This window comes from Gilliamella sp. X-57, assembly GCF_057063565.1.
Genome location: NZ_JBXSQI010000009.1, coordinates 1 through 57671 on the forward strand (window position 1 = coordinate 1; position 57671 = coordinate 57671).

47 protein-coding genes (1 of these 47 running past the window's edge) are annotated in these 57671 nt (G+C 36.0%); 20 read left to right on the forward strand and 27 right to left on the reverse strand.

Annotated elements, in window-relative coordinates:
- Window positions 1–634: 634 nt before the first annotated feature.
- From ACYIAL_RS05475 to murA, 6 genes are all read right to left on the reverse strand, one after another.
- Window positions 635–1705 (reverse strand): acyltransferase family protein, encoded by a 1071-nt coding sequence (locus ACYIAL_RS05475; protein WP_483751165.1) that lies wholly within the window; start codon window positions 1703–1705, stop codon window positions 635–637.
- Window positions 1706–1851: 146 nt separating this feature from the next.
- Window positions 1852–2103, reverse strand: coding sequence for a GNAT family N-acetyltransferase (locus ACYIAL_RS05480; protein WP_483751166.1), 252 nt, complete (start codon window positions 2101–2103; stop codon window positions 1852–1854).
- 212 nt (window positions 2104–2315) lie between these two features.
- Entirely contained in the window at window positions 2316–3278 is a 963-nt protein-coding gene (pfkA, locus tag ACYIAL_RS05485; protein WP_174797946.1) for a 6-phosphofructokinase, read from the reverse strand.
- A gap of 93 nt (window positions 3279–3371) precedes the next feature.
- On the reverse strand, window positions 3372–4268 hold the full coding sequence (locus ACYIAL_RS05490) for a cation diffusion facilitator family transporter (RefSeq protein ID WP_483751167.1): 897 nt from the start codon (window positions 4266–4268) through the stop codon (window positions 3372–3374).
- 11 nt (window positions 4269–4279) lie between these two features.
- Entirely contained in the window at window positions 4280–4855 is a 576-nt protein-coding gene (locus ACYIAL_RS05495) for a DJ-1 family glyoxalase III (RefSeq protein WP_483751168.1), read from the reverse strand.
- 54 nt (window positions 4856–4909) lie between these two features.
- Complete coding sequence (murA, locus tag ACYIAL_RS05500; RefSeq protein ID WP_483751169.1) at window positions 4910–6163, reverse strand: UDP-N-acetylglucosamine 1-carboxyvinyltransferase; 1254 nt, start codon at window positions 6161–6163, stop codon at window positions 4910–4912.
- Window positions 6164–6476: 313 nt separating this feature from the next.
- Here murA and ACYIAL_RS05505 point away from each other — a divergent pair, with 313 nt between their 5' ends.
- The 4 genes from ACYIAL_RS05505 to can all read left to right on the forward strand — a co-directional run bounded on the left by ACYIAL_RS05505 (window position 6477) and on the right by can (window position 9702).
- Window positions 6477–6674, forward strand: a complete 198-nt coding sequence (locus ACYIAL_RS05505; RefSeq protein ID WP_174797950.1) for a YbdD/YjiX family protein — start codon at window positions 6477–6479, stop codon at window positions 6672–6674.
- Window positions 6675–6691: 17 nt separating this feature from the next.
- The gene (locus tag ACYIAL_RS05510; protein WP_174797951.1) at window positions 6692–7735 is read left to right on the forward strand and encodes a CobW family GTP-binding protein; all 1044 of its coding nucleotides are present in this window, start codon (window positions 6692–6694) and stop codon (window positions 7733–7735) included.
- 156 nt (window positions 7736–7891) lie between these two features.
- On the forward strand, window positions 7892–8977 hold the full coding sequence (locus tag ACYIAL_RS05515; RefSeq protein ID WP_483751170.1) for an FAD-binding protein: 1086 nt from the start codon (window positions 7892–7894) through the stop codon (window positions 8975–8977).
- A 62-nt stretch (window positions 8978–9039) separates the two neighbouring features.
- Complete coding sequence (gene can / locus ACYIAL_RS05520; protein ID WP_065638422.1) at window positions 9040–9702, forward strand: carbonate dehydratase; 663 nt, start codon at window positions 9040–9042, stop codon at window positions 9700–9702.
- A 10-nt stretch (window positions 9703–9712) separates the two neighbouring features.
- On the opposite strand, the gene nrdG is transcribed toward can, so the two are convergent.
- The 5 genes from nrdG to trxA form a co-directional block, all read right to left on the reverse strand.
- Entirely contained in the window at window positions 9713–10177 is a 465-nt protein-coding gene (gene nrdG, locus ACYIAL_RS05525; RefSeq protein WP_160432247.1) for an anaerobic ribonucleoside-triphosphate reductase-activating protein, read from the reverse strand.
- Window positions 10178–10194: 17 nt separating this feature from the next.
- Window positions 10195–12330, reverse strand: coding sequence for an anaerobic ribonucleoside-triphosphate reductase (nrdD, locus tag ACYIAL_RS05530; protein ID WP_483751171.1), 2136 nt, complete (start codon window positions 12328–12330; stop codon window positions 10195–10197).
- A 349-nt stretch (window positions 12331–12679) separates the two neighbouring features.
- Entirely contained in the window at window positions 12680–14095 is a 1416-nt protein-coding gene (gene gndA, locus ACYIAL_RS05535) for an NADP-dependent phosphogluconate dehydrogenase (RefSeq protein WP_483751172.1), read from the reverse strand.
- A 174-nt stretch (window positions 14096–14269) separates the two neighbouring features.
- Window positions 14270–15532, reverse strand: coding sequence for a transcription termination factor Rho (rho, locus tag ACYIAL_RS05540; protein ID WP_034910472.1), 1263 nt, complete (start codon window positions 15530–15532; stop codon window positions 14270–14272).
- Window positions 15533–15896: 364 nt separating this feature from the next.
- On the reverse strand, window positions 15897–16223 hold the full coding sequence (gene trxA, locus ACYIAL_RS05545) for a thioredoxin TrxA (RefSeq protein ID WP_174797956.1): 327 nt from the start codon (window positions 16221–16223) through the stop codon (window positions 15897–15899).
- 151 nt (window positions 16224–16374) lie between these two features.
- Here trxA and rhlB point away from each other — a divergent pair, with 151 nt between their 5' ends.
- Window positions 16375–17604 carry an ATP-dependent RNA helicase RhlB gene (gene rhlB, locus ACYIAL_RS05550; RefSeq protein ID WP_483746968.1) on the forward strand — a complete coding sequence of 410 codons (1230 nt, stop codon included), beginning with the start codon at window positions 16375–16377 and terminating at the stop codon, window positions 17602–17604.
- A gap of 131 nt (window positions 17605–17735) precedes the next feature.
- Here the strand turns inward: rhlB and ACYIAL_RS05555 are convergent, their stop codons facing one another.
- Window positions 17736–18362: a TfoX/Sxy family protein gene (locus ACYIAL_RS05555; protein WP_174797958.1), complete on the reverse strand. Its 627-nt coding sequence runs from the start codon at window positions 18360–18362 to the stop codon at window positions 17736–17738.
- Window positions 18363–18692: 330 nt separating this feature from the next.
- Between ACYIAL_RS05555 and ACYIAL_RS05560 the strand changes: the two genes are divergently transcribed.
- Window positions 18693–19319, forward strand: a complete 627-nt coding sequence (locus ACYIAL_RS05560; protein ID WP_483746969.1) for a hypothetical protein — start codon at window positions 18693–18695, stop codon at window positions 19317–19319.
- Between the two features lie 6 nt (window positions 19320–19325).
- Here ACYIAL_RS05560 and glnB read toward each other — a convergent pair whose 3' ends face one another.
- Window positions 19326–19664 carry a nitrogen regulatory protein P-II gene (gene glnB, locus ACYIAL_RS05565; RefSeq protein WP_065638414.1) on the reverse strand — a complete coding sequence of 113 codons (339 nt, stop codon included), beginning with the start codon at window positions 19662–19664 and terminating at the stop codon, window positions 19326–19328.
- Between the two features lie 23 nt (window positions 19665–19687).
- A complete protein-coding gene (locus tag ACYIAL_RS05570; protein WP_483746970.1) occupies window positions 19688–21325 on the reverse strand; it encodes an NAD+ synthase in 1638 nt (545 codons plus the stop codon).
- Between the two features lie 87 nt (window positions 21326–21412).
- Here ACYIAL_RS05570 and aroB point away from each other — a divergent pair, with 87 nt between their 5' ends.
- Both aroB and ACYIAL_RS05580 read left to right on the forward strand, forming a co-directional pair.
- On the forward strand, window positions 21413–22492 hold the full coding sequence (gene aroB, locus ACYIAL_RS05575) for a 3-dehydroquinate synthase (protein ID WP_483746971.1): 1080 nt from the start codon (window positions 21413–21415) through the stop codon (window positions 22490–22492).
- A 1084-nt stretch (window positions 22493–23576) separates the two neighbouring features.
- Entirely contained in the window at window positions 23577–24662 is a 1086-nt protein-coding gene (locus ACYIAL_RS05580) for a 3-deoxy-7-phosphoheptulonate synthase (protein ID WP_483751173.1), read from the forward strand.
- Between the two features lie 46 nt (window positions 24663–24708).
- On the opposite strand, the gene purL is transcribed toward ACYIAL_RS05580, so the two are convergent.
- From purL to ACYIAL_RS05595, 3 genes are all read right to left on the reverse strand, one after another.
- A complete protein-coding gene (gene purL, locus ACYIAL_RS05585) occupies window positions 24709–28611 on the reverse strand; it encodes a phosphoribosylformylglycinamidine synthase (protein WP_483751174.1) in 3903 nt (1300 codons plus the stop codon).
- A gap of 494 nt (window positions 28612–29105) precedes the next feature.
- Entirely contained in the window at window positions 29106–29873 is a 768-nt protein-coding gene (locus ACYIAL_RS05590; RefSeq protein ID WP_483751175.1) for a hypothetical protein, read from the reverse strand.
- A complete protein-coding gene (locus ACYIAL_RS05595; RefSeq protein WP_483751176.1) occupies window positions 29827–30594 on the reverse strand; it encodes a hypothetical protein in 768 nt (255 codons plus the stop codon). Before ACYIAL_RS05595 ends, ACYIAL_RS05590 begins: the two co-directional genes overlap by 47 nt.
- 734 nt (window positions 30595–31328) lie before the next feature.
- Between ACYIAL_RS05595 and ACYIAL_RS05600 the strand changes: the two genes are divergently transcribed.
- Entirely contained in the window at window positions 31329–31847 is a 519-nt protein-coding gene (locus ACYIAL_RS05600) for an endonuclease V (RefSeq protein WP_174787055.1), read from the forward strand.
- An 87-nt stretch (window positions 31848–31934) separates the two neighbouring features.
- Here the strand turns inward: ACYIAL_RS05600 and glnS are convergent, their stop codons facing one another.
- The 3 genes from glnS to ACYIAL_RS05615 form a co-directional block, all read right to left on the reverse strand.
- The gene (gene glnS, locus ACYIAL_RS05605) at window positions 31935–33611 is read right to left on the reverse strand and encodes a glutamine--tRNA ligase (protein ID WP_483751177.1); all 1677 of its coding nucleotides are present in this window, start codon (window positions 33609–33611) and stop codon (window positions 31935–31937) included.
- 271 nt (window positions 33612–33882) lie between these two features.
- Entirely contained in the window at window positions 33883–35226 is a 1344-nt protein-coding gene (locus ACYIAL_RS05610; protein WP_174797656.1) for an ATP-binding protein, read from the reverse strand.
- Window positions 35223–35951 carry a winged helix-turn-helix domain-containing protein gene (locus ACYIAL_RS05615; protein WP_174797657.1) on the reverse strand — a complete coding sequence of 243 codons (729 nt, stop codon included), beginning with the start codon at window positions 35949–35951 and terminating at the stop codon, window positions 35223–35225. Before ACYIAL_RS05615 ends, ACYIAL_RS05610 begins: the two co-directional genes overlap by 4 nt.
- Window positions 35952–36111: 160 nt before the next feature.
- Here ACYIAL_RS05615 and ACYIAL_RS05620 point away from each other — a divergent pair, with 160 nt between their 5' ends.
- From ACYIAL_RS05620 to ACYIAL_RS05635, 4 genes are read left to right on the forward strand one after another with little or no spacing between them, the layout of a single operon-like run.
- On the forward strand, window positions 36112–36843 hold the full coding sequence (locus ACYIAL_RS05620) for an MtnX-like HAD-IB family phosphatase (protein WP_483746978.1): 732 nt from the start codon (window positions 36112–36114) through the stop codon (window positions 36841–36843).
- A gap of 9 nt (window positions 36844–36852) precedes the next feature.
- A complete protein-coding gene (locus ACYIAL_RS05625; RefSeq protein ID WP_160402257.1) occupies window positions 36853–37686 on the forward strand; it encodes an alpha/beta hydrolase in 834 nt (277 codons plus the stop codon).
- A complete protein-coding gene (locus tag ACYIAL_RS05630) occupies window positions 37686–38042 on the forward strand; it encodes an EamA family transporter (protein WP_174797660.1) in 357 nt (118 codons plus the stop codon). Before ACYIAL_RS05625 ends, ACYIAL_RS05630 begins: the two co-directional genes overlap by 1 nt.
- 1 nt (window position 38043) lies before the next feature.
- Window positions 38044–38445 carry a DMT family transporter gene (locus ACYIAL_RS05635; RefSeq protein WP_065639066.1) on the forward strand — a complete coding sequence of 134 codons (402 nt, stop codon included), beginning with the start codon at window positions 38044–38046 and terminating at the stop codon, window positions 38443–38445.
- Between the two features lie 77 nt (window positions 38446–38522).
- Here ACYIAL_RS05635 and ACYIAL_RS05640 read toward each other — a convergent pair whose 3' ends face one another.
- From ACYIAL_RS05640 to ACYIAL_RS05650, 3 genes are all read right to left on the reverse strand, one after another.
- Window positions 38523–39395, reverse strand: coding sequence for an arginase family protein (locus ACYIAL_RS05640; protein ID WP_174797662.1), 873 nt, complete (start codon window positions 39393–39395; stop codon window positions 38523–38525).
- Complete coding sequence (locus ACYIAL_RS05645) at window positions 39392–40441, reverse strand: GNAT family N-acetyltransferase (protein WP_483751178.1); 1050 nt, start codon at window positions 40439–40441, stop codon at window positions 39392–39394. Before ACYIAL_RS05645 ends, ACYIAL_RS05640 begins: the two co-directional genes overlap by 4 nt.
- A gap of 74 nt (window positions 40442–40515) precedes the next feature.
- Window positions 40516–41925 (reverse strand): aspartate aminotransferase family protein, encoded by a 1410-nt coding sequence (locus tag ACYIAL_RS05650; protein WP_141669987.1) that lies wholly within the window; start codon window positions 41923–41925, stop codon window positions 40516–40518.
- Window positions 41926–42108: 183 nt separating this feature from the next.
- On the opposite strand from ACYIAL_RS05650, the gene ACYIAL_RS05655 reads away from it, so the two are divergent.
- The 7 genes from ACYIAL_RS05655 (at window position 42109) to gyrB (ending at window position 51394) form a co-directional block, all read left to right on the forward strand.
- A complete protein-coding gene (locus tag ACYIAL_RS05655; RefSeq protein ID WP_483746982.1) occupies window positions 42109–42858 on the forward strand; it encodes a MipA/OmpV family protein in 750 nt (249 codons plus the stop codon).
- A gap of 110 nt (window positions 42859–42968) precedes the next feature.
- Entirely contained in the window at window positions 42969–43877 is a 909-nt protein-coding gene (locus ACYIAL_RS05660) for a recombination-associated protein RdgC (RefSeq protein ID WP_174797665.1), read from the forward strand.
- Window positions 43878–44072: 195 nt separating this feature from the next.
- Window positions 44073–45173 (forward strand): porin OmpA, encoded by a 1101-nt coding sequence (gene ompA, locus ACYIAL_RS05665; protein ID WP_174797666.1) that lies wholly within the window; start codon window positions 44073–44075, stop codon window positions 45171–45173.
- Window positions 45174–45340: 167 nt separating this feature from the next.
- On the forward strand, window positions 45341–46699 hold the full coding sequence (gene dnaA, locus ACYIAL_RS05670; protein WP_174797667.1) for a chromosomal replication initiator protein DnaA: 1359 nt from the start codon (window positions 45341–45343) through the stop codon (window positions 46697–46699).
- Window positions 46700–46714: 15 nt separating this feature from the next.
- Window positions 46715–47818 carry a DNA polymerase III subunit beta gene (dnaN, locus tag ACYIAL_RS05675; RefSeq protein ID WP_174797668.1) on the forward strand — a complete coding sequence of 368 codons (1104 nt, stop codon included), beginning with the start codon at window positions 46715–46717 and terminating at the stop codon, window positions 47816–47818.
- Window positions 47819–47866: 48 nt separating this feature from the next.
- Window positions 47867–48940, forward strand: a complete 1074-nt coding sequence (gene recF / locus ACYIAL_RS05680) for a DNA replication/repair protein RecF (protein ID WP_174797669.1) — start codon at window positions 47867–47869, stop codon at window positions 48938–48940.
- Window positions 48941–48982: 42 nt separating this feature from the next.
- Window positions 48983–51394, forward strand: coding sequence for a DNA topoisomerase (ATP-hydrolyzing) subunit B (gene gyrB, locus ACYIAL_RS05685; RefSeq protein ID WP_174797670.1), 2412 nt, complete (start codon window positions 48983–48985; stop codon window positions 51392–51394).
- A 360-nt stretch (window positions 51395–51754) separates the two neighbouring features.
- Here gyrB and ACYIAL_RS05690 read toward each other — a convergent pair whose 3' ends face one another.
- From ACYIAL_RS05690 to ACYIAL_RS05705, 4 genes are all read right to left on the reverse strand, one after another.
- Window positions 51755–53377 (reverse strand): hypothetical protein, encoded by a 1623-nt coding sequence (locus ACYIAL_RS05690; RefSeq protein WP_174797671.1) that lies wholly within the window; start codon window positions 53375–53377, stop codon window positions 51755–51757.
- A 1114-nt stretch (window positions 53378–54491) separates the two neighbouring features.
- Window positions 54492–55940: a VWA domain-containing protein gene (locus ACYIAL_RS05695; protein WP_174797672.1), complete on the reverse strand. Its 1449-nt coding sequence runs from the start codon at window positions 55938–55940 to the stop codon at window positions 54492–54494.
- A 125-nt stretch (window positions 55941–56065) separates the two neighbouring features.
- The gene (locus ACYIAL_RS05700; RefSeq protein ID WP_174797673.1) at window positions 56066–57448 is read right to left on the reverse strand and encodes a vWA domain-containing protein; all 1383 of its coding nucleotides are present in this window, start codon (window positions 57446–57448) and stop codon (window positions 56066–56068) included.
- A 69-nt stretch (window positions 57449–57517) separates the two neighbouring features.
- Window positions 57518–57671, reverse strand: partial view of a hypothetical protein gene (locus ACYIAL_RS05705; RefSeq protein WP_174797674.1) — the 3' end only. Its footprint extends 329 nt past the window's final position; only the last 154 of its 483 coding nucleotides appear in the window; its start codon lies off the right edge, out of view; its stop codon occupies window positions 57518–57520.

The window sequence follows — 57671 nt, forward strand, 5'->3', positions numbered from 1 at the left end:
GATGCTCAATAACTGTCTCTGACATATTCAAATGAATCTTCAGTGTCACTTATCAAGACTTAATTTTTAAGTCCGTAGACTTTTCATTCTTTGTCTCGCAAGTGCCCACACAGATTGTCTGTTTCTTCTTTTTAAAGAGCTGACAGCTTCAATATCTAATCAACTTTTTGTTAATTTAGTTTGCTGTCTCAAGGGCTGCGTATATTACGCTACACTTTTTTATTCGTCAAGATCTTTTTTCAAATTTTCGATCTTATTTTTAACTCACTCACCGCCTGCTTGTCGCTGACTGCGTGTCAGTGGATGCGCATTATAGGGGCTTTAAAAATTCGTGCAAGTATTAATTTTAATTTTTTTTCCGTTTGTTTTTTATTTGTTCAAATATTTTTATTCGTCACATTCTGTATAAACAAAATAAAAATCATTTGTTACTGAAAAAACAATTCATTAAGTTAATTTATATAGGAATATAAAGACCCCTCGTACTTTCAATACAGATTTTGAGTATTAATTTATATTCTGCTAGTAATTTTCAAATAAAAACTATTTATTATTTTTTTGAAGAAAAAATTCAGAGAGTTTTTTAATAAAAATATCTTCAAAAAATGCTAAATTTAAATGTGAGTGACATTATTTAGCGAATTCCACCGATAAGATATTTTGCTTTATTTTTGAAAATCAATTTTATTATGTTAGCTATCATTACACTTAAAATTAAAGTGGATACCAAGAAGGTCACAGCGCCCAACGATGCCAACCAACCATTTTCGGTTTTGATTATATTGCTTAGTGGGGACATATACACTAGATGTTCAAGCTCTAACACAATAATTTCATGGATAAAATAAATTGGAAAACTAATATTTGCCATATAAGAAAAGAATTTATATAGTTTCCCCTCATTTATTTTATGGTTGAGTCCATCTAAAAAATAGAGTGCTAATATAAATAATATGATCTTTTGTAATGTATCGTAATAAAGTTTTTCAACGACTAAATGGCTTGTATAACGATAAGTGAATGGAACAAGAAAACATAAACTAAAAAGGAATATCACCCAGTACAAATTATCTTTTATTGACTTCATGATGGTTTGATAATTTTGTTTTATCATCATACCAATTAGATAGACAGGACCATAATGCAATAAATTTAAAAGCGGTTTAGTAAAATCGGGTTTAGTAAACATCACGACCCAAAACATAGCAATCAAACTTACGACGATTAAATTCTTTTTCGACCAATAAAAAAAGAGTGGCCCCATAAAATATACAATGATAATCATCGGTATAAACCACAAAGGTAGAAGCTGCGTACCAGTTAGCATCATACGAACTATCGTGCTGATAATACTAGTTTCAGTTGATGAGAACCATGGTAAATCGGATAAATACTGATAATGGAAAAATATAAAGCAGAAAATTGATACTGAAATATAAGGACATACTACTGTCTTAATTTTTGATAAATAATATGATTTAGTATTGAATTTATAGGTTAAATGTTGAAATAAAAAACCAGCAATTAATACAAAAAAAGTAGTAAAATTAAACGCAAATAAATTCAAAAAAGAAAATAAATAACTATTAGCGATTAAATGAGTATTTTTAAACACCCCCAAACAGTGACTAAAAACAATCATAATAATTGCAACACCACGTAATACATGAATGGAATGAATTTTTTGTGTTTTTTCTGTTACCATTTTAGATAGTGTAAATAATGAAAGTAATTAGCATACATTACCACATTTTCATGTAACTAGAACCATCATTTACAAAAAAATTTTAGGCAAAACACAACATATATAACAATATAAATCAATTAGTTATTATATTGTGTTTAAACTGGTTATCTAGCCAATTTATTAACAGCAAATGAACAAATAGGAATAATTTCACGTTCCTCTTGCTGTAATCGTTTAACGACAAGGTCTAACAAATGATCAGCAATACCTTGGCCTCGATATGCAGGATCGACATAAGTATGATTAATGGTAGCTTTATCTTTTCCCACTCTTGTAAAGGCCATTTCAGCAACTTCTTTATTATTAGTATCACAAGCATAAAAACGATCATTATCTTCTAAAAAACGTAATGACATAAAATCACCTATATACCATTGTCATTAATCGAGCACTTGATAAATTCAAAGATTATTTTATGATAAGTTTAATCCAATATCAGCTAACTATAGGAAAGCTAACAAATAAACAATAGATGACTGTTTTAGGATTTTATCGTCAATCAGTCACCTATAATCAAGCAGTCAGATCTTTATCAATATTGATTATGCTTTAACGGCATAATTACCATTTAAAATAATCTTTTAGCCGTATTATACAGATCTATATCAAATGGACGTTTCATATTATTGATAGCTTCAATAATATTATGATGTACTAATTTACCATTTTGTACACCAACGCTTCTACCAGCCTGACCTTGTAGCAACAATTCAACAGCATAAGCTCCCATGCGAGAACCTAAAATACGATCATAAGGAACAGGAGAGCCACCACGTTGAACATGACCTAATACCGTTGCACGTGTTTCGTGATGAACCGCCGCTTCAATGTCTGCTGCAAGTTGGTTTACATCACACATATGCTCTGTAACAGTTACAATTGCATGTTTTTTACCTTTTGCAAAGCCCAGTTTAATTTCTTCGATTAGATCTTCTTTAGTATAAGAAACCTCAGGAATAATCATAAATTCACAGCCGCCAGCAACAGAAGCATTTAAGGTTAAATCACCACAGTCCCGCCCCATGATTTCAATAACTGAAATTCGGTTATGCGAAGAACAAGTATCACGTAATCTATCAATTGCTTCAACTGCAGTGCTAAGGGCAGTAAAATAGCCAATGGTATAATCAGTTCCACGAATATCATTATCGATAGTACCAGGTAAACCGATACAAGGAAAACCTTCTTCAGTTAATCGCATTGCTCCCATATATGAACCATCACCACCAATAACCACTAAAGCATCAATTTGATGTTTTTTTAAATTAGCAATGGCTTTTTGTCTTACGTTTTTATCTTTAAACTCTGGAAATCTAGCCGAACCAAGAAATGTACCACCACGAGTAATAATATCTGATACACTTGAACGCTCTAATTGAACAATACGATCTTCACAAAGCCCCATATAACCATCATAAATACCAAAGACATCCAATCCTTCTGCTAATGCAGTTCTTACAACACCACGAATAGCAGCATTCATTCCTGGAGCATCGCCACCACTGGTTAAAATACCTATTTTTTTTATCATATGAAACAACTCCAAATTATTAACTTTTCGTTATTATAGAGTCTTAACAGATATCTAACAATAGACAATAAAAGCTATTTTTGATTAATTTTTCTACTTCTTTATTTCGGTTGGCACAACGGAAATTGGATCTTGGTGAATAATCACTGTTGCTGGAGAGAACTCTTTAGAAATATGTTTTTCAATAGCATCGGCAATAGCATGTGCTCTAATTAAAGGCATATCATCATCTAGCTCAAGGTGCAATTGAATAAATTTTAAAGGACCTGCTTGCCGTGTTTTTAGCTCATGAAAACCTTGTACCTCAGGATATGAAGTAACAATTTCAGCAATTCTTACCTTATCGCTATCAGGCAAAGCACGATCAAGTAGATCCTGAATAGCACGATAAGCAATATGATAAGCGTTATAACAAATGTATAAAGCAATAAGCGATGCAAAGGCAGCATCAGCATAAGTAATGCCGTACCAACTTAAACAAAGTGCAATAATAACAGCAATATTCATCAGCATGTCGGAAGAATAATGTAGCATATCAGCCTGAATAGCATTACTGCTGGTCATTTTTACAACGTGTCTTTGGTATAAGACAAGAACAGCTGTAATTACAGCAGAAACTATCGAAACAGTAATTCCTAATAAAGGAAGCTGCAACTCGCTTGGGTGAATAAAAGAGCGAATACTAGAAAGTAATAAAATTATCGCAGAACCAATAATAAATGCGCTCTGCGATAATGCAGCCAACGATTCTGCCTTACCATGACCAAAAGTATGTTCATCATCTGCCGGTTTTAGCGCATAACGGACCAAAAAAAAATTGAATCCAGAAGCAAGTAAATCGATACTTGAATCCAATAATGACGCAAATAAACTTATTGAACCGGTTACCCAGCAAGTTATCAATTTAATTAAAATTAGAAAAATAGAGATTAGAACGGCGCTCAATGTCGCTCTTTTAACTAATCTTTCGTACAAATGTGAATTTGGCATTTAATACCTATTTATTGATAGGATTCAATCCCTGCTGGAAGAACTAACTGCTCAGCAACCGCGGCTGCTCTTGTTTGTCCTAACAATACCTCGATAATTTTTAAAGCAAAATCAATGGAAGTCGCAGGACCTTGGCTGGTAATAACTTTATTTGGTTCATCAAAATAAACTCTATTAGCTTTCCAGTTTTTAAATGCATCTTTAGTGGTTGGATAACCAGTCATACCGGCATGCGGAAATAAATTATGATGCTGTAAAACCACTGCTGGCGAAGCACAGATTGCAGCAACAATACCGCCATTTTGATGTGTTTGCTTTAATTTCTCGATCAATAACGGACAGTCTCGAAAATTTTCTGCGCCTTTTACACCACCGGGTAAAATAACAACGTCAAAATCAATGTATTGAATATCTAAAATCGTTTTTTTAGCTAAAATTGTTACTCCTCGGGAACATTCAATTTCACGAGTATTCGAGATACTCGCGGTAGTCACTTTAATATCGGCTCTGGTTAATAAATCAATTGTCGTGACTGCTTCTGTTTCTTCACAACCATTTGATAAAAATACCAACGCTTGTTTTGTCATTGTTGTCCCTCTTTTGAATAAGTAACTGACTCATCATATTTAATAAAATGAGATTTATTTTACCCTTTCAATATTCGCACCTAATTTTCTTAGTTTTTCTTCAATATTATCATAACCACGATCAATATGATAAATTCGATCAACCGTCGTTAAACCTTCTGCTATGCAACCGGCTAAAACTAAACTTGCTGATGCTCGTAAATCCGTTGCCATGACTTGTGTTCCACTCAGTTTTTCAACGCCATGCGTAATTAATGTATTGCCTTCAATTTCAGCTCTAGCACCCATACGAATTAACTCAGGCACATGCATAAATCGATTTTCAAAAATCGTTTCTTTAATGATTCCTGTACCCTCAGCAACCATATTCAATAATGAAAATTGCGCTTGCATATCAGTAGGAAACCCTGGATGCGGAGCGGTGTGAATATTGACCGCTTTCGCTCTTTTTCCCTGCATATCTAAACAAATCCAATCATCACCAATTTCAATTTTAGCACCAGCCTCCTTCAATTTAGAAAGCACAGAATCAAGCAAGGTAGGATCAGTTTTACGACAAGTAATTTTACCTTGAGATATAGCAGCCGCAACTAAAAAAGTCCCTGTTTCAATGCGATCAGAAACGATCTCATGCACACCACCACCTAAACATTCGACCCCTTCAATTTCAATACGCATAGTACCAGCACCGGTAATTTTAGCGCCTAGCATATTCAGGAATTTAGCTGTATCAACAATTTCAGGTTCACAAGCTGCATTTTCAATTACAGTTTTACCCTCAGCTAAAGTAGCAGCTGACATAATAGTCACAGTCGCGCCAACACTCACTTTATCCATAACAATATGAGCACCTTTCAGTCGTCCATTTACCGATGCTTTAACATAACCTTCATCAAGTATAATTGTCGCCCCTAATTGTTCAAGACCCGTAATATGAAGATCAACAGGTCTTGCACCGATAGCACAGCCACCAGGTAATGAAACTTGTCCTTGTCCAAAACGAGCAACAAGCGGACCTAAAGCCCAAATTGAAGCGCGCATCGTTTTAACTAGCTCATAAGGTGCACAATAATTATTAAGATGACCTGCATCAAGATGAATAATATCACTTCGTTCACATTTTACGCCTAGCTGGCTTAACAATTCCAACGTTGTGTCGATATCTTTCAATTTGGGAACATTGCGAAGCTCTACTGGTTTTTCAGCTAAAATCGCAGCAAATAAAATGGGTAGCGCAGCATTTTTTGCGCCAGAGATAACCACATCACCATTTAGCGTGGTTGGACCTGTTACGTGAAACTTTTCCATTATTAACTCTTATGCATGATAAATTAGTGAATATTATAGAAGTTATTTACTAATAGATAAATGTATTTCATGAAAAAATTGAAATACACCCTTCTTCTAAATCAACGAAAAGTAAATAAAATTAAGGGCTATCGAAATTTCATCATATTACCTAATTTAATAATAATTAGTATTAATCAATGATTGACTCAGGCTAATTAGCATCTTATATTGGAATACATTAATTTTTAAATATAATTTGAGTTATGAGATATGGTTAACAAGGATTTAATATCTCAGTATAAGACAATAACGTTCAATTAAGAGAAAAGGTATGTTTGATTCACTCGCTAAAGCAGGAAAATATCTAGGCCAAGCAGCTAAATTAATGATTGGCATTCCTGATTATGATAATTATGTTCAGCATATGAAGCTCACTCATCCAGAACAAACACCCATGACTTATGAAGAGTTTTTCAAAGAGCGTCAAGATGCAAAATATAGTGGCAAAGGTGGATTTAAATGTTGCTAAAGACTAAGGGACAATAAATGACAGACCCTATTTCATCTTCATTATTACCTGTTACCTTATTAACTGGTTTTTTGGGCTCCGGTAAAACAACACTTATTAATTATCTGTTAAAGCATAACCATGATGAGAAAGTAATTATTATCGAAAATGAATTTGGTCCAGTAAATATCGATAGCAGTTTATTAAATGTTAGTACCGAAATTCAAATTGTCGAAATGACTAATGGGTGTATTTGTTGTACCGTACAAGGCGAACTTACTGAAGCATTACATAAATTACACACAAAGCGTTTAACAGGCGAATTACAATTTGATCGGCTGATTATCGAAACAACTGGACTTGCCGATCCAGCACCAATCATTCAAACCTTTTTTATTGATGATTTAATTCGAGAAACAATTCAACTTGATGGAATTATTACTCTTGTCGATGCCAATCATATTTTAAAACATCTTAATGAACATCCGGTAACCCTTTCACAAATTGGTTTTGCAGATCGTATTATTTTAACTAAAACTGACTGTATTAGTGATCAACAAAAAGCCGAAGTGATTAATCGAATTCATAAAATCAATCATAAAGCCACTATCTTTGAAGCTATAAAAGGGCAAATACCAAAATCACAATGGCTTGATATACATGCCTTTGATCTCAGTGATGAACTAACAATAAATAAAGGCTTTTTTGTTATCAACCCAACGAAAAAACTTGAAGTAAACTTTCAACCACTACCAATCCAAAAACAAGCAACATTATGGGGTGATAATATTTGTTCTTATCTTTTTGAAGCTGGTGAGCTCGACCTGAAAAAGATTGGCAACTTTATGGAGAGCTTAGTCGAACAATATGGTAACGACATGTTACGCTACAAAGGTGTTTTAGCTATCAAAAATAACAATCAACGATTGATTGTTCAAGGTGTACATAAAATCGTAGGATTTGACTATGGTTCTCCTTGGCAAAATTTAGCAGAAAGAATATCTCGATTAGTAATTATCAGTCGTACGTTGCCATTTGATGAATTAAATAAATCATTTTTAAAAACAATATCAGACCAATAACAAAAATTAATGCATTAAAAAGGCAAATTCACATCCTATTTTTATACTGAAACACATACTTTCCTGAAACTTCTTTACAAATTAACTGGCATAGAGCAACTCACATCTCTAATAGCCACACTTAATTTAATTTGCTACCATAACCGCCTTTTAAACATGATAAGACAAGCAACACAATACATGGATTACGATATCGCAATCATAGGACTTGGACCGGCTGGCAGTACACTAGCTCGTTTACTTAACCCGTCTTTTAAAGTCATTGCATTAGATACAAAACATCAAACAGGAGATGGAGGATTTCATAAACCTTGTGGTGGACTATTAGCAGATGATGCACAAAGGGCCTTTGTTCGGCAAAATTTGAACTTACCAGCTGATATTTTAACGAATCCACAAATTTTTAGTGTCAAAACTTATGACTTACAAACCAAACTTGTTCGGAATTATCAACGAAGTTATGTGAGTTTCGATAGGCATAAATTTGATCTATGGCTAAAATCACTAATACCATCAAACGTCACCGTCCTTCATAATACACTTTGTAAAGAAGTTAGACGTATCATTGATGGGTATCAAATTACCTATCAAGATGAAAATAAAAATGAACACAATATCACCGCACAATATGTGGTCGGTGCTGATGGCGCAAATTCCCTTGTGAGGCGGATGCGATATCCTCAGCATACAATAAGACAATATGTGGCGATACAGCAATGGTTTCCAGAACTGCATCCAAACCCTTTTAATTCGTGTGTATTTGATAATGAATCGACAAATTGCTACGCTTGGAGCATTTCGAAAGATGGCTATTTTATTTTCGGTGGCGCTTTCCCCAAAAAAGTAGCAAATCAAAATTTTGAAAAATTAAAAGAAAAATTAGCAACACAAGGATTCATTTTCGGTAAACCGCTAAAAACAGAAAAGTGTTTAGTCGTTTACCCAAATCGATTGCGTGATTTTTACACTGGCAATGAGAATATCTTTTTAATTGGTGAAGCAGCTGGTTTTATTAGTGCAAGTTCTTTAGAAGGTATTAGCTATGCTTTGGATAGTGCTGAAATTTTAAGTAAAATTTTAAACAGCCACCACCCCAAACCTAATAAATGTTATTATCAACGCACAATTCCACTACGATTAAAACTTTATTGCAAAATTTTCAAAGCCAAAGTATTAACGACCCCTTTATGGCGTAAACTGATAATGAAAAGCAAGATTGAGCATATTGAAAGAATTGAGTAACGTAAAATCAAAAATAAGCATAGTATAAGAATAATAATGAAATATATGAGGAAATATCAATTATGTTTGATGTCGAAGATTTAATTCGTTTTAATCACGAATGGTCAGAAAAAATTGAGCAAGAAGATCCTGAATTTTTTAAACAGCTTGCCGTTGCACAAAATCCGAAATTTTTATGGATTGGCTGTTCAGATAGCCGTGTTTCAGCAGAAAAACTTATCCAGCTAAAACCAGGTGAGCTATTTGTTCATAGAAACGTAGGCAATCTTGTTATTCATACCGATCTCAACTGTTTATCAGTAGTGCAATATGCTGTAGATGTACTTAAAATTGAAGATATCATTGTTTGCGGTCATTTAGGTTGTGGTGGAATTCGTGATGCGGTTGAAAATCCTGATTTAGGGTTAATTAATAACTGGCTACTGCATATTCGTGATCTGTGGTTTCGAAACAGTTCACTGCTGGGCCAATTTCCACCCGATATCCGCTTAGATGTGTTATGTGAACTCAATGTAATTGAACAAGTTTACAATCTTGGGCACTCCACAATAATCCAATCAGCATGGCAACGAGGTCAAAAAGTGAATTTACATGGTTGGGTTTACGGTATTGATAACGGTAAGATAACCGATTTACATATCACATCATCCAGCAGTGAAAATCTTGAAATTAATTATCGTGAGGCCATTTCTTATCTTTTAAATTTACATAAGTCACAAAAATAACCCAGTTTTTTTATTTAAAACGATAAATAACTTGATTGCTGCTTCCTCGCCACAATAAGCGAGGATCAGCAAGTTCTTGTATAAATTTTCCATCAATTAGCACATCAATGTAAGGAATAACGGCTTGTTGTTCGATGGTTAACTCATCAAGTTTATAGCCAGTCCAAAGCCAGATATCTTTACTATCACACTCGGATTTAACGCGTTGAACCAGTCTTAATATCGTTGACACATTTTGTGGATGCAAAGGATCACCGCCAGAAAGCGATAATCCTTGGCGTTTTATCTCGGTATCTTGTAAATCTTTGATAATTTGATCTTCAAGCGATTGCGTAAATAGCAAACCAGAATTTACTCCCCATGTACTTTTGTTATAACAACCAGGGCACTGATGTACACAACCAGCAACAAAAAGCACGCAGCGAGTTCCTTCACCATTAACAACATCGACAGGATAATAACGATGATAATTCATAAGTATCGCATTTATTATTAACCAATTTGACCATTATTCAAATGTTTAACCCGACGTTTGACCTCTTCTTGTTTACCAGCATTAAATGGACGAGCATCAGGACTACCTAAATATCCGCAAACACGGCGAATCACAGACACTTTTGTAGAGTCATGATTACCACAACTTGGGCAAACAAAGCCTTTACTTGTACACGAAAACTCACCGGTATAACCACATTCATAACATTCATCAATGGGCGTGTTAGTTCCATAATAAGGCACTCGAGTATAGCTGTAATCCCATACATCCTCTAATGCTTTGATATTATTAATCATATTTGGATATTCACCATAGCAAATAAATCCACCATTTGCGATAGAAGGATACATTTTTTCAAATTCGATTTTTTCGTATGGATTAACCTTTTTCTCAACATCAAGATGAAAGCTGTTTGTATAATAGCCTTTATCAGTAACACCAGCAATTACACCAAATTCGGCTGTATCAAGTCGGCAGAATCGATCACATAAGTTTTCGCTTGGTGTACTATATAAGCTAAAGCCATAACCAGTTTCATCCTTCCATTGATCTACCGCTTTACGTAAACGCTCAACAATTTCTACCCCCTTTTCACGTAATTTATCACTATCAAATGGGTGAATTTGATTTTCGTAAAGTGCATTTAAGGTTTCATGAAGACCAATATAACCTAAAGAAATTGAAGCGCGACCATTTTTGAAAATCTCAGAAACACTATCGTCTTCGTTAAGTCTCACACCACAAGCACCTTCCATATATAAAATAGGAGCTACCCGAGCTTTTACGCTATCAAGTCGAACAATACGCGTCATTAACGCTTTTTTACATAGCGCTAAACGTTTATCTAAAATTTCCCAAAAACGCGTTTCATCACCTTTAGCTTCAATGGCTATACGCGGCAAGTTTAGACTAATTACACCTAAATTATTACGACCATCATGAATTAATTGACCATCTTCTTCATATACACCTAAAAAGCTTCGGCAGCCCATTGGCGTTTTAAATGAGCCAGTAACTTCGACAACTTTATCGTAGTTTAGAATATCTGGGTACATACGTTTACTTGCGCACTCTAAGGCAAGTTGTTTAATATCATAATTAGTATCACCTGGTTTATGATTAATACCATCTTTAATTGCAAAAACCAATTTCGGGAAAACAGCCGTTTTATGATTTTTACCAAGTCCTTTAATGCGAACTTTTAAAATAGATTCTTGAATTAAGCGTGATTCCCAACTTGTTCCTAAACCAAAACCAAAAGTAACAAACGGCGTTTGACCATTAGCAGTATGTAAAGTGTTCACCTCATATTCTAGAGATTGAAACGCATCGTAACACTCTTTTTGAGTTCGGCTTTTAGCATAATCTTCTGGAGTTGGGATATTCCACTCTTCTGCCACTTGTTTGTGTTTGTTATAACTGATGGTAACAAATTTCGCTAAAACTTCATCGATGCGATTAATAGTCGTCCCGCCATAAATATGGCTAGCGACTTGTGCAATAATTTGCGCAGTTACTGCTGTCGCTGTCGCAATTGATTTTGGTGGCTCAATTTCAGCATTACCCATTTTAAATCCATTAGTTAACATACCATCTAAATCAATTAACATACAGTTAAACATCGGGAAAAATGGCGCATAATCTAAATCATGATAATGAATTTCACCACAATCGTGAGCGCGTGCAATGTCTTTTGGTAATAAATATTGTTTAGCATAATGCTTTGCCACAATACCAGCGAGCAAATCACGTTGAGTTGGAATCACCTTGCTATCTTTGTTAGCATTTTCATTTAAAATAGCAACGTTACTTTGCTCAATTAGCCCACGAATATCTTGATTTAGCCGGCTACGTTCTTCACGAGCGCGATCACGATCATGACGATACTCAATATAAGTTCTTGCTAATTTTTTATACGGACCTGACATCAACTGATTTTCAACCGCATTTTGAATTTCGTTAATATCGACACTTTCTCGCTCAGTCATTTGATTGGTAACAATACGAGCAACCGTTGCACAATAATCTGGATCATGAACATTGGCCGCCACTGCAGCTTTAACAATGGCATCTTTGATTCGAGTCTCATTAAATGCAGTTTGGCAACCATCACGTTTAATTACTACAGGCATACATCTCCTCAATATTCATTAATAATTAGCAATTGGCATAGGTTTTATATCACTAAAAATATTCATGTAATTATTACTCTTTTATGATATAAAACAGAGTTTTCACATCGCTTAGATTATACTATATATAGTGTTTATTTTTAAATTATACACCATATATAGTGTTTTTCTAGGTTTTTTAATAAATAAAATAACTTGACAAGTTTAAAGTCAATAATGACAAGCATTTATGAAATACTAAGATAGAAGACGGGAAAAAAGAAATAAATCCACTAGAAAAACAAATAAACAAAAGTGCAAAGCTTACTTGCACTTTTGTATACCAAAATGAGATTATTAATCAAACAAATTATGATTCAATATTTAGCCAATCCGTATGGAACACACCTTCTTTATCAATACGTTGATAGGTATGAGCACCAAAATAATCTCGTTGTGCTTGAATCAAATTAGCGGGTAATACCGCCGAACGATAGCTATCATAATAAGCAATAGCCGCCGAAAGTGTTGGAACAGCAATACCTTGTTGTACGGCTAAAGACACCACATCACGCAATGATTGTTGATAAGCTTCGACCGTTTGGTTAAAATATGGTGCTAATAACAGATTATCAATCTCATTATTATCAGCATAAGCATCGGTAATTTTTTGTAGGAATTGTGCACGAATAATACACCCTGCTCTAAAAATTTTAGCAATTTCACCATAATTTAAATCCCATTGATATTTATGGGAGGCGGCTTTTAATTGTGCAAAACCTTGCGCATAAGAGATAATTTTACCCATATAGAGAGCTTTACGAACTTTCTCTATCAGTTCTTTCTTATCGCCACTATAAGGCTCTTTTTGCGGACCTTTTAACACTTTTGCTGCCGCAACTCGTTGATCTTTAATTGCAGATAGGTAACGAGCAAATACAGACTCAGTGATTAATGATAAAGGCTCACCCAAATCTAAAGCGCTTTGGCTAGTCCATTTACCTGTTCCTTTATTGCCTGCAGCATCTAAAATCACATCAACTAAATAATTACCTTCTTCGTCTTTATGTTTGAAGATATCAGCGGTGATTTCAATCAAATAACTATCTAATTCACCTTTATTCCAATCAGTGAAAACGTCAGCAAGTTCATCATTAGTTAAACCAGCGGCATGTTTTAACACCGAATAACTTTCCGCTATTAGTTGCATATCGCCATACTCAATACCATTATGAGCCATTTTCACATAATGGCCTGCCCCATTTGGACCGATATAAGTCACACAAGGTTCGTTATTAGCCTTAGCTGCAATTTGCTCTAATATAGGTGCAACTAATTTATAAGCCTCTTTTTGTCCACCTGGCATAATTGATGGGCCCTTGAGTGCACCCTCTTCACCACCAGAAACACCCGCACCAATAAAGTTAAATCCTTCATCTGATAACGTTTTATTACGGCGAATTGTATCTTCGAAATAAGCATTACCGCCATCGATAATGATATCGCCTTTATCTAAAAGTGGGCGTAGTTCATCAATTACAGCATCTGTACCTTTACCTGCTTGAACCATGATTAGGATGCGACGTGGTTTTTCTAAAGAATTAACGAAATCTTCAATGGTAAAATAAGGAACCAATTGCTTATCAGAATGTTCAGCCATGACTTGCTCTGTTTTATCTTTAGAACGATTATAAATAGCAACAGAAAATCCACGACTTTCAATATTGAGCGCAAGATTTCGCCCCATAACTGCCATTCCAATAACACCGATTTGTTGTTTTGACATGAGTTGGCTCCTTTATTAAACCTTTATAACCTTAACCATAAGGCTTTTTAACAACATCTAAAACTTAATTAAGTTTTATAAATTACGCTATATTTTGCCATAAAAAAAGCCGTATCAGAATATAATACGGCTCTTTTTCATTACTTTAATGATATTTACTAACAACTGAGCAAATCATGAACGCTTCATCATTTCGAAAAACTCATCGTTGGTCTTAGTCATGGCAAGTTTATCAATCAAAAATTCCATCGCATCAGTCTCGCCCATTGGGTTAAGAATTTTGCGTAAGATCCACATTTTTTGTAGTTCATCTGGTGAAGTCATTAAATCTTCTTTACGAGTACCAGAGCGATTAAAGTCGATCGCTGGGAACACACGACGTTCAGCAATTTTACGAGATAAATGAACTTCCATATTCCCCGTACCTTTGAACTCTTCGTAAATAACTTCATCCATTTTAGAGCCAGTATCAATCAGTGCGGTTGCAATAATTGTTAAACTACCACCTTCTTCGACATTACGAGCCGCACCAAAAAAGCGTTTTGGACGATGTAACGCATTAGCATCGACACCACCAGTTAATACTTTACCAGATGATGGAACAACTGTATTGTATGCACGAGCCAAACGGGTGATTGAGTCTAATAAAATAATCACGTCTTTTTTATGTTCAACCAAACGTTTTGCACGTTCAATTACCATTTCAGCGACTTGAACGTGTCTTGCTGCTGGCTCATCGAAAGTCGAAGCAACAACTTCGCCTTTAACTAGGCGTTGCATTTCGGTCACTTCTTCTGGGCGCTCATCAATCATCAATACCACTAATTCACACTCAGGATGATTGACTGCTAGACTTTGAGCAATATTTTGTAAAAGCATTGTTTTACCTGCTTTTGGTGGTGCAACAATCAAACCACGTTGTCCTTTACCTATTGGTGATGCCAAATCAAGTACTCTTGCTGTGATATCTTCAGTTGAACCATTACCTCGTTCCATTCTTAAACGAGAATTGGGATGAAGTGGAGTTAAGTTTTCGAAAAGAATTTTGTTGCGGGCGTCTTCTGGCTTATCGTGATTGACTTCGTTGACTTTTAACAAAGCAAAATATCGTTCACCTTCTTTTGGCGGACGGATTTTACCCGCAATAGTATCACCAGTCCTTAAATTAAATCGTCGAATCTGACTTGGCGACACGTAAATATCATCTGGTCCAGCTAAATAAGAACTATCGGCTGAACGCAAAAAGCCAAATCCATCTTGCAAAATTTCCAGTACACCATCACCAAAAATATCTTCACCACTTTTAGCATGTTGCTTTAAGATTGCAAAAATAATGTCTTGTTTTCTAAGGCGGGCTAGATTTTCAAGCCCCATTTTTTTTTCACCAAGCGCTACAAGCTCAGAGACAGAAGTGTTTTTTAATTCAGTTAAATTCATAATTTTAAAAATTCTTGAGGATAAAATTGATATGTTTGCAATTAATATTATTTTTGTCTATTTGTTTCATTTACTTATAAAAAAATTCTCTCTCTTACAACACATAAATTCAATCGATTAATAAGCTTTTGATGATAATTGAAGATCTGGATATAGAATTTCACCACTTTACCAATAAAACAATGAATTTGTAGAAAGGAATATTTGTAAGAGGCTAGCAATTTACACTAAAAATACTAATATGTCTATATTTAATTGAATTAGTTGTTCTAAGTTGCTAAACCTAGTAAAAAGATAGAATCCAAAAGAGTAATATATAACTCATTACTCTTTTAACAACTCGTATCCAAATATAGGATATCTATTATAATTGCGGATCGATAAAATCTTTAAGCTGAGCTTTAGATAAAGCCCCTACTTGAGTGGCAACTACTTGTCCATTTTTAAAAATCAATAAGGTAGGAATCCCTCGAATACCAAACTTAGGTGCTACATTTGGGTTTTCTTCAACATTTAATTTAGCAATAACGATTTTATCAGCATATTCTTGAGCTATTTCTTCCAAAATCGGAGCAATCATTTTACAAGGTCCACACCAAGATGCCCAAAAATCAACAAGTACTGGTTTTGCTGATTCATTAATTGTTTTATCGAAAGTAGCTTCCGATAACTGAACGATATTATTACTCATTTTTATCTCCAACATATTTTACTTAATGCAATAATAGATGAGTTTAAATTACTCGACTAGTAATTAGTATAATAGGATATAATTATTAGTGATGCCACTGTATTTAGTATGTTATAATCTCAAAATTCTGATAATTATATCCGCAACCATAATGATTCAATCATATCTTACCAAAACAACTTTTAGTCAATTCCCCCTTCATCCTTTAGTGTTAAAAGCGCTTGAGAAAAAAGGGTTTGTTTATTGTACCCCTATTCAAGAAAAAACATTACCATTAACTGCTAAAGGAACTGATATTGCTGGACAAGGACAAACTGGAACTGGCAAAACAATGGCATTTTTGGCATCAACATTTAATCACTTGTTGAACCATGAACCTTTGCCCGATCACAAAACCAATCAACCAAGAGCTATTATTATTGCACCAACACGCGAATTAGTTGTGCAAATTTATCATGATGCTGAAGTTTTATCTGAAGAAACGGGCTTAAAATTAGGGTTAGCTTTCGGCGGCGATGGCTACGATAAGCAATTAAAAACACTCTCTACTGGTGTCGATATCTTAATTGCAACAACAGGGCGATTGATTGATTATGCGAAGCAAAATTACATTAATTTAGACGCAATTCAAGTTGTCGTGTTAGACGAAGCTGATCGCATGTTCGATTTAGGATTTATCCGCGATATACGTTGGGTTTTCAAACATATGACCCCACCACAAAAAAGGTTAACTATGTTGTTTTCTGCAACATTAACACATAATGTGCGTGAATTAGCCTTTGAACATATGAACAATCCACAATATGTCGAAATTGAACCGGAACAAAAAATTGGTCATCGCATCAAAGAAGAGCTATTTTTCCCATCTAATGAAGATAAATTAGCACTTTTACAAACCCTGATTGAGGAAGAGTGGCCAGATCGTTGCATTGTGTTTGCTAATACCAAAGTAACTTGCGAAAAGATTTGGCGACATCTTATTGCAGATGGTCATCGCGTTGGATTATTAACTGGCGATATTGCTCAGAAGAAGCGCTTATCAATTTTAGAGCAATTTACACAAGGTCACCTTGATATTTTAGTCGCCACCGATGTCGCTGCTCGAGGATTACACATTCCTAATGTTACCCATGTATTCAATTATGATTTACCTGATGATTGTGATGATTATCGACATCGAATTGGACGAACAGGGCGTGCAGGAGCCGAAGGTTACTCGATTTCGTTAGCCTGTGAACGTTATTCGCAAAATTTGCCTGCTATTGAAAAAGCAATTGATCATGCTATTCCCGTGAGCCAATATGACCCTTCAGCATTATTAATTGACTTACCAACACCAAAACCTTTTAGGCGCCCACCTCGTAGAAAATCTTCAAACTAGATATAGTAGGTAGGGAATTAATATCATCATAAAAAGTTAGCTAATAATGCAATGATACTTTGCTATAAATTATTTTTAGGTAGCTTTTTGTGATATTACTAATCTATTGTAATTAACATGGCTTGCCAAAATTATTCTTCATGTAAATTTTTATTCATCCGCTCTAAAAAACATTGGTATTCAAGCTCAATTTCATTTTTAGTTTCCTTTGATAAAGTAGCAACATGAAATCGATTCAATGAACTATATAAAACAAATAATATATTCATTGAAATGGCTTCCTTTTTCTTTTTTATCTTATAATATGCACTTAAATACCCTACTTGTTGAAATGTTTCGACATCTTTGATGCCAACACTGCACAATAACCTTTCTAATGACAAGGTCATATTGGGTAGTTCTTTTATCCGATTTGCTTTAATTTCATTTTTTTCGTGTAGCTCCTTTTTAGTATATGTGATCACCATATTTACCATAGTAACTAATTTTTCTTGAGCCTTAAAAAGTTCCTCATCAACTTTATAGTAATCAAGTAATTTCGTTGACATCCCCATTGTTATACTCAACGGCTGCATACCTAAATCAATAAAAAATGAGCGATAATCAGGATGCCCTCTTAAATAAAAATCTTTTTGGGTAATCCAGCCAAACATTGTATCTTTACTATTAACGCTAAATCCACCAAAAAATGTTTTGATTGAAATATCTTCAATGTCAGAAAGTACTGTTAAAATTCGATTTGCAAATATTGAGCACATAATTAATTTCCATCTGAATTTTATTAAGTAACCGAAATAACTTACTGGTTAATCTAAATTATAGCTATGCTATATTCAAACTATTTCTAAATAAATTCATAATTATGGGATCTGCATTCCATATATAAAGATTAAATATATTATTGCTTGATAAATTATATTTTTGTGAAATTGGAACAATTTTTGTAAAAAAATAGCATTAAGAAAAAATAAATCTTAATAATTCTTAACAAAAGAAAAATAGCTTTAACATTGTTATTCTGTCGTAATAATTATACAATCAAAACCTGTTAACTTAATGGTACTTAATTTTTGTCGAATTGAATCAACATGATAAAAAACATTTTTGCTTTATTTTTTATGTTTTACTCTTTTGTCGCATCTGCCGATAAATTACCCTTAATTGATTCGTTAATACTTTGTACCCCTGAATTTTTTAAACAAGTTTATACCCATAAAGATGAATTAGAAAAATATACTGACATCAAAAATTTTAACCAAAACCAAGCTTACATTCCTGTAGAAAATCGTTCAGATATCGCCAAAAACCATGTTAATTTCAAAACCCCCATGACTTATAAAAACCTAAAAATTACAGGCTATTATGATAGTGCTATGGATCTTGGTAAAATGGGAAAATATTATTTTTGGGGATTTATCATCGATAATGATATTAATCAAATCAAAGAAGCATTGGGGTTTATAGATTGGAAAAATATGGAGGATAACCTACTTTATATCGGAAATCCAAAGGTACGAAGTATTGATGATGACATCCAAACCTGGCATAAAAATACCGGTACTGTTGTTGGAGTAAAAACCATTCCAGCACCGAATACTACTGAAAAACTACTATTACTTGAAAAAAGTCCAAATATGAATCTTCTTATTTGTTCTATTCAAGGTATTGTAACCCCTGAACTACTCAAGCAAGAACGACCAGACATTCTTCAATAATTAAAATTAAATCGCTAAATCATCCATTTCACCCGTGCGAATACGAATAACCTGCTCAACATTATAAACAAAAATTTTGCCATCACCGATTTTGCCCGTTTGAGCGGTTTTCATAATAGTTTCGATACACATATCTAAAATATCATCTGAAACAACTAGCTCAATTTTCACTTTGGGTAAAAAATCAACCATATATTCTGCACCACGATAAAGCTCTGTATGGCCTTTTTGCCGCCCAAAACCTTTAACTTCAGTTACTGTCATACCGGTAATACCTTGCTCGGCAAGCGCTTCTCGAATATCATCAAGTTTAAATGGTTTAATAATTGCTTCAATTTTTTTCATATCTATTTTCCTTTAATTCAAAATTACCAATTTTTAAACCCAAAAGCAGAAGTAATTGGATAACGTCGACCTTTGCCAAAGTTACGAGCTGTGATTTTCGGGCCAACAGCTGATTGGCGACGTTTATACTCATTGATATCGACCAATTTAATCACTCGCCTTATTGTCGCCTCATCATAACCTTGTGCAATAAGTTGTTCAATGGAAAGATCGTGTTCGACATAACCTTTCAAAATGCCATCTAAAATATCATAAGGAGGTAAGCTATCTTCATCTTTTTGATCAGGTGCTAACTCCGCTGAAGGTGGTCGTGTTATCACTCTCTCAGGAATAACATAAGAACGCGTATTTCGGTATTTTGACAACGCAAACACCATTGTTTTAGGAACATCTTTAAGCACATCAAAACCACCAGCCATATCACCATAAAGGGTTGCATAACCTACCGACATTTCACTTTTATTACCCGTTGTTAGCACCAAACTACGACGCTTATTTGACAGTGCCATTAAAATAACACCACGACAACGGGCTTGTAGGTTTTCTTCCGTTGTATCTTTTTGTGTATCTAAAAACAGTGGGCTTAGCGATGACATAAATGCATCAAACATCGGCTCTATTGAAACAATGTTAAATTCAACCCCCAATATTTCGGCTTCTTCTTTGGCATCTGCAATACTAATATCGGCTGTATAACGAAACGGCATCATCACCGCTTGCACTTTATCTTTACCTAAAGCATCAACCGCAATAGCAAGGGTTAAAGCAGAATCAATACCACCAGAAAGCCCTAATACTGCGCCTTGGAAACCATTTTTAGTCACATAATCGCGAGTTGCAAGTACTAATGCATCATAAACTGAAGCTAATTGATTATTTTCATTCTTATCAATTATCACGGGATGATTTATACCCAATTGAAAAGCAACAATTTGTTCTTCAAATGAATTTAGCTGACAAACAATTTCACCGTGTTCATTACAAACAAAAGATCCACCGTCAAAAACTAATTCATCTTGCCCCCCCACTTGATTGACATAGATAATAGGTAACTCTGTTCGTTTTGCATGTCGTTTAACTAAATCATGTCGATGTTTTTGTTTTGCATAATCGTAAGGCGAAGCATTAATTGCTACCACAAAATCAACTTGAGCTTGTTTAATATCATCGATTGGCTGATTTTGCCAAAGATCTTCACAAATTAACAAGCCAATCTTTTGACCTTTAAAATTGACTACGCAAGTGTGATTGTCAGCAGAAAAATAACGCTTTTCATCAAATACATCGTAATTGGGTAGCCATTGTTTATGATAGCAAGCTAACAATTTTCCATCACAAAAAAAGGAAAGCGCATTATAAATATTTTGATCTTGCCAATGCGGATGACCAACAATGACTGCACACTGTATACTTGCTTGTTGAATTAATGATAATGCGTTTTGACAACGTTCTTTAAAATCAACACGGAAAATTAAATCTTCGGGTGGATACCCACACAAAGCAAGTTCTGAAAAAATAATGAGATCGTCGGATGAGTGGCTGTTTATCAATTCAATAATCTGTTGAGCGTTCCCTTCAATATCGCCCACACGCCAATTTTTTTGTGCTAAAACAATAGATAAAGACATATAAAATTTAATATCACAAATCGAAATTATCATTAAGTTTAAATGATTCTAAGTTGCACTGCCACTTTTTTATCGCTAACATGCAACAATAAATTGGCTTTGACTTGTCTGGAAATTATTATGCAAAAAATATTAAATGTGGCATTAGCTAAACGCAGTTACCCCATCACTATTGGTGAAAATCTACTAAGCGAATTTCAACATTTTAAACTCCAAGCTGGTCAACGCGTGCTCATTGTTACGAATGAAACTATCGCGCCCCTTTATTTACAAACATTAATTGATATGCTTGAAAAGCATGGTATAAAGACCGATTCAGTCGTTGTTCCTGATGGTGAGCAGTATAAAACGATGGAAACATGGAATACGATACTCACAGCCTTGCTTGCCCATAATCATACCCGAAGCTCAATCCTTATTGCACTTGGTGGGGGCGTCATTGGTGATGTTGCTGGATTTGCCGCATCAGCTTATCAACGTGGCATTAAGTTTATTCAAGTACCTACCACACTACTATCTCAAGTTGACTCATCTGTAGGTGGCAAAACCGCGATTAATCATCCACTGGGTAAAAATATGATTGGCGCATTTTATCAACCGCAATCAGTTGTCATTGATCTCAATTGTTTAAAAACATTACCGCAACGAGAACTTTCGGCAGGACTTGCTGAAGTGATAAAATACGGTATTATTTTAGACCCCGAATTTTTTAATTGGTTAGAACAACATATAGAAGATTTATTAAATTTAGATGTTAACGCATTAAGTTACTGTATTTACCATTGCTGCGAACTAAAAGCAAAAGTGGTTGCTGCTGACGAAACTGAACAAAACATGCGCGCCATTTTAAATCTTGGTCATACTTATGGTCATGCGATAGAGGCAGAATTAGGCTATGGAAACTGGCTACATGGCGAAGCCGTCAGTGTCGGTATGCTAATGGCTGCACAAACCGCAAAATTACTTGGTAAATTAACCCAAGCAGATATTGAACGGATTAAAAACTTATTAATTCGTGCTAAGCTACCGGTTAACAGACCAACAACAATGCCGATTGAATCTTACCTACCACACATGTTACGAGACAAAAAAGTACTATCTGGACAATTACGGCTAGTTGTACCCACTAAAATTGGGCACGCTGAAGTGATTGATGGCATTGATAAAGACGTGGTATTTCAATCTATACAACTTACTTAATCAATGATTGATAAAACTAGTCGCATCATTGCTAGTAAGTTAAGAAACTACGTTAATGAATATATATAACAAAACTAACGCCGTATCACAAATAAGCGATATGGCGCTTATATCATATTCAGTTATATTTTTTGTAAAAAATATTCAGGATTCTATACCGTTTCGCGATTAATTTAGACTTCGCAATATCTATTCGTTAAAACATGTGATAACCATCGTATCAATCAAAAATTCACAAAACCGGCTTGTCCACACATGAATGACAAAGCCATAAGAGATAGGTACTTTAATGAAGAAAAGTGTTCACTTTTTCGGTTATATTTTTTGTAAAAAATATTCAGGAGTCTATACCGTTTCGCGATTAATTTAGACTTCGCAATATCTATTCGTTAAAACGTGTGATAACCATCATATCAATTAAAAATTCACAAAATCAGCTTGTCCACACATGAATGACAAAGCCATAAGAGATAGGTACTTTAATGAAGAAAAGTGTTCACTTTTTCGGTTATATTTTTTGTAAAAAATATTCAGGATTCTATACCGTTTCACGATTAATTGAGACTTCGCAATATCTATTCGTTAAAACATGTGATAACCATTGTATCAATCAAAAATTCACTAAACCTACCTGCCGACAAACGAATGGCAAAGCCGAAAGCCTGATACGGAAATTTATGAAGAAGTAACCTAATCAACAATAGTTAGCAATTCAAAAGATAGAAAATAAAAGGTTAAGAAATTTATTAACTTTTATAATACGGTTAAACCACATAATGTGATTTCAGATAAAACACTTTATGCATTTTTAGCGGATTATTTTAATCATGAAGTGTGAACAACTCGGTGTTTTCCTATAACTTATCGAAATGTAAACATTTAATTACACAATTTTAGATCTGGTTTGTTTAGATACCCGTTTTGCAAGTATCTTTTTATCAAGTCACAAAATATAAAAATGAATCATTTAGTAAACAGTAAAAATTTCATTTACTATTATGTAATTTTGTGTTTACATAATAAGCGTTTATGTAATTAATATTTTACATATAAAATATAAATGATTTTAACAAGGAAAATAAAAATGTTAAAAGATACCCTAAATAATGTTCGAATCCGAGACGAACACATGTTAATCACCCCCGAAGAAATCAAACAGCTTTATCCTCTTTCTGAAGATTTAAAAAATCAAATAGCCTTGTCTCGTCAAACTGTTGTGGATATTTTAGAAAGGCGAGATCACCGATTACTTATCGTCTGTGGTCCTTGTTCTATTCATGATCCTATTGCGGCACTTGAATATGCGCATAAATTAAAAAAACTCTCAGACGAAGTTAAGGATCACTTATTTATCGTCATGCGTGTTTATTTTGAAAAACCAAGAACCACTGTTGGTTGGAAAGGTTTGATTAACGATCCTCATATGGATAGCTCATTTGATATTGAGCATGGACTAAAAAAAGCACGCAAATTACTGCTCGATATTGCTGAAATTGGCTTACCTATTGCTACCGAAGCATTAGATCCCAATACACCACAATATATTGCCGATTTAATTAGCTGGTCAGCAATCGGTGCAAGAACCACAGAGTCACAAACCCATCGAGAAATGGCTTCAGGGCTTTCGATGCCTGTCGGTTTTAAAAATGGCACAGATGGTAGTTTGGATGTTGCCATTAACGCCATGAAATCAGCCTCTATGCCTCATCGTTTTGTAGGCATTAATCAACAAGGGCAAGTGACCGTTTTACAAACAATGGGCAATCCACATGGTCATGTTATTTTGCGTGGTGGTAAAACACCTAACTTTGATGCTGAAAATGTCGCATTATGTGAAATTCAAATGCAAAAAGCAGGGTTATTACCTAACTTAATGATTGACTGTAGCCATGCCAATTCCAATAAAGATTATCGCAATCAACCGATTGTTGCCGACTCAATTATTGAACAAATCAAGCATGGTAATAATTCAATTATTGGCGTGATGATTGAAAGTAACTTGTTTGAAGGCAACCAATCTTCTGAACAACCGCAAGAAAACTTTAAATATGGTGTGTCAGTGACCGATGCTTGTATCAATTGGGAAACCACCGAGCAAGTGTTGCAAAAAATGAATAGCCAGTTAGCTACACCTCTAATTGAAAGACAAAAACAACCACCTAAGCCCTAAACACTAATAAAAAAATCGCCGACAAAAATATCGGCGATTTTTTTATTTAACCTAATTGTTTGCGAGCATTACGGAACATTCGCATCCATGGGCTATCTTCGCCCCAATTATCTGGATGCCATGAATTAGCAACTGTTCTAAATACCCTTTCTGGATGTGGCATCATAATGGTTGCTCGCCCATCTTCAGATGTCACCGCAGTAATTCCGTTTGGTGAACCATTGGGATTGGCAGGGTACTGCTGTGTTACTTTGCCATAATGGTCAATATAACATGCCGCTATTAATGCTGATGCTTCTAAATTAGTTAGATGCGTATCATCACAAACCTCAACACGCCCTTCGCCGTGTGAAACCGCAATTGGCATATGTGATCCCGCCATATCAGTAAATAGCAACGAAGGGCTTGATTGAATTTGCACTAAGCTAAAGCGCGCTTCAAAACGTTCTGACAAATTACGCACAAAACGAGGCCACAAATCAGCCCCTGGAATCAGATCCTTAAGGTTTGACATCATCTGACAACCGTTACAAACCCCTAACGATAACGTATCTTGGCGATGAAAGAATCGTTCAAATTCATCGCGCACCTTTTCGTTAAATAAAATCGATTTAGCCCAACCTTCGCCCGCGCCTAGCACATCGCCATAAGAAAAGCCACCACAAGCAACCAGTGTACTAAATTGGTTAAGAGTAATGCGACCTGAGAGTAAATCAGTCATATGCACATCAATGGCCTCAAAACCAGCTCGATCAAATGCGGCGGCCATCTCGACATGCGAGTTAACACCTTGTTCACGTAAAATAGCGACTTTAGGTTTTGCACCTTTAGCAATATAAGGCGCTGCGATGTCCGTTTGTGGATCGAAAGTTAAGTGCACATTTAAGCCCGGATCATCTTCATTTTGTTTCGCTTGATGTTCTTGATCGGCACACTCAGGATTATCACGTAACCGCTGCATCTGCCAAGTTGTTTCGGCCCACCATGTTCTTAACATTGAGCGCGACTCACTATAAACCACAGCAGATTTGTTACGCACAATAAATTGTTGTCCTGCTTTAGCACTACCCAAAGCATGAACCGTATGGGATAAGCCAAACTGCTTAAAGCAAGCCATCACATCATCTAAACAACTATTGGCCACTTGAATAACAGCACCAAGCTCCTCATTAAATAGCGAAGCAATCACATCATGGCCTAATTGAGAAATATCAACATCAACACCACAATGCCCAGCAAAAGCCATCTCGGCTAATGTCACAAACAGCCCCCCATCGGAACGATCATGATAAGCCAGCAACACATTTTGACTGACTAAAGCTTGAATGGCTTGATAAAAAGCAAGCAGCTCTTTAGGATCATGAACATCCGCTGTTTGTTGGCCTAAATGACGATACACTTGCGCAAGTGCGGTTGCCCCTAATGCTTGATGACCTTTCGATAAATCAACCAACAATAACGTATTATCTTGATCGGTACGCAATTGTGGTGTTACGGTTTTACGCACATCTTCAACGCGCGCAAATGCCGAAATCACCAATGATAACGGTGATGTCACTGCTTTTTGTTCACCATCTTCTTGCCATGTGGTTTTCATCGACATCGAATCTTTACCAACCGGAATTGCAAGTCCCAATGCTGGGCATAGATCTTCACCTATTGCTTTAACGGCCTGATAAAGCCCAGCATCTTCGCCCGGATGGCCAGCGGCGGCCATCCAGTTAGCTGAAAGCTTAATGCGTTTGATATCACCAATATTCGTTGCGGCAATATTGGTAATCGCCTCACCAACAGCAAGCCTTGACGAAGCTGCAAAGTTAATTAGCGCAACTGGCGCGCGCTCTCCCATAGACATAGCTTCGCCATAATAGCTATCAAAACTTGCTGTGGTGACAGCGCAATCGGCAACTGGTACTTGCCAAGGTCCAACCATTTGATCTCGCGCCACCATCCCCGTCACAGAGCGATCACCAATGGTAATTAAAAAGGTCTTTTCGGCAACCGTTGGTAAGTGTAAAACCCGTTTGACCGCATCATATAAATTAATGTCAGCAGTTGAAAAATTATCACCATGCGCCTGATGTGTTTTTACATCACGTTGCATTTTAGGCGTTTTACCAAGCAGTACATCCAGTGGCAAATCTATCGGGTTATTATTAAAATGCTCATCATGCAAAATCAGCGCTTTATTCGCTGTTGCCTCACCAATAACGGCATAAGGCGCTCGTTCACGCTGACAAAGCTCATCAAACAATGCTAATTTATCGGATTGGATGGCAAGGACATAACGTTCTTGCGATTCATTACACCAGATTTCTAACGGGGACATACCCAGCTCATCGCTGAGTATTTTCCGGAGCTCAAATTGACCACCACAGCCACCGTCACTAACTAGCTCAGGCATCGCATTAGATAACCCTCCAGCACCCACATCATGAATAAATAAGATAGGGTTATCTTCACCTAGTTGCCAGCAACGATCGATAACTTCTTGACAACGGCGCTCCATTTCAGGGTTATCACGCTGAACAGAAGCAAAATCCAGATCTGCATCGGATTGACCTGATGTCATAGATGAAGCAGCGCCACCGCCTAAACCAATATTCATTGCTGGACCACCTAACACAATCAGCTTAGAGCCAGCAGGAAACTCATCTTTTTGGATATGTTCACGACGTATATTACCCATACCACCCGCTAACATAATCGGTTTATGATAACCTCTCACTTCTTCGCCATTATGGCTATTTACTCGCTCTTCATAAGTGCGAAAATAACCCAATAAAGCCGGACGACCAAATTCATTATTAAACGCTGCTCCCCCTAAAGGACCATCCATCATAATATCAAACGCACTGACAATACGATCAGGCTTACCAAAATCTTGCTCCCAAGGTTGTTCAAAATTAGGGATCCGCAAGTTAGAAACCGAAAAACCCACTAAACCAGCTTTAGGTTTAGCCCCGCGCCCTGTTGCACCCTCATCACGAATCTCACCCCCACTCCCCGTTGCTGCACCCGGCCAAGGTGATATGGCTGTTGGATGATTATGCGTTTCAACTTTCATTAAAATATCCGCATATTCTTGATGATAACCGTAGGTTTTATTCTCATTATCCGCAAAAAAGCGCCCAACTTTCGACCCATCCATCACCGCAGCATTATCCTTATAAGCGGACGAAACATAATCAGGGGTGTGTTCAAAGGTATTTTTGATCATCTTAAACAGTGATTTAGGCTGCTTTACCCCATCAATAATCCAATCAGCATTAAAAATCTTATGGCGACAATGTTCAGAGTTGGCTTGCGCAAACATATAAAGTTCAATATCAGTCGGATTACGATTTAATTTTTTAAAATTTTCGACTAAATAATCAATCTCATCAGATGCTAACGCTAAACCTAATTTAAGGTTAGCGTCTTCTAACGCCTTGCGTCCCTGACCTAATAAATCAACGGTTGTTACAGGCGTAGGTGACTCAACGTGGAATAGCTGCTCGGCTTGCTCAACACGACTAAAAACGGCTTCCATCATGCGATCATGAATCAATGATAAAAAATCATTTTTTTGTGAATCGGTTAACGGTGAACTCACTTGCACATAATAAGCGATTCCCCGCTCAATACGGCGAATCTGTAACAAGCCACAATTATGCGCAATGTCCGTCGCTTTTGACGACCAAGGCGAAATGGTTCCGGCTCTTGGAGTAACTAAAAAAAGTTGCTTGCTAGATGTCTCTTTAACATTGATTTGTGCGGTTTTAGGACCGTATTGTAATAATTTATCTAAAGTTAGCTGTTGTTCAGCCGTTAACTCGCCAGCCAAATCAACAAAATGGAGGTATTGGGCTTCAATATCGATAACAGGGATGGATTTTTCACAACAAGTAGATAAGATTTTACTAATACGAAATGCAGATAAAGCAGAACAGCCAGCTAAAATTTTCATGCTAATTACTCTTTTTAAGCCAAACATAGGTTAAAAAATAGAACAACATTATAAAAGAAAGTGAACAATGTGGCTATCTTAAATACAGTTAGTCAAGCGATAACAAATTGGAAAGCCGCTTTGTACGTCTAAGACGCATTTGGATTCCTACCAAATGTTCTATGCCTATTAACTCACTTAGCAAAACTTAAAAGAGAAAAAGAAGCCAGACTTTGCCTTGAGTAAAAATATTAAAAAACATCAAAATTATTGTTTAGATATTTGATTTTACTAAAATTTTATTTTTAGCCAAATCAATTAGTTATAGAGTCCTTCAACCTCAGTGCCAGAGGTTTTGTTTTTTGGGTTATACTCTTTTGCTATTTAACTGCAAAAAAGTATAACCTACCAACGTTATCAACTCAAAGCCTGTCTTAGGCTAAGATGGCTTTCTTTGATTGTTGATTCTTAAAATGGCAAATAATTTCATCCATGACGCGAGAATTAATTAAGAGCTAAGGAGCGACACAAAGCGCGGAACGCCTCGGATCAGGGTTAGTAAGCACACTACCTTGAAAAATCTCAAACCCATCACTAGTCGGGAAGCTATGATTGAAGTCACCCATACCTATGTACAGCTGTATATTTCCCCACTCAGAAAAAAAACCACCGCCTATTCGACGCTGGTAATAATTACCACTTGATGAGGGCGTAGCACCAACAGCGCCTTGACACTTATCAGAGTTCTCACCCGAACAGACTGCATTGGTAAGGTCTTTTACTCGTGAAAGACGATATCCTAAACCGCTACACCAAGAGTCTGAGGGTAACCTTTGCCTTCCGTCTTGTCGGTAGACAAACCACTGCTGTAATACAAATCCATATTTTACGACTACATTACCCTGACTATCTCTACCCACTAACTCAAAGGTCTGCGGTAAATTTGGCTTAGCAATTCGACTAGGATTAAGATTCTCCCATTGATCTTCTGCCTCCGGACCAGTTAAAGTAACCTTTACAAGTTTACCATCTAAACCCGGTGCCATTGTGGCAGTTATACCCTCATGGGTGACAGGTTCCCAAGTCAATTGACCGCCACCACCACCTATTCCTAAAATAAAGTAGAGGCCATTTAAACCAGTAGTCGGGAAGTTTCGATCGTAAGATGCTGGGTCGGTTGATTGAGTAATAAAAAAACTTGTTGAACCATCAGGATCCCACATGGAAGCAGGACCATCAGTTGGATGAGTACCCCCCCCAATAGGAAGGCCTTGGCTGGGCATAACAGGCTTTTAGTGATGATTGAGGATTGATATAATACGTTGTCCCGTTATACTCGAAAGGAGTACGATTAGGCACACCGTATTGTGTACTTAACACTCCCTCGTCATTAAAAATCACCATTTGATAAGGTGCTTTACAAATATCTAAAACATCGTTACGACTCACCTTCCTGTAAAATCTATCGCGTAAAAGAATTTCTAAACTACCTGGTATTACTACATCGCCCTCATCACCACCCCATAATCCTTCAGTTTCTACAATTACATCGCCATCACCATCATCATCACCCCATAATTTATGTGTAGTAATTAGCTCATTTAACCCTATTGATGTCATTGATTTTGGTATTAACATGTCAATATCATTAAAACTTTCCCCGACTCGAGGTAACATAATTGGGTTTGAATTTGATGAGTTGTTGGTTTCTGGCGTGATTGTAGTACCATCTGATAACGTAAAAGAAAGAAAACCATCTGTTGTATTGGCCTTGGTTTTCCCCCCATCAAATGTTAAATACGGCGCGCTACCTTCAATGATTCCCGTGGTAATTGCTGATAATGCCTGAGTATGTAACGAATACGACAATAGCAACAACATAGCTAATGCTATAGGAAATCTTGATGATACTAATGAGGTTAAAGAAAAAACTCGACTAAAGGGAGATTTAGACGTATTTAAAATATAACGCAGCCAGAGCTGCTGTCCATAATTGTACTGCATAATATTCTGTCCATAAATTTATCTACTTTTTATTTAATCTTAATTTCCATAGCCTGATTATGAAATAAGTTAAATTTACTTTTAATCATTCCAAAGTATAGCATTTTTAAAAAATTTTCTCCTTTGGATTTAAAGAATTATAAAGAATCATAAAGAATTATCAAGAACAACCTTGATTAAGCTTTTAATGGAATACCTGAAAATATTTGTCAAAATCTTTCAGAAAAATATACGTTTGAGTATACAAATTAGTTTTTGGAGTTGATTCTAATAGTGGGCTGTTCAGAAAATATTGATTTATTATTCAATTACTGATTTACTGTTTATCTAAAAATTTGTAAATTATTATTTTAATTAACTATAAAAAATAAGTTGCCATGAAATAAAAAATATAAATATAGTGGTATTTATTAATTTTTCTAATTTGAAAGATCAAATCGTCACCTTAAAACTTCAGTTGACAGAATTATAAAATCACCATTTATTACAAACAGAACTACTTTATTGCCGATAATTGTTCGGCTGAATTAGAAAAAATCCCACAGTCAATCGAGAAACAAGGTATTATCAAAAACAAAGGCTGATTCGATAGGGAATTCATTTTTGCCTAAATGGTTAATTTGGATTTGTTTAGTTATTGGTGCTATGGCATTAATCATTATTGAATTAAAACTACTTAACGAAGTTAAGAAGCCTTCATAATTAAAAAGAGTGAGAATAGAAGATAACTTAATATGATACTTGCAATTGATGTTTATTACATTGATAACCGCGCCAAATCGGTCGGCGTTTTATTTCATCATTGGACTGATTCAACCTCAGCAATTGAACAGGTAATCACAGATTATCAAGATAATGTTGCGCCCTATCAATCAGGTCAGTTCTATCAACGTGAATTGCCTTGCATTATGTCACTGCTTGATAAAATTGATTTAAGTAAACTTACCTGCATTGTGATTGATGGTTATGTGCATTTGGATGAAGGTAAGATAGGGCTAGGTGGGCATTTGTATCATGCATTAAACAAAACCATTCCTATTATTGGTGTTGCTAAAAAGCCGTTTTCAGGCAATAGCGAGTATTTGATCGAAGTTCTTCGCGGTCAAAGTAAGCACCCGTTATATGTTACCTCGATAGGCATACCGCTAATAAATGCAGCTAATAGCGTGCAATCAATGGCAGGCAAACACCGAATGCCTGATGTGCTGAGCTATTTAGATCAACAAACAAAATTATTTAAACACGAAGAATAATTTATTGAATTAGATTCAAGTAATATAAATGAGGTGGCAACTACAATCATTCGCCGCCCCAATAAGTCGGCGAATGACTTAGTTAAATTATGCTTCGTTCCAGCTATCCCTTAAACCCACGGTTCGGTTAAACACAAGCTTATCTTCGGTTGCATATTTATTATCTAAACAGAAATAGCCCTCACGTTCAAATTGATAAGCATGCTCGGCTTGTGCATGTTGTAAACTTGGCTCAACAAAACCTTGTTTAATAATTAATGAATTAGGATTAATGGTTGATAAAAAGTCCTCGGCTGCACCTGGGGTTGGCGTATTAAATAAACGATCATACAGACGAATTTCAGCCGGTTTGGCAAACTTAGCCGAAACCCAATGAATAACGCCTTTAACTTTACGTCCATCTTCTGGGTTTTTATTTAATGTAGCAGGATCGTAGCTACAATAGATCGTTTGGATGTTGCCTTCGGCGTCTTTTTCAACGCGCTCAGCACGAATCACATAAGCATTACGCAAACGCACTTCTTTACCGAGTACTAAACGCTTGTAGTTTTTGTTAGCTTCTTCCCTAAAATCAGCTCGGTCGATATAGATTTCACGGGTGAATGTCGCTTCACGCATGCCTAATTCAGGACGATTTGGATGGTTTGGCATGCTAAGTATTTCATCAATACTGTCTGAAAAATTTTCAATCACAACTTTAACTGGATCTAGCACTGCCATTGCACGAGGTGCATTTTCGTTCAGGTCTTCACGAATACAAAACTCAAGGGTACTCATTTCAACAGTATTTTCTTGTTTGGTCACCCCAATTCGACGGCAAAATTCCCGAATTGACGCTGGTGTGTAGCCACGACGACGTAGTCCCGATATTGTTGGCATGCGTGGATCGTCCCAACCATCGACAATTTTTTCTGATACTAATAGATTTAACTTACGTTTAGAGGTAATGGCATACTCTAAATTTAATCTTGAAAATTCATACTGATGAGGACGCGCTTCTATCGTAATATTATCTAATACCCAATCATATAAACGACGATTGTCTTGGAATTCAAGCGTACAAAGTGAATGGGTGATATTTTCGATCGCATCTGAAATACAATGGGTAAAATCGTACATTGGGTAAATGCACCATTTATTGCCTGTTTGGTGATGCTCGGCAAATTTAATGCGGTATAATACCGGATCACGCATCACAATAAATGGCGATGCCATGTCAATTTTGGCTCTTAGGCAGGCTTTTCCTTCGGCGAATTTGCCTTCTTTCATTTGTGTAAAAAGAGCTAGGTTTTCTTCAACACTACGATCACGATAAGGACTATTTTTACCCGGTTGCGTTAAAGTACCACGATATTCACGAATTTCATCAGCAGACAGTTCATCTACATAAGCAAGCCCTTTATTGATGAGTTCAATTGCATAATCATATAGCCGGTCAAAATAGTCAGATGAGTAACAAATCTCACCATCCCATTCAAACCCTAACCAACGGACATCTTGTTTAATCGACTCAACATACTCTATATCTTCTTTAGCTGGATTAGTATCGTCAAAACGCAAGTTACACTTACCCTGATAGTCTTGCGCAATACCAAAATTTAAACAAATTGATTTGGCATGTCCAATATGTAAATAGCCATTTGGCTCTGGCGGAAAGCGGGTATGCGTTGTTTTATATTTGCCAGCAGCAAGATCCGCATCAATAATTTGGCGGATAAAATTAGTCGGACGAGTTTCTGTCTCTGTCGGTAGTGAACCGCTCATAAAAAACCTCTGATGATATATTTATTAGAAACAAATTAAGAATATTTGCTTTGCTATTACTTCTTGTATTGGTTGATGAATATAACAAATTTTTGTTATTTCTGAAACGAAAAACCGGCTATTTGTATCGACAAAATTGGCTTTTAGCTAAACAATGCCGTTTTTTAACAAAATAGCCTGTTTTTTCAACAACAAAGCAAACATGAAAAATCAAATAAAATCAATATTTTTCTGACTGCTTTTTGACAGTATTGACCAATAAATGCTACTTTTATTCATCACCCGATTTTAACGAAACTACAAATCTAGCCCCCCCAAGCGGGCTGGTGACAACAAACGCTTTGCCATCATGAAATTCTGCCATTAATTTTACATAAGCTAAACCAAGCCCATAACCACCAGTTGAACGTGTACGGCTAGTATCAAGTCTGGCAAAAGGCATAAAAATCTTTTCGCGCGCATCAAAAGGAATACCTGCGCCATCATCATCGATCTCAAGGATAACACGATTTTCATGTTTGGTGATATTTAAAACCGCTTTATGAGCTGCATATTTAAACGCATTAAGTAACAGGTTTTTTACAATAGTTTCAACTAAATTGGTATCAATCATGGCGTATGCATCTTGGCTATTACAAGTTAGTTCAAACTCTTTAGGTTTGAATAACGCCAGTGATTGGCACACTTTTTCGCCCCACTCTTTGAGTGCTACACGCGTTAAGTTTAGCTCGATATTGCTTTGCTGCATTTTAAAATAATTCAAGCTGGCATTGATTAATGTTTCAAGCTCGTTAATATCATCACTCATACCTTTTTGTAGAAGACGTTTTTCTTGTTCATCGTTAGCTTCTTCAAGCATACTAAGTTCAAATCGCATTCTTGCAAGCGGAGTGCGTAGTTCATGTGCCATTGCATGAGAAATCGTTTGATTGGTACTTACTAAGTGTTCAATATGTGTGCCCATATTGTTTAATACGTTAGCGAGCGGCTTAAACAACCAACCTTTAACATTTTCGGTTCGTGCTTTTAAATTACCTTGTCCTAGTTGTTCTGCGGTCTGCCTGATATTAACCAAATCTTTCCAAACAGCACTAAACGCCATATAAATTAAAATAAAAAAGGTGATGGCACTAAATACAGCCCAAATAATGAGAAAGATGGTCAATGACATGGTGTTGGATGCCAAAATATCTCGCATGGCAATGGGGCCTAATTGCAACAAGTTGCCATCTTTTAAATCAATATAAACGACCTCTTTATCGCTATCATAAGAAAAGTCCAGTTTGTGTAACTCGTTAAGTACCGCATCGGGTAATGGTGTATTAATTGGCAATACTTCGATAGGGTAACCAAAATAAGGTTGTAATTCACTAACCACTTCTTGAAGGGGACGATCTTTGTGCTCGTTAATTTGCATACGAATCAGGTTTACCGTGCCTCGTTGAGATTCTCGAAATACAATATGATCATCAGGCATATCGGTTAATGATGAAGGTAATGAATCAAAAACCAATAAAGCACCATAAGCAATGATACTTTGCAATAAAAGTAAAATGACTAGATAAAATACAATTCGGCGATTAAAAAATAGCGGTTTGGCTAATAATTGTCTCAATGGTTTTCTCCCTCTCGCATAAATAAATAGCCTTTACCACGTACAGTTTTGATGCGTGATGGGTTATCTGGATCATCGAGTAATTTTCGACGAAGTCTTGACACACGTGCATCAATAGAACGATCGCTACCATCAAAATCGATCCCTCTTACCTGAGAAAAAATATCATCTCGGGATAAAATTGTCCCTGCATTATGCGCAAGTAACCATAACAGATCAAATTCAGCTGTTGTTAAATCAATTTCTTGCTCTTGCAAGAGCACTTTTCGGTTTTCGCCATCGATAACTAAATTGTCAAATATTAGCGTTTTATTATTTGAGGGCACAATCAATTCTTTATGATTGTCTTTGTCGGTTTCTATCTGTTTTCGTCTTAATAAGGCACGTATGCGGGCAAGCAGTAATCTTGGCTCAACGGGCTTAGCTAAATAATCATCCGCCCCCAATTCCAGCCCAACGATCTCATCAATATTATCTTCGCTAGCTGTCATTATAAGGATGTAGTTAGTAAACCATGTGCGTATATCACGACAAATATCAAAACCCGTTTTTTCTGGTAACATCACATCTAATATAACCAGATCTGGATTAAGTTGTTGAATTCTTTCTTCAGCGCCTGCACCGCTATTATGCCATTCAACAAGATACCCTTGCCGAATAAGATAAACTTGAATTAGATTGGCTAACCGCTGATCATCTTCGATGATTAATATACGTTCACTCATTATTTGTTCTTAATCACTGCCACTTTTACTTAGAGATACCTCATTATACAGACAATTATCCCCTCGTTACAAAATATATACAAAGAGCCTACAAAGTTTATTGTCACTCTATGAGAAAATCTGCGCCAATATCTTTAAATAGACTATTTTTATATCCAATATGAGTGCTTTTTCATCAATAACAAACCCTCTGTTGCATCCATCTTATACACAACATCACACGCCCATTATTTTGTGTGATTTTGATGGCACAATTAGTATAAAAGATGTTACCGACACGTTACTGAGCCATTTCGGTCAGGATGGTTGTGATGAGCTTGAAGAATTATGGGTTAATGGCAAAATTGGCTCTCAAGAATGTATGAGCAAGCAAATTGCCTTAATGGATGCAAGCTTAGATGAGCTCAATGACGTCTTATCTCAAATTGAAATTGATCCGGATTTTAAATCCTTTGTTCAATATACTGAACAAAATAATATCCCTGTCCACGTAGTTAGCGACGGTCTTGATTATGCCATTGAGTTTATTTTAAAACGTCATGGCATTAAACATTTGCCAATTTTTGCCAATAAATTGATGCACAATAATGCGCGCAGTTGGCGCCTTGAGTTCCCCTATGCAAACCAAGACTGCATCAAAAAAAGCGGTAATTGCAAATGTAATCATGTAAAAAAACAACAATATTTTCCACAAATACTGTATGTTGGTGATGGTTCATCAGACTACTGTGTATCGCATAATGTTGATTTCGTGTTTGCCAAAGACAAACTGGTTCACTATTGTGAAAAAAATAAGATTGAGCACTGTGCAATCAAGAGTTTTGCTAATGTAACACAAGCCTTACAACAGGCTCAGGATTGGCTAATTCCGGTCATGATAGTAAAAGAATAAGGAATACTAATGAGTACAATTGAAGATTTATCGTACTTTCTACCAGGTAACAAAAATGGCGTACTATTAATTCATGGATTAACAGGAACGCCCAATGAAATGCGGATTTTAGCTAATGGTTTACATAAAGCTGGATTTACGGTTTATGCAATCCAGTTAGCAGGGCATTGCGGTACGGAAGAAGATCTGTGTAAAACAACTTGGCAAGATTGGTATAAAAGCGTGCAAGATGGCGCTGATTATTTAGCGCAACATGTGGATAATATCTTTGTTGCAGGACTATCAATGGGGGCACTACTTGCGCTCAAACTGGCAGTAGACAGACCTGAACAAATCAAAGGAGTTGGCGTATTAGCACCCACATTTTGTTACGATGGCTGGAGTATGCCATTTTGGGCAAAAAAACTGTTTTTCTTACTTGTTTACTTTAAAAAATTGGGTATTTTTCAAAAACAGGTTTTCATTGAACAACCACCTTATGGGCTTAAAGATGAACGCATTCGTGCGGTGGTCTCTGAAAGTATGTTAAGTGGTGATGCTGCATCAGCAGGCCTTGCAGGAAATCCATTCCCTGCGCTTGCCGAAATGCAGTTATTGGCAAAAGCTATGCGCAAGCAATTGCCCCAAGTAGTTTCGCCTTGTTTAATTATGCATTCAGGTAACGATGATATCGCCAATATAGAAACGAATGCCAAATTGGTCGAAAAGCAAGTATCAGGACCAACAAAGTTAGTGGTATTAAATGATAGCTATCATTTAATTACCATTGATAGCCAGCGCCGCGAAGTGATCAAGGAGTGTGCTTCTTTCTTTGATAATATAGCAGAAGGAATAAAAGCATAATGTCACCATTAGTTATTCTACTTTGGGTTAGTAACATTTGTTTCGATACTTTAGGACAAGTCGCTTTTAAATTTGCAGCCATCGCACCCAACAATCGCGATGGTTGGTACTATTGGCTAGATTTAGCAAAAAATAAGTGGATTTGGATTGGCGTTACCTCTTATGTGGCTGAATTTTTATTATGGTTAGCCTTTTTAACTTTAGTGCCTCTTTCTCAAGGGGTATTACTTGCCTCATTTAATATTATTACTATCATGCTAGTTGGCCGTATTATTTTCAAAGAATTACTAACTAGTTACCGCTTGATCGGAATGCTATTAATCACCGCTGGTGTTGTTTTTGTAGGGATGTCTTAATATGGCTAGATTTTACTTAATTGGTTTTTCTGTATTGCTCTTTTTTGACACAATTGCGCAATGTAGTTTTAAATTAACAGCAGTTGAAGCGCAACCTTTAGAGATGAGCCTAGAATGGTTAATTCGCGTATTTACTAATCCTTGGATTTATATTTCAATAGTGGGCTATATTCTCACTTTCTTCACTTGGATGACGTTATTAAAAAAAGCCCCTGTAGGTCCTGCTTTTGCGGCATCACACTTTGAAATTGTGACTGTCATGATTGTTTCGATCTGGTTATTTAACGAACCAATCACCTTATTCAAGTTAATTGGTACAATACTCATTGTTTCAGGCATTCTTTTTTTGGCGTTAGCAGAAAGCAAATTATCGAAACAAGATTCACACCATCATCAACGTTAAGTTCAAATTATAATAAGGAAAGGTAGGTAAGATTTTATACTTAAACGCCTACTTTCCTGAAAGTTTTTCACACCAATTTATACCGCTAATGCTTTTAATAATGTCAAATTAAGTTGATGTTGCTCTTGTTGCCAATTGATAAGGTTATTGGGTGATATGGTCGGTTGTTTATCAAGCGAACTGAGTAAACGTTTAAACCAATTTGATGGCTGCCATATTGACAGTTCCCCCGTAATATCACTGCCGATAATTCTAGGTTTAATTGACGATATAGTATCAAGCAGATGATACGTTTGTAGTTTGCCTTGATCCCAGTTGGTGTGAATCACCTCTTCGCTTAATACGTCTTTATCAATCGATAAATAGACTGGTTGTGCGCTATGATATTGTTCGGATAAGAAGTTAGCAATAAGGTCATCTGGTGTGGAAAAATGCCTAAAAGCATGTCCTAAGCCAATTTTTTTTGCCCATGCGACATTGATATCTAAGCTCCAGTAAGTCAATTTTTTATGAAGCAGCGGTTTCCATCTATTTTCCCAAAAATGAGCTATACCAATATCATGGGAGGTAATGCCTAGCACATGTACATGACTCACAAACGGCAAACTTGCCACATAACTAACCCATGATCCACAATGCACACCAAATAGATAGCGCATATTGTCTGGATGATTATCAAAAATCACAACTTGGATCGGATTATCTGCGGAATATTGCTTTGCTAAACGTTCAATAAGTAGTAATGAAATATGATGAAAATCACCACTGCCCATTAATACCGTGCCATGGCTTTCGGGTAAAGATTGCTGTAATACCTGTTTAAATTGGCTAAATTGTTTCTTAGTGCAACCAAAACGAATTGTATCTTGCCACTGCGTAACATCAACCGTTTGAGCATAACAAATATCACCCACGCTTCTATCAAAATTGAGAATAATAGGACAGGTCATGCTACTTTCTCCTTATCACTTTCAAAGAAACCAATCAATCTACGTAATATAATTCTGAATAATGAATTACGAATATAAACAAGATGCTTAGTAAAAGTAAATTTTGCACCTAGTGATGCTTTTACTTCAGGATCGGTCCAACCCGCAATATAATGACTAAATCCTTGCTGCAAAGCATATTCAAGATTTACAAACCAGCTTACAAAATAGAGATTGAGCTCTCTTGCCTGTGGATAAACCATACCAATATACTTATCAACTAGCATATTGTTCACAACAAAACAAATATTGTACCCCACCAACTTATCATCATGATGATAAGTCACAATATGCGCATTTTGGGTTTTGCTTTGTAATAGCTGAGTAAAAAAGGGTTTAGTCAATAAGTCAAAATGGATTTCACTTTGCTGATAAACATTAAGATACAATTGATAATACTCATCTAAAACCGCTTGGTCATAAAAACACTCATCACCACTATGCAACATATTAATCACTAATTTTTCTCGTGATTTTAGTTTTCGCCTAAAATTTTTACGTCGACTATAAGAAAATCGTGAAAAAATTTCATCCATATTGGCAAAATCAATCGGTAGCCAAGCTAATGCTTGCCCGTCAACTTCAATAAAACCTTGTTTTTTTAATGACGAAATAAGATGCATTGAATAATCATTTTCTTTTTCACTCAGTAAAGGCGATGCGACAGGTATATCTTTAACAATCAAAAAAGGATATTGCTTAGCATAAGCCATTTTAAGATGTTGTGCTAATTGATTAGCATCCACTTTATCATTTAGTAACGCATATTCCGAAACAGTTGCGCCAACAAAACAAGTATTGGGTTGTAAATAGCGCTGCCATTTATGGTAAAAAGGCAGTTTTTGAATTTTATGTCTGAAATCATCATCTGCAGTAGTAAGAAGATCAAACTTGGCAGAAAAAACAGGCACACCATCTTCACTCAGCCATGCGGAAAATTCTTGTGGAGGATGAGCTAGAAAATTGTCTATTAATTCATTGGGTTCTAACTGATTGATATATTTCATAACGTTAAATATAAGATTGGCTGTAACTCGCGGTCCCGCCAATAGACATTGACGGGAAAATGAAAATAAAACAATTAAAGCTCTTTTTTAGCTCGGGTAATTAATTGATCCAACAGTTCAATACCCTGATCAATTTCTTGACGAGAGATGTGTAACGATGGCGCAAAGGTAATCACGTTTTTATAGTAACCACCAATATCCAGCACTAAGCCCATTTTGGTACCTTTCCAATCAAGATCACCGGACATACCAATATCAACCATTTTGTCAACAAGTGCTTTATTGGCTGTAAAGCCATCTTCAGTACAGATTTCAGCACGCAGCGCTAAACCTAAACCATCAACTTCGCCGATCTCTTTGTGTTTCTTCTCAAGTGTTTTTAAACCTTCTAGGAAGTAAGCACCACTCTCCATGACCATTTTTTCGTAATCAGTTTCAGAAGTCATTTTTAATACTTCAAGACCAACTGCTGTACCAAGTGGATTTGAGGCAAAAGTTGAGTGAGTTGAACCAACTGGGAATACTTGTGGATTAATTAATTCTTCACGTGCCCATAAACCACCTAGCGGATTAAGACCATTAGTTAATGCTTTAGCAAAAACCACAACATCAGGTTTGACATCAAAGTGTTCAATTGACCAAAGTTTACCGGTACGGTAAAAGCCCATTTGGATTTCATCAACGACTAATAAAATACCATACTGATCTAATACTTTTTTAAGACCTTTAAAGTAATTACGAGGAGGAACAATATAACCACCTGTTGCTTGTAAAGGTTCGGCATAAAACGCTGCATATTCCGCTTGTCCAACTTTTGGATCCCAAACACCGTGGTATTCGGTTTCAAATAAACGCGCAAATTCAGCCACCAAATGTTCACCATATTCTTCTGCTGTCATTCCTTTTGGACGACGGAAAGGGTATGGGAATGGAACAAACATAGCACGATCACCAAAATGACCATAGCGACGACGATAACGATAACTTGATGTAATGGATGAAGCCCCTAAAGTACGGCCATGGTATCCACCTTGGAAAGCAAACATTAACGATTTACCGCCAGATGCATTACGAACCAATTTTAAAGAGTCTTCAATACATTGTGAACCACCCACATTGAAATGTACTCGTCCTTCATAACCAAAACGTTTTTCCATGCCTTGGGCAATGGTTTTGGCTAATTCAATTTTAGTTGGATGCAAATATTGGCTAGCACACTGTGGTAAAGTATCAATTTGCTTTTTAAGCACATTATTTAAACGTTCATTAGCATAACCAAAGTTACACGCAGAATACCACATTTGTAAGTCAAGAAAAGCTTTACCTTCTTTGTCATACATGTAACTACCTTCACAACCATCAAAGATTTTTGGTGGTTCCACATAATGCACGGTATCGCCAAAAGAACAATATTTAGCTTCATCCGCTAGCAATGTCGCATCATCAGGACGACTGTTAATCATTTCTAAAGTTGGTTTACTCATAATTATCTCACTAATCCATATTCAAACACGATAAAATGTGGCATTATTATTCAAGAAATTGGTTTGTTACAATGTACAATTAATGTATAGATTGTGTGACGATAAGCGAAACAGCAAAATAAACGATAATAAAGTTTGTGTTACTAGCGACAGGAGATCACTTTTTATATATGGGTATAAAAAATGAAAAAAACAGCTTGTGCACTTTCTATTTTGTCAATCATCGTTTTAGGCGCCGCCAAAAATGCGTTAGCTAATCCCATTTCCATCGGTGCTGGTATTGGTTGGGCAAATTCACCTTATAAAAGTTATAGCGCTAATTATTACCCTATCGGTCATATTGATTATGATAATGGCTTATTTTTTATTGATGACTTATCGGCTGGTGTTTATGCGTATAATGAAGATAATCAAAGCATCTCCATTGGCGCTCGTTATTTATCTAATGAATTTAAACCACATGATTCAGATAATCGCCAATTAAGGCAACTTAATAGTCGCCATTCAACACTACTTGCAGAAATCGAATATTCCATTGATACCAATTGGGGAAGTTTTTCTAGTAGCGTCGGGGCGGATGTACTAAATAAAAGTAATAGTATTTTAGTCAATGCAGATTATACCGTTCCTTATATGCAAGGCAATTTAATTGTTGCGCCTACCATTGGTATAAATTGGTCCAACAGCAAACATAATGATTATTATTATGGTGTTTCTCATAAAGAATCCGCCCGTTCAGGATTACCATACTTTAATGCAGATAACTCATTGACGCCTTATGCTGAAATAGCTGCACAATATTCATTAACCGAAAACATGGCGACTTTTGGTGGTGTTCATATCGATAAATTAACCGGTGATGCGGCCGATAGCCCAATGGTTAGCAATAGCACTGTAACTTCGATTTATATGGGGGTATCTTATAACTTTTAATGAATATACATTGATATTCAATAATAAATATCACGACTCATCCACTATAAGTGGTGACTTGTTTAAACAAAATAAAATCTTTATCACAAAAATTCAGGAAATAGAAAAGTATGCTTTGGTTTAAAAATGCCATCATTTATCAACTTAATAATGATACATTACTTAATAAAGATGCAATTGAAAAAGCACTAAAATCTCATCCTTTTACTCCCTGTGGTAATTTAGATACCACCAAAATGGGTTGGGTGTCGCCTTATCATGATAATAATGACAGTGCTTTTATTATTGATATGCAAGGGCATTTATTATTACGCATCAAAAAAGAAACAAAAATATTACCCGCTCCCGTAATTAAACAAGCGTTATTAGAGAAAATCGATAAGCAAGAACAAGCTTTAAGTAGAAAACTGACCAAAAACGAAAAAGCCACCTTAAAAGACGAAGTCATGATTGATCTAATGCCAAGAGCATTTAGTAAATATAATTACTATTGGTTATGGATCGATACACAAAATAAACGTATTATTGTTGACTGTAGTAGCTTTAAACAAGCAGAAGATATCTTAGCTATTTTACGTAAAGAGCTTGGTTCACTTGCCTTAACACCTTTATCAATTGATAAACCACTTGAGCAGGTCATGACCACATGGGCTAAAGAAAACTTGACATTCCCACCATTTTTATTGGGTGACCAAGCCGAACTTAAAGATCCGCTTGAGGGTAATGGGATTATCAGTTGTAAAAATCAAGAAATCACCGGCGATGAAATGCGTGTCCATTTTGATTCAGGAAAATGGATCACTAAAATTAAAATTATTGATGAAAGGGGAGTCAGCTTTATCGTCAATAATGACTTAACATTTAAACGAATTAAATTTGATTCGGTTATTTTAGACGAAAATGAAGATATCGGCTCAGATGAATTAGATCAAAGACTAGAAGCTGACTTCTTTATTATGGCTAATTCATTAGCTAATACTATTCATGACTTTTACATAACAATTAACAAAATCATCTGATAAAATTATTTAAATATTTTTTTATTGCGATAGCAATAATTATAGATTTGCCTATTATCTATGCTATACTAGGCACCAGATTATGGGTAACATAATTATATAAAAATAAGTCATAGTTCTTTTTATTTGAAGTAAATTTTAAACAATAAAGAAACTAAACATCGTCTATAACAACATATAAGTTGAGGCAATAAAATGAAAAAAACTACTCTAGCTCTAGCAATTGCAGTTGCAAGTTTAACAGCTACTTCCGCTAACGCAGCATACGAAGACAACACTATTTATACAGGTGCTAAATTAGGTTGGTCAGAACTTTATAAACTAGATGCAAATAAGGTTCGTGGCTTTGATAAAGACGAAGTTGGTATTAAAACTTCAAATCGTAGCAATATTGCTGGTGGTGCTTTCCTTGGATTCCAAGCAAACCCTTATTTAGCCTTTGAATTAGGTTATGATTGGTTAGGTTCAGCTAAATATAAAAGAACTTGGACTGATGATAAAACTAAAGCGGGCAATAGCAAGATCTCTGCACAAGGTGTTTCATTAACTGGTAAATTAAGCTATCCATTATCATTCATCTCTGACGATTTAGATATCTATGGTCGTGCTGGTGGAATGATGACTATTGCTAAGTGGAAAAATAGTGGAGATATCAAAGAAGAATACGGTCGCGGTGGCACAAAAACTAAGCTATCTCCTGTTTATGCATTAGGTCTTGACTATCGTTTCGCCGAAGACTTTTCTACTCGTTTAGAATACCAATATGTTAATCACATTCATACTAAAACTGATGCATCTCCTGATGCAGGAACTGTAAGTTTAGGTATTACTTACCGTTTAGGTGCCCCAGCTGTTCCAGCACCAGTTGAGTTAAAAACGCAAGAAAACCGTTATGTATTAAATGAAGATGTACTATTTGCTTATGCAAAAGCTGACTTAAAAGCTGAAGGTCGTCAAGCATTAGACAACTTGCTTACAAACCTAGTTAAAATCAAACCAACTGAAAGCGCAGTTGTAGTAATTGGTCATACTGACCGTATCGGTTCAGTTAGTTATAACCAAAAACTATCAGAACAACGTGCTAACTCAGTCATGAGATATCTAGTATCTAAAGGTGTTCCAGCTGACCTAATCAGTGCACGTGGTATGGGTAAATCTCAACCAGTTACTGGTACTAAATGTAATGCACTTCGTGGCGCTAGCTTAAAAGCATGTTTAGCACCAGATCGTCGTGTTGAAATTGAAGTTAAAGCACGTAACGTTCAAGAAGTTCAAGTAACTGATTCAACAAATTAATTTTTGTTTTCTAAGTTGTTCATTAAAACCCGGTTAAAAGCCGGGTTTTTTACATCTCTTTATTTGTTAACAACTGAATTATATATCACCTTAGCTCTACAAATTATCCACAAAAGGGATTATAATACTGCATAGTATTGTTAGTAAGCAAAGTTGAAGGAGTTGCCGTGCCTACCGCTATTTGGCAAGATTGCCTTTCTCAATTACAAGAAGAAATCCCAACAACGGAATTCAATTTATGGATTCGTCCGTTGCAAGCGGAAATGGTCGATAATAAACTCTATATTTATGCACCGAATAGATTTGTTCTAGATTGGGTAAGAAATAAATATTTAACGACTATATCCCAATTATTAAACCAACTTTTTAATGATGATTCTTTAAAATTATTTCTTGAAGTTGGTTCAACGGTATCTACCGATAAAAAATTGCAAAGTAGTCAACGCAAAACCGAAGTAGTACCTGCATGGAAAACAACAAAAGAAACAAATAGCAATCATGTCTACCATTCAGGTATTAATCATAAACACACTTTTAATAGCTTTGTTGAAGGTAAATCCAACCAACTTGCGGTTGCTGCGGCAAAACAAGTAGCTGAAAACCCAGGAAAAGCTTATAACCCATTATTTTTATATGGTTCTACCGGTTTAGGTAAAACCCATTTATTACATGCGGTTGGCAATCAAATAATGGCAGAAAAAGCCAATGCCAAAGTTGTCTACATGCATTCAGAACGCTTTGTGCAAGATATGGTAAAAGCGCTACAAAATAATGCTATTGAAGAATTTAAAAATTACTATCGTTCAGTTGATGCCTTGCTTATTGATGATATTCAATTTTTTGCAAATAAAGAGCGATCGCAAGAAGAATTTTTTCATACTTTCAATTCATTATTAGAGGGCAATCAACAAATTATTTTAACCTCGGATCGCTATCCTAAAGAAATAAATGGCGTTGAAGATCGCTTAAAATCGCGTTTTGGTTGGGGATTAACTATTGCAATTGAGCCACCCGAACTGGAAACGCGGGTTGCAATTTTAATGAAAAAAGCCGAAGAAAATCATATCAAGTTACCTGAAGAAGTTGCTTTTTTTATTGCTAAACGATTACGTTCCAATGTTCGTGAGTTAGAGGGGGCACTTAATCGAGTCATTGCTAATGCTAATTTTACTGGCAAAACCATTACCATTGATTTTGTTAAAGATGCCTTAAAAGATTTACTGGCTTTACAAGAAAAACTGGTTACCATTGAAAACATTCAAAAAACGGTTGCCGAATACTATAAAATTAAAGTATCAGATTTACTTTCTAAACGTCGCTCTCGTTCTGTTGCAAGACCACGACAAATGGCAATGGCACTTGCCAAAGAACTCACTAACAAAAGCCTTCCTGAAATTGGTGATGGCTTTGGTGGAAGAGATCACACAACAGTATTACATGCATGTAGAAAGATTGCAGAATTAAAAGAAGAAAGTAATAATATTAAAGAAGATTACTCCAATTTAATTCGAACTTTATCAACTTAAAAAAGAATCAATACTATGAAATTTATTATAGATCGTGAAAAACTGATTAAACCATTGCAACTTGTCAGTGCGCCATTGAGTAGTCGCCCTACACTACCTATTTTGGGTAATTTACTATTACAGGTGAGCGATAACACACTATCGATGACGGGAACTGATCTTGAAATAGAAATGATATCGCATTTACCATTAGTTGAACCAAGCGAACCAGGTGCAACAACGGTGCCCGCAAGGAAATTTCTCGATATCTGTCGAAACCTACCTAATAATGCCCAAATTTCGATAAGCGTTGATGATAACCGATTGATGATCCAATCAGGTCGTAGTAAATTTTCTTTATCCACACTGCCCGCTAGCGATTTTCCTAATTTAGAAAATTGGCAAAGCGATGTTGATCTTTCCATTCCACAAAAAACCATTAAACGCCTTATTGATGCAGTGCAATTTTCAATGGCTAACCAAGATGTAAGATATTACTTAAATGGCATGTTATTTGAAATTGAAGATGGTTTATTAAAATCAGTTGCCACAGATGGGCATCGATTAGCTTTATGTGCACAACCTATTGAGCAAGATACTAAAACTTCTTGTTCGGTCATTTTACCAAGGAAAGGGGTACTTGAGCTTGCTAAACTGGTTAGTGATAACGACGAATTAATCAATATGCAAATTGGTAATAATAATTTACGTGTTAATCTTGGTGATTTCACCTTCACATCAAAACTCATTGATGGAAGGTTCCCTGACTACAAACGCGTATTACCACGCAATCCTGATAAACCACTTGAAGTATCTTGCGAAGAACTCAGAAACGCCCTATCACGTGTTGCGATCTTATCCAACGAAAAATTCCGTGGTATTCGACTTTATGTCCATAACAATCAGATAAAAATCACCGCAAATAACCCAGAACAGGAAGAAGCAGAAGAAGTTATTGACGTAAAATATCAATCAGCAGAGCTTGAGATTGGCTTCAATGTAACCTATTTACTTGATATATTAAATACATTGAAATGTGATAGCGTACAACTGCTCTTAACTGATGCAACATCAAGTGTACAAATAGAAGATATCAACAATCAGACCGCTACTTATGTTGTTATGCCAATGCGCTTATAATCAAATCTCATTTAATTATCCGGCTTCGGCCGGCATCATTCAAGGCATATGACTCTTTCAAAAATCAACATTCATCATTTCCGTAATATTGATCATGCGCAACTGTCTTTATCGCCACATTTCAACTTCATTGTTGGTGATAATGGCAGTGGAAAAACGAGCTTACTTGAAGCTATTTATATGCTTGGCCATGGTCGCGCTTTTAGACATACTCAATCAAATCGAATTATTCAGCATGAACAACCAGAGCTTGTATTATTTAGTGAAATAAAAAATACCCATCAACAAGTCCATTCCATTGGTCTTGCAAAGTCACGTAATAGCGAAAATAAAATCAAAATCGACGGGGACGAAGGTTTTCGACTCGCCGATTTAGCCAAATTATTACCTATACAGTTAATTACACCTGAAGGGTTTGATTTATTGAGTGGAGGTCCCAAATATCGTCGAGCATTTATTGATTGGGGATGCTTTCATCATTATCCAGAATTTGTTCATTTATGGAATAATCTAAAACGCTTATTTAAACAGCGCAATGCATTATTAAAGCAATCCCACAGTTATAATCAATTATTACCTTGGGATAAAGAACTCGCCCCCATTGCTGAAAAAATTAGCCACATTAGAGCGGATTATTCGCAACAGATTTTCCCCGAAATTATAAAAACTTGCCATGACTTTTTACCTGAGTATCAGCTTAATTGCCAATATTATCAAGGTTGGGAACATAGCACTGGCTATGCTGAAATATTATACAAACAATATGAGCGAGACAAACTCCTTAATTACACATCAGTCGGGCCTCATAAAGCGGATATTCGATTACGTGTCGACAATATTCCAGTTGAAGATTTGTTATCACGTGGTCAATTAAAGCTGTTAATGTGTGCTTTACGCCTATCTCAAGGTGAATATTACTCAAAGCAAAGTACCCAAGCTTGTGTTTACTTGATTGATGATTTTGCCTCTGAACTCGATAACAATAAACGAGAACTGTTAGCCAAACGTTTAAAATTAGCTAATTCACAAGTATTTATTACCGCAGTTAACCAAGCGCAAATTACCCATATGATCGATGAAAATGATAAGATTTTTCACATAAAATCTGGTATAATTTCGTAAATTTATAGAATGATATAAACAATCAAATAAGTCGAGAAATCCATGTCTAATTCTTATGATTCTTCTAGCATTAAAGTACTCAAAGGGCTTGATGCTGTCCGTAAACGTCCAGGTATGTATATTGGTGATACTGATGATGGAACAGGACTTCACCATATGGTTTTTGAAGTAGTCGATAATGCCATTGATGAAGCATTAGCAGGTTATTGTCACCATATCGAAGTGACGATTCACCCCGATAATTCTGTTTCTGTCCGTGACGATGGTCGCGGTATTCCAACTGGCATTCATGAGGAAGAAGGTATCTCAGCGGCTGAAGTTATTATGACCGTACTACATGCAGGTGGTAAATTTGATGACAATTCCTATAAAGTATCCGGTGGCTTACACGGTGTTGGTGTTTCAGTGGTAAATGCTTTATCGGATAAACTAGAATTAGTGATTTATCGTGATGGTAAAATTCACCAACAAATTTATCATTTAGGTGTACCACAAGCACCACTCAAAGTGATTGACGAAACTACTGAATCAGGTACCTATGTTCGCTTCTGGCCAAGTCCTGAAACTTTTACCAATATTGAGTTTGTTTATGAAATCTTAGCAAAACGACTACGTGAATTGTCTTTCTTAAACTCCGGCGTATCTATCAGATTACTTGATGAACGCACTGGCAAAAACGAACATTATCATTACGAAGGCGGTATCCAAGCTTTTGTTGAATATTTAAATAAAAATAAAAATCCTATTCATCCTAAAATATTTTATTTCAGCACAGAAAAAGACGATATTGGCGTCGAAGTGGCACTGCAGTGGAACGATGGCTACCAAGAAAATATCTATTGTTTTACTAACAACATCCCCCAACGAGACGGCGGTACACACTTAGCCGGTTTCCGTGGTGCAATGACGCGCACATTAAACAACTATATGGAAGCTGAAGGTTACAGCAAAAAAGCGAAAATTAGTGCCACTGGTGATGATGCGCGTGAAGGTCTCATCGCGGTTGTATCAGTTAAAGTCCCTGATCCTAAATTCTCATCACAAACCAAAGACAAATTAGTGTCATCAGAAGTTAAATCAGCGGTTGAATCCGTCATGGGTGAAAAATTAGCAGAATATCTTCTTGAAAACCCAAGTGATGCCAAGATCGTCGTCGGAAAAATCATTGACGCAGCAAGAGCTCGAGAAGCCGCTCGCAAAGCGCGAGAAATGACACGCCGTAAAGGCGCTTTAGACTTAGGTGGATTACCGGGTAAACTTGCCGATTGCCAAGAAAAAGACCCAGCGCTATCTGAACTCTACTTAGTGGAAGGGGACTCTGCGGGGGGCTCGGCCAAACAAGGACGCAACCGTAAAAATCAAGCAATTTTACCGCTAAAAGGTAAGATATTAAACGTCGAAAAAGCCCGTTTTGATAAAATGCTTTCATCGCAAGAAGTGGGAACGTTAATTACTGCGTTAGGTTGTGGTATTGGCCGTGATGAATATAATCCAGATAAAATGCGTTACCATAGCATTATTATCATGACCGATGCCGATGTCGATGGTTCACATATACGTACTCTATTACTAACGTTCTTTTATCGCCAAATGCCAGAAATCATAGAACGTGGCTATGTGTATATTGCACAGCCGCCTTTATATAAAGTCAAAAAAGGCAAGCAAGAACAATATATCAAAGATGATGAAGCAATGACGCAGTTTCAAATTGCTTTGGCCCTTGAAGATGCCTCATTACATGTCAATGACCATGCACCCGCCCTTGCAGGCGAAGCGTTAGAAAAACTAATTGCCGAATATCAAAAAGTCGAAAAACTGATTACCAAAATGGAGCGTCGTTACCCTAAAGCGCTACTTTCTGAATTGGTTTATCATGATGTATTAAACGAAAGTATTTTGCAAAATCAACAGCAGGCTGAAAATTGGGCAAAAACCATTGTTGAAAAACTATCGAATAAAGAGCAACATGGCAGCAGCTATCTTTATTCAGCTGAATATAATGAAAAAGCACAACTGTATGTGCCAATTATAAAAATAAGAACCCATGGCGTTGATACAAATTATCCATTAGATCAGGTCTTTATCCATAGCAATGAATACCGTAATATCTGCCACCTTGGTGCACAATTAAAAGATTTACTAGAAGATGGTGCATTTATTCAACGTGGTGAACGTAAACAACTCGTTAATTCTTTTGAAGAAGCAGTTGATTGGTTAATTAAAGAATCACGTCGCGGCCTAACTATTCAGCGTTATAAAGGTCTTGGCGAAATGAACCCAGAACAATTATGGGAAACAACCATGGATCCAACCAGTCGCCGTATGTTACAAGTCACCATCAAAGATGCCATTGAAGCAGATCAATTGTTTACAACCCTTATGGGCGATGAAGTTGAACCTCGACGATTATTCATTGAAGAAAATGCCCTTAAAGCAGCTAATTTAGATTTCTAAATATTACTGCTATAAAAAACAAACAGAAAAACCAGACGTATGTCTGGTTTTTTATTGAATAAAGGTATAACTAACTCTAAAAAATGTAACTATAACCTAAATTAGGCTTTTGCTGGAAAAATTAAAATTCTTGTCAAAAAGTTTCAGGTAACTATGTGTTTAAGTATAAAAATGGATTTTTAGGTTCTCTTTGATTGGATATTTTTTATATTAGAAAAGCGCTTCTGCTGTTTAGATACAAAAAAGCATGGCTTGCCAACTTTGTTGGCGTGTAGCCACTTAAATCAAAAAAGATTTCTTTGTTTTTTTAACTTAATTGGCTGTTAATTCGTACAAGAATTAACAGCTCAGAACTAAAAACTAAGGATAAACGCACACCCCGTAATAGTTACCGATAGGGTCAGCACGGTAAACCCGTCCATTGTACGAGTATACATGAAATAGACGATCCCCTATCACATCACTTGTCCAATAGCTAAGATTACTAAAGCCTGAACCACTATAATTAGCTAGGCGAGCCCACTCACTAAACAAACCACCACCTATTCGGCGATGGTAATTATTCCCCCTTGATGAAGGTATGGCACCAACTGCATTTTGACAACTACTGCTACCATCACAGCTCGCATTGGTGACGTCTTTGACTTGTATAATCCGATAGCCTATGCTTGAACACCAAGCTTCTTGGTTGGCGGCTTCTGCTGTTTTAACTCCACGGTTAACAAACCACTTCTGCAATTCAAATCCATATTTTACCGCTTCTTTACCACTACTATCGTATCCCTTTAGCTCGAATGTTTGCGGTAAGTTTGGTATTCCGGCCTGAAGCGGCCCAGGCAAATCAGCATTCTGTTCATCTTTGGTTGACGCAGGTCCCGTTAAAGTAACGCGCACAGTTGTCCCATTCGCATTGGGAGTCATGGTGACAGTGATACCGCCATGAGTAATCGATGGCCAAGTGAGAGCCCCTCTTCCCCCTATGTCTAAATCAAAATATAAACCATTTGCACCGGTAGTAGGAAAGTTACTATTGTATGATGATGGCGAGGTTGATTGGGGAATAAACCCTTTCCTTGTATCCCACATTTCAGTAGGACCGGCGTATCGACCTATACTTTCTTGCAATTCTGGCTTGGCATAGCAAACTTTAGCAGACGATTCTGGGGTGAAGTAGTAAGTTACAGCACTCACACCAAAAATAGCTTGATTTGGCACACCATACTGCGTCTTTAAACTGCCATTGGTATTACTTAATTCCATTTTATAAGGTGCATTGCAAATATCTAAAGTATCAACACGACGAACTGTTCGATTATTTTTATCATAGATCCGAACTCTTAACCGGCCTGTTGCTGTTATACCTCTTCTTCCCTGCCCATCACCATCATCATCACCCCAATAGTTATACGGAGCTCTAACCAGTGTGTTCAAACTTATTGAGTTCCTTGTTGTTGGTAACAACATGACAACATTAGCAAACGTATCGCTAGCATTAGGTAACACTATTGGGTTTGATAATGAAGAGGTATTGCTCATTGGTGAGATTATTGTAGCATCCGATAACTTGATACTTAACAAGCCATCGGTCTGATTAGCTTTGGTTATCCCCCCATCAAATGTAAAATAGGGAACGGAGCCTTCAATGACATGTGAAGTACTGGCTGATAACATTTCTGCATTTGCTGCACACGGTAACAGCAACAATGGCACTAATGTAAAAGGGATTTTAAATAACCATAAAGTTAAACCAGATATACACGATAAACGTTGCCGTGATAGCTCCGCTAATTGTAATTGCTGCTTCAGACTAACACTTAGCTGTTTACGAAAACTAATTAGCAAGAATGGGGGGCAATCTTGTGTGTGTGTATTAAATAAGTTTAGGGTAAAAATGATCCCGAAGCTTAATGTTTGACTCAAGTGGTATTTAGAAATGCTTAAAACATAATGCTGCCAGATCTGTTGGCTATAGTTATACTGCATAACATCCTGTATATCAATTGTTTTGTTTTTATTTGATTTTTCATAATTATTAGCTAATAAATTAAGCTAAATTAATCTTTTAATATAAAAAGTATAACGATTTAAAAAAATTTAACCACCCTTTTATTGAAAGATTAATAAGTAATGTCAAAAAGTTTAGGGTAGGTTGATTGAAATAGGAATCCCCTAGGTTCCATATGTTATCAGAACCTGCATAGCCAAGATTGTCATATCAATTATTACTTCCCTCATCAAATTGCAGAATCAGCTTTACGAATTTGATAACAGCCCATTTTGACGGTGGCAGTATTATAACCCACCTACTTATTGTTAGCGGGTAATGCCTATAAACGCCATAAATACAACAATAATAACAATCCCAACGCCAGAGAGACTTTTCGAGATAATTTCGAAGATATAAACGAGGTTCGTATAAAAACTCGTCCAATAGGGTTATTGGATAAATTTAAGATATAGGTTACTACAGTAAACTAAAATTTTGTTTTATTTTATCTATATTTGTTTGTTAAATCTGCTGATTTTTAAAATCGATGAAAGTATAACCGTTTTAAAAACGCTTGACTCCTTTTTTCGTGGATTTTGGTAATAATTATTTAAATGTGACTTCGATTAAGTTTTTCGAAAATAATTAACATATTGAAATATTTTAATTTTATTAAAAACGACAAAATAAAAAAATTAAATAAATGATCTCACTGAATGTTTTTTGATGCTTTAGAGGAAGTGGTTTTTAACTATAGTTTGAGCTAATTGGGTTTCGGAAGTTTTAACCTTTTGGTTGAATAAATAGCAACAGTAACAATGTCCAAACTATGAGAATTAGCAAATTCCCCTTAACAATCCCACGCTTAGCTACAGAATGTAGCCTACTTATATTTACTCGTATCATATTGATACTCGCCTCTTCGATGCCATCTTTGCTTTGCTAAAATGTTCAAATTTTTCCAGAAATTTTGTCCGCCAACACTCGGTTTTAACGCACTCACATGATTCGTTCCTGACAAAATATAACCATGCCAAACATCCTTTTTTGGCTAGGCTTTATTTTGTTTCGCATAAAATTCGCCAAATCGGACGTTGACTAGAATGTTATTTATTGACACACAGGCCTGTTAATTTTCAAACTTGAAACCGCTTTATTCATTTGTTTAATCATATCTTTAGGGCTTTGCGCAATGTATACTTTTCCGCCCGTTGCATTGGCGATACAGTCTATTTTGTGTTCGCCAGCGATATCAACAATATTAATTTTTAATCGTGGTTTTTGTGCAGCTATATAGTTAGCTAACGTACAAATATTCCTTTTTGTACAATTATCTTCGCCATCACTAATAATCAGAATATAGTCGTCACGTTTTACCCCATCTAGCATTTTACTGGCTTTTTCTAGACCATTATATAAAGGCGTTCCGCCCCCGCCTGCTGCGGTGGGTGTTAATTGTTTAATTTTATGCTTTAGTGATGCCCTATTAGAGTAATTATAAAATGGCGATACATTCGCTGCTGGGCAATTCGTCAGCGTTACCAGTGAAATACCTATGTTTGGTTGTATCTTATCAATGCTTGAAGTAGCCACACTCTTACTACTTGATAAACGAGTTGGTAAGCGAGTCATACGCTTTTCGTATTTAATTCTTTCTTGCTCTGACATATTACGACCATAACCATACGTCAAATATTGAAAGTATTGCTCAACCGCTGATGGCGATTCATTTAACGTTACTGTCATCGATAATGAATTATCAAACACTATTGCCATTTTAGATGGGTTAGGATCTTTATTCATATCTTCTTTAGTAATACAGTTAGGTGGATTTTTTACCTTTGGCGCTAGCGGTGACTCAGGTACCGGTTCTGGTTTAGGCTCAGATGTTGCAATTGGCGTAGGTTCTTCTGGCACGGGATCTTTTGGTTCAGTAACAGCCTCAGGTGTCGGTTTGGGTTTCTTCACTATAACAGCCGGTGCAATGATAGCCATAGGATCGGGGACAACTGTTTTTTGTTTACCAAATGGGCAAAATAAATACCACAGAATACCAAGTAAACCAACAAGCAATAAGGCTAAGATTAAAAAATGCCACCAACGCCAAAATGGCTTTGGTGGAATAACAGGGGCTGCTGCAGGTAAAACCGGTTCTTCAAAGGTATTGACAATAACCGGTTCATCATTAATCACATAAATTTGATTGCCTAAACTTTTAATTCTTGGAAGCCATGCTGAAACTAAACTTCGCTCTTCATCACTTAATGGCATTAGTTTAATAGCATTTTCAATATCATTAATACGTGTTTGTAACGTTTTGGTTATCTTATTTTTATGCGATTTGTGGGCAATACTATCAAGTAAAAGCGGTTGTCCTTCAAGATTAGTATACCAGCCTAGATATTGATTGTTATCAATTAACCTTGGTGATGCTAAAATCGAAAAAGTGCGATCGGTTAAATGTGATTTTAATAATAATAGTAAAGAATGATATTGTTCTAATAGAGAAATCTTCTCTGGGTTATTATAATCAAAGGCTATCCGTGTTATTCGTTGCATTATTGATTTAATTCCTTACAGTTGACTATTATTCTTATACTAAAATTGCAATAAACTTGAATCGTTTTTTACCAATCGATATATCAAAAACGAGATATTGATTATCTAATATTATTTGAAAATAATTATTCGCATATCGGTTTACTTATATTCATATTCGAAACAGCATTATTCATTTGTTCAACTATCTGTGTTGGGCTTTGAGCAATATAAACTTTACCCCCAGTTTTATTCGCAACACAGTCAATCTTATGTTGTCCAGCAATATCGACAATATTGATTTTGAGACGAGGTTGCTCATTGGCGATTTTGCTGGCTAAAGCACAAATATTCGCTTTGGTACAATTATCTTCGCCATCACTAATCACTAAGATGTAATCATCATGATTTACACCATCAAGCATTTTACTAGCTTGTTTTATACCACTGTATAAAGGCGTTGCACTGTTATTTTCTAATGGATTTAACCGACTAATTTTAGTTTTTAACTTACCTCTATTTTCATAATGATAGAACGAGGTCGTTTGTGCAGCAGGGCAAGCAGAAAGGGTGACTAACGCAATATTAACATCAGGTTGTATTTTATCAATAGTCGACAATGCAACCTTTTTACTACTTGATAGACGATTAGGCAAACGTGTCATGCGTTTTTCGTATGCATCAGCTTCTTGTTCGGTCATTGAATACCAATCAGCACGCAAGTATTGATTAATGGACGCTTGAGATTCCATCAAAGTCAATGTCATCGAGGCTGAATTGTCAAATATCATAACCATTTTAGGCTTGTCAGTATTATTAGCAATCTCTTCACGAGTAATACAATTTTTAGGTGCTGGCTCTGGTATCGGTTCAGGCTCCGATTTTACAACAGGTTGTTCCTCTTTGGGTAGCTCAACAACTGGATCTGGTTTCTTTTCTGCAACAGGCTGAGTAATGGCGGGCTCAACCTCAGCAATCGCAGGCTTTTCTTTTGCATATGGGCAAAAGAAATACCAAAGAATGCCGAGTAAACCAAGGAGTAATAAGGCTAAAAGTAAAAAATGCCACCAACGCCAAAATGATTTTGGCGGAATAACTGGGGCAGGTGCTGGTAAAATGGGATCTTCAAAGGTATTAACAATAACTGGTTCATCATTAATCACATAAATATGATTACCTAAACTTTTAATTCTAGGTAACCATGATGAAATAAATGCCTGCTGCTCAGCCGTTAATGACATTAACTTAACCACAGCTTCGATATCGTTAATACGATTTTGTAACGTGTTTTCTATCTTAGCTTTATGTGATTGATCACTAATTTCACTCAATAAGATAGGCTGACCTTCTAAAGGGGTGTACCAACCAATATATTGATTATCATCAATCAATCTTGCTATTGCAAAAATCGAAAAAGTGCGCTCAGTTAAATACGGTTTTAGCAATGCTAGCAAAGAATTATATTGATCAAATAAAGACATCTTTTCGGGATGATGATGATCACAAATAATTCTTGTTATACGCTGCATTGCTAATTTATTTCCTTTTATTTAACTTCTGCTTTTATTGTCTACACATTAATTAAGCAAGAAATATATTTATATGTTTAATGCTTTTTGCAATTGTTGAAGTTTTTTATTTAACTTATCTAACTCAACTTGTTTTTCAAGTTCAGAACTATTTGAATTGTTCACTTTATTTAGTTGCTGTTCAATATCTTTCACTTGAGCCTGTAGATCGTCACGTCCTTTG

What these genes read in the sequence shown, in the direction of transcription:
- ACYIAL_RS05475 (WP_483751165.1), bottom strand. Translation starts at nt 1,705, where the DNA reads ATGGTAACAGAAAAAACACAAAAAATTCATTCCATTCATGTATTACGT.
- ACYIAL_RS05480 (WP_483751166.1), bottom strand. Translation starts at nt 2,103, where the DNA reads ATGTCATTACGTTTTTTAGAAGATAATGATCGTTTTTATGCTTGTGAT.
- pfkA (WP_174797946.1), bottom strand. Translation starts at nt 3,278, where the DNA reads ATGATAAAAAAAATAGGTATTTTAACCAGTGGTGGCGATGCTCCAGGA.
- ACYIAL_RS05490 (WP_483751167.1), bottom strand. Translation starts at nt 4,268, where the DNA reads ATGCCAAATTCACATTTGTACGAAAGATTAGTTAAAAGAGCGACATTG.
- ACYIAL_RS05495 (WP_483751168.1), bottom strand. Translation starts at nt 4,855, where the DNA reads ATGACAAAACAAGCGTTGGTATTTTTATCAAATGGTTGTGAAGAAACA.
- murA (WP_483751169.1), bottom strand. Translation starts at nt 6,163, where the DNA reads ATGGAAAAGTTTCACGTAACAGGTCCAACCACGCTAAATGGTGATGTG.
- ACYIAL_RS05505 (WP_174797950.1), top strand. Translation starts at nt 6,477, where the DNA reads ATGTTTGATTCACTCGCTAAAGCAGGAAAATATCTAGGCCAAGCAGCT.
- ACYIAL_RS05510 (WP_174797951.1), top strand. Translation starts at nt 6,692, where the DNA reads ATGACAGACCCTATTTCATCTTCATTATTACCTGTTACCTTATTAACT.
- ACYIAL_RS05515 (WP_483751170.1), top strand. Translation starts at nt 7,892, where the DNA reads ATGATAAGACAAGCAACACAATACATGGATTACGATATCGCAATCATA.
- can (WP_065638422.1), top strand. Translation starts at nt 9,040, where the DNA reads ATGTTTGATGTCGAAGATTTAATTCGTTTTAATCACGAATGGTCAGAA.
- nrdG (WP_160432247.1), bottom strand. Translation starts at nt 10,177, where the DNA reads ATGAATTATCATCGTTATTATCCTGTCGATGTTGTTAATGGTGAAGGA.
- nrdD (WP_483751171.1), bottom strand. Translation starts at nt 12,330, where the DNA reads ATGCCTGTAGTAATTAAACGTGATGGTTGCCAAACTGCATTTAATGAG.
- gndA (WP_483751172.1), bottom strand. Translation starts at nt 14,095, where the DNA reads ATGTCAAAACAACAAATCGGTGTTATTGGAATGGCAGTTATGGGGCGA.
- rho (WP_034910472.1), bottom strand. Translation starts at nt 15,532, where the DNA reads ATGAATTTAACTGAATTAAAAAACACTTCTGTCTCTGAGCTTGTAGCG.
- trxA (WP_174797956.1), bottom strand. Translation starts at nt 16,223, where the DNA reads ATGAGTAATAATATCGTTCAGTTATCGGAAGCTACTTTCGATAAAACA.
- rhlB (WP_483746968.1), top strand. Translation starts at nt 16,375, where the DNA reads ATGATTCAATCATATCTTACCAAAACAACTTTTAGTCAATTCCCCCTT.
- ACYIAL_RS05555 (WP_174797958.1), bottom strand. Translation starts at nt 18,362, where the DNA reads ATGTGCTCAATATTTGCAAATCGAATTTTAACAGTACTTTCTGACATT.
- ACYIAL_RS05560 (WP_483746969.1), top strand. Translation starts at nt 18,693, where the DNA reads ATGATAAAAAACATTTTTGCTTTATTTTTTATGTTTTACTCTTTTGTC.
- glnB (WP_065638414.1), bottom strand. Translation starts at nt 19,664, where the DNA reads ATGAAAAAAATTGAAGCAATTATTAAACCATTTAAACTTGATGATATT.
- ACYIAL_RS05570 (WP_483746970.1), bottom strand. Translation starts at nt 21,325, where the DNA reads ATGATAATTTCGATTTGTGATATTAAATTTTATATGTCTTTATCTATT.
- aroB (WP_483746971.1), top strand. Translation starts at nt 21,413, where the DNA reads ATGCAAAAAATATTAAATGTGGCATTAGCTAAACGCAGTTACCCCATC.
- ACYIAL_RS05580 (WP_483751173.1), top strand. Translation starts at nt 23,577, where the DNA reads ATGTTAAAAGATACCCTAAATAATGTTCGAATCCGAGACGAACACATG.
- purL (WP_483751174.1), bottom strand. Translation starts at nt 28,611, where the DNA reads ATGAAAATTTTAGCTGGCTGTTCTGCTTTATCTGCATTTCGTATTAGT.
- ACYIAL_RS05590 (WP_483751175.1), bottom strand. Translation starts at nt 29,873, where the DNA reads ATGCCCAGCCAAGGCCTTCCTATTGGGGGGGGTACTCATCCAACTGAT.
- ACYIAL_RS05595 (WP_483751176.1), bottom strand. Translation starts at nt 30,594, where the DNA reads ATGCAGTACAATTATGGACAGCAGCTCTGGCTGCGTTATATTTTAAAT.
- ACYIAL_RS05600 (WP_174787055.1), top strand. Translation starts at nt 31,329, where the DNA reads ATGATACTTGCAATTGATGTTTATTACATTGATAACCGCGCCAAATCG.
- glnS (WP_483751177.1), bottom strand. Translation starts at nt 33,611, where the DNA reads ATGAGCGGTTCACTACCGACAGAGACAGAAACTCGTCCGACTAATTTT.
- ACYIAL_RS05615 (WP_174797657.1), bottom strand. Translation starts at nt 35,951, where the DNA reads ATGAGTGAACGTATATTAATCATCGAAGATGATCAGCGGTTAGCCAAT.
- ACYIAL_RS05620 (WP_483746978.1), top strand. Translation starts at nt 36,112, where the DNA reads ATGAGTGCTTTTTCATCAATAACAAACCCTCTGTTGCATCCATCTTAT.
- ACYIAL_RS05625 (WP_160402257.1), top strand. Translation starts at nt 36,853, where the DNA reads ATGAGTACAATTGAAGATTTATCGTACTTTCTACCAGGTAACAAAAAT.
- ACYIAL_RS05630 (WP_174797660.1), top strand. Translation starts at nt 37,686, where the DNA reads ATGTCACCATTAGTTATTCTACTTTGGGTTAGTAACATTTGTTTCGAT.
- ACYIAL_RS05635 (WP_065639066.1), top strand. Translation starts at nt 38,044, where the DNA reads ATGGCTAGATTTTACTTAATTGGTTTTTCTGTATTGCTCTTTTTTGAC.
- ACYIAL_RS05640 (WP_174797662.1), bottom strand. Translation starts at nt 39,395, where the DNA reads ATGACCTGTCCTATTATTCTCAATTTTGATAGAAGCGTGGGTGATATT.
- ACYIAL_RS05645 (WP_483751178.1), bottom strand. Translation starts at nt 40,441, where the DNA reads ATGAAATATATCAATCAGTTAGAACCCAATGAATTAATAGACAATTTT.
- ACYIAL_RS05650 (WP_141669987.1), bottom strand. Translation starts at nt 41,925, where the DNA reads ATGAGTAAACCAACTTTAGAAATGATTAACAGTCGTCCTGATGATGCG.
- ACYIAL_RS05655 (WP_483746982.1), top strand. Translation starts at nt 42,109, where the DNA reads ATGAAAAAAACAGCTTGTGCACTTTCTATTTTGTCAATCATCGTTTTA.
- ACYIAL_RS05660 (WP_174797665.1), top strand. Translation starts at nt 42,969, where the DNA reads ATGCTTTGGTTTAAAAATGCCATCATTTATCAACTTAATAATGATACA.
- ompA (WP_174797666.1), top strand. Translation starts at nt 44,073, where the DNA reads ATGAAAAAAACTACTCTAGCTCTAGCAATTGCAGTTGCAAGTTTAACA.
- dnaN (WP_174797668.1), top strand. Translation starts at nt 46,715, where the DNA reads ATGAAATTTATTATAGATCGTGAAAAACTGATTAAACCATTGCAACTT.
- recF (WP_174797669.1), top strand. Translation starts at nt 47,867, where the DNA reads ATGACTCTTTCAAAAATCAACATTCATCATTTCCGTAATATTGATCAT.
- gyrB (WP_174797670.1), top strand. Translation starts at nt 48,983, where the DNA reads ATGTCTAATTCTTATGATTCTTCTAGCATTAAAGTACTCAAAGGGCTT.
- ACYIAL_RS05690 (WP_174797671.1), bottom strand. Translation starts at nt 53,377, where the DNA reads ATGCAGTATAACTATAGCCAACAGATCTGGCAGCATTATGTTTTAAGC.
- ACYIAL_RS05695 (WP_174797672.1), bottom strand. Translation starts at nt 55,940, where the DNA reads ATGCAACGAATAACACGGATAGCCTTTGATTATAATAACCCAGAGAAG.
- ACYIAL_RS05700 (WP_174797673.1), bottom strand. Translation starts at nt 57,448, where the DNA reads ATGCAGCGTATAACAAGAATTATTTGTGATCATCATCATCCCGAAAAG.